This is a genomic window from Dyella sp. NPDC103356 (assembly GCF_055584465.1).
The window spans coordinates 184,495-240,707 of sequence record NZ_JBVJLZ010000001.1 but is presented as its reverse complement, the minus strand read 5'-3'; the positions used below and the strand labels follow the sequence as shown (position 1 = coordinate 240,707).

Genomic DNA, 56,213 nt, shown 5'->3' with positions numbered 1-56,213 from the left:
ACGCGCAGTTTCTCAAGCCGTCCGAGCTGGGGCGTTTGCTGCGCCATGCGGGGCTGGAGCTCGAAGACGTCTCTGGGCTTGGCTACAACCCGGTCAACCGCAAGGCGTGGCTCAGCCGATTCACCGCAGTCAACTATCTGCTGAGCGCGCGCAAACCCGCATGAAATCCTTACCCACATCCATTCAAGGCGTGCTGTTTGATCTCGACGGCACTCTGCTGGACAGCGCGCCCGATCTTTACGCGGCGCTGGTGCGCCAGTGCGAAGAGGAAAACGCGCCGGTGCCGCCCTATGAGCCGGTGCGCGAAGTGGTGTCGCGCGGTACCCGTGCGATCCTGCAGCGCGGTTTTCCAGAGCTCGACGAGGCTGGCATCCAGGCGCGCGTGCAGCGTTATCTTGATTTGTACGAGGGCATGTTGGCCGAGCACACGCGCCCCTTCGACGGTGTCGACGCCATGCTCGCTACGCTCGAAGCGCGCGGCATCGCCTGGGGTGTGGTGACCAACAAGCCCGGATTTCTCACCGATCTCCTGCTTGAGCGTATCGGCTGGATGCCTCGCGTCTGTGCCGTCGTTTCCGGCGATACGTTGCCGGTAAAAAAGCCCGATCCCGCGCCGGTTCTGCTCGCCTGCGAACGTGCTGGCCTGGATCCGGCGCGCTGCCTTTTCGTGGGCGACGATCGTCGCGACGTTCTGGCCGGCAACGCAGCGGGTCTGTATTCGGTCGCGGTGGAATGGGGTTATCTCGACGGCGGCAACCCGCAGCAATGGGGCGCCGATGCGGTGATTGCGCATCCGGCGGAGCTGTCCGCCTGGGTTGAACGGCGTCAGGCGATCGCATGAACACGGCGGCCGTACCCGGCGAAAATACCGCGCTGGACAGCTATATCGACAAGTGGCTGTCGGTGCAGCCGCAGCAGCGTATTGCGCTGGCGTTCGTCGATCCGCACCGTTATCCCGGCCATATCGCATTGGCTGCGCTGGAACAGGAACTACTCGGCGCGGCCTATGGCATACGCGAGCCGCAGGTCGCCGCGGCCAAGCTCAACTGGTGGGCGGAAGAGCTGTCTGGTGCTGCATCAAGCGGTGGCCGGCATCCGCTGACCCAGGTGCTGTTCGACGACGAGCGCGCGCATGCCTTGCCGGGCGGGCGCTGGCTGGCACCCGTACTTGCTGCCATGGCCCAGCTGGAAGAGGGCACGGCGGCCGATTTCCCGTCGCAAGTTGCCGCAGCATCGCAGCTGCATGGCGCCTGGGCGCAACTGGAGAACGCCTGGTGGTTCGGCCAGGACGCATCGGCCGAGCGAGCCGCGCAGCTCGCGACCTTGTCGCATCTGCTGCACGGCCTGCTGCGCCTCGAAGAGGATGCCGAGCGCGATCGTCTCCCCTTGCCCATGGCCCGCCTCGCTCGCTTCGGTCTCAGTCGCACTCAGCTGCGGCAGGCCAGTGAGGAGCGCGAAGCGGCGATTCGTGCTCAATTGCATGATTTGAAGCGTGCCTGGGCTGATGCGAACAAGCTCGCCGGCCCGATCAGCGTATTTCGTCGCCTGGAGTCGGAGCAAAATCGTGCTTCGGTCCAGCGTGCGGCCAAGGCCCCCGATCCGCTCGCCGTCTTGCGGCAGCGCCAGCAGCAGCGCGGCCCGGGTGTGGCCTGGCGCGCCTGGCTCGCCGCGAGGGCCTGGCATCGCCAGATCGGCGACTGAGCGGACGCAGCGTTTCCCCACCGCGCCTATTGTGGGCTGCGGCTTCTGCCCCAAGATTGTCGGCTTAGGCCATCAGTGCCCGCAGGACTTTTAGGATTCCCCATGTACAGCCCCGAAAACACCGCTCGCTTGCTCCCCGATGTCGCCGTGCACGCGCAACCTCATCTGGCCGGTGCGCTGGACTGGGTGGGTATGGATGGCATCGAGGTGCCAGTGCGCTTCGACGCCGGCGATGGCGACGTGCAGCGTGCCAGCGCGCGCGTCGGTGCCTTCGTCAACCTGCACCGTCCCGACAAGCGCGGCATTCATATGTCGCGCCTCTACCTGCAGGTGGAGGAAGCATTGAGCAGCCAGACGCTTGGCGTCGGCATGCTGCATCAGCTGCTGCGCGGCTTCCTCGACTCCCACAAGGATCTTTCCGACCGGGCCTGCCTGAGCATCCGCTTCGAGCATCTCGTGCGGCGCCCGGCGCTACGCAGCAGCAACAGCGGTTGGCGTGCGTATCCGGTCTGCGTCGAAGCAAGCCTGACCGGCGACGAGCTGATGATCGAGTTCGGTACCGAGATCGTTTATTCCTCGACCTGTCCTGCATCGGCGGCGCTGTCGCGCCAGTTGATCCAGGACCAGTTTGCCAAGGACTTCGATGCGGGCCAGCCGGTCGATCATGCCGCCGTGCTGTCGTGGCTGGGCAGCGAACGCGGCATCGTCGCCACGCCGCATGCGCAGCGTAGCGTCGCACGTATTCGTGTACGTCCCAGTGAAGGCAACGATTTCAATCTGATCCAGCTGATCGATCGCGTCGAGCATGCGCTGGGCACGCCGGTGCAGACCGCGGTCAAGCGCGAAGACGAGCAGGCGTTCGCACTGGCCAACGGCAGCAACCTGATGTTCTGCGAAGACGCGTCGCGTCGCATTCAAAAGGCGCTGGATGCCGATGATCGCCTAGCCGATTTCCACGTCCGCGTCGAACACCAGGAGAGCCTGCACCCGCATGATGCGGTGGCGTATGCGAGCAAGGGTGTTGCTGGCGGGTATGGCAGTGGAGCTGCTGTTTCTAAGTAAAGCCGGTGGCTGCGCCACCTGAGAAGGGTTAAAGAGTAAAGAGGAAGAGCTCATCAGGCGTCGCTGCTTTTCCTCTTTACTCTTTACCCTTTTCAGCGAGCAAAGCGAGCGGCTTTACGGCTTTCCTTGCTCGATCCCAGGCAATAACAACGGATCCAGTCGCACACCGAACCAATTGAATCCCCAATGCACATGCGGCCCGGTCGCGCGGCCGGTCATGCCTGCCGCGCCGATCACCTGACCTTGCGCCACACGCTCGCCGACGCGAACGTCCAGTCGCGACAGATGCAGGAAATTCGAGCTCAATCCGAAACCGTGATCGATCAGGATCGTGCCGCCGGTGAGATAGAGATCGGGCTTGGCGAAGGTGACGATGCCTGATGCCGGCGCCTTCACCGGCGTGCCCTGCGGTACGGCGATATCCATGCCCGAATGCGGGGCTTTCGGGTCACCGTTGTAGATGCGCTGATTGCCGAAGCGGCCACTGATACGGCCCTGCACGGGCCAGATAAAGCCGTGGGTAAAGTCCTCACGATCGTCGTCACGGTCGCGCGCGACCGTCACTTCGGCCTGTTCGCGCTTGATGCGCTCGGCGATATCCTGCGGCGGGTTGACCGTCTTGGGCGGGACGCCATTGACACGCTCGATCGGCCAGTCGCGCGGCAACACGCGGATCGCCTGACTGGCGCGCCCATTGATGCTCACCATCAACGGGCCCTTTTCGTCGCGCCCCGCGCCAAAGACGACCGTGCCGTCTTCACCGACACGGACCGGCTTGCCGTCGACCGTGACCTTGCTGCCCGGCGTCACCTTGGCGATCACCAAGCCTCCCTGCGATAAGGTAGCGGGAATGCTTTGGGCCATGACCTGCGTGGCCGCCAGCATCAGCGTGGCGGCCCATCCGATAACGCCAAATCTCATCGATCGTAAGCCAGTCGCTGGCCGCGCACGCTGTCATTGACGCGCGAACCGTCCCATACGCGTTCACCGTTGACGAAGGTGGCGGCAATGGAGCTGTCGAAGGTGTAGCCCTCGAACGGCGACCAGCCGCACTTGGACAGCACTTCATCACGGCGAACCGTATGTTTCTTTTTCGGATCGACCAACACCAGATCGGCGGCATAGCCTTCGCGCAGGAAGCCGCGACCGTGCACGTTGAACAGCTTGGCCGGCGAATGCGTGACTGCCTCCACCACGCGCTCGAGCGTGAGCTTGCCCTCGAACACGCGCTGCAGAGCGGCCTGAAGTGCGAACTGCACCAGCGGCAGGCCGGATGGCGCCTTGTCATACAGCTGGGCTTTTTCTTCCAGCAGATGCGGTGCATGGTCGGTGGCGAGCACATCCAGGCGGCTTTCGGCCAGCGCCTTGATGATCGCTTCGCGGTCGGCAGCCGTCTTGATCGCCGGATTGCACTTGATCAGAAACCCGAGGCGCTCGTAGTCCTCATCGGAAAAATGCAGGAAATGCACGCAGGTCTCGGCCGTGATCCGCTTGCCTTCGATGGGGCCCGGCTGGAACAGGGCAAGCTCATCGGCGGTGGAAATATGCAGCACGTGCAGGCGACTGTTGTGCTTCTGTGCCAGCGAGATCGCCAGCCGCGTGGACTTGATGCAGGCTTCGCGCGAACGGATCAGCGGATGCTCGCGGGCCGGGATGTTGTCGCCGTATTTTTCGCGCGCCTTGGCGTGCAGGGCGTCGATCATCGGCGTGTCTTCGCAGTGCGTGATGATCGGCGTCGGCGCTTCGCGGAAGATGCCGTCGAGCACATGCGGGTCGTCCACCAGCATGTTGCCGGTGGAGGCGCCCATGAACACCTTCACGCCGGGCGTGGCCTTGGGGTCGATCGAGCGGATTGCTTCGAGGTTGTCGTTGCTGGCGCCCATATAGAAGGCGTAGTTGACCGCCGAGGTCTCCGCGCCGCGGGCGAACTTGGCTTCCAGCGTGTCGCGGTCGAGTGCCGGCGGCCTGGTATTGGGCATTTCCATGAAGCTGGTGATGCCGCCGGCGGCGCAGGCACGCGATTCGTGGGCGATATCCGCCTTTTGCGTCAGGCCAGGCTCACGAAAATGTACCTGGTCGTCGATCATGCCCGGTAGCAGCCACAGCCCGCTGGCATCGATCACCTGTTCGCCCGGACGGGAGTCCAGGGTGCCGGCAATGGTCTCGATCCTGCCTTGCCTGACACGCAGATCGGCGTGGAAGCGGCGGCCTTCGTTAACCAGCTCGGCATTCTTGATCAACCAGTCAGTGGACATGCGGTTCTCCAGTATTTCCGCAGCGGCGGAAGGTAAAACGGTCAGGGACGGGGTCGGGGCCGCCTTCGCAAAGGGGCTGGCAGCGCAGGATGCGCCAGATCGCAAGCAGGCTGCCACGCCACGGACCGAAGCGCGTCACAGCAACCCGTGCATAATCGGAGCAGCTGGGGTAGAAGCGGCAGCGTTGACCGAGCAGGGGGCTCAACCAGCGCTTGTAGAAAGAGAGAAATAGAAGTATCAGTCGAGTCACGACGTTTCACATTGCGGCGACGGTTTTCGGCGCCTATTTGCGCAGTATTCCAGAAGCATGGTTGCCGGTGTTAGATACATGGGCTATAACACCCGGCCGCCAAGGCCAAAAATGGTGAAGGGAAATGGCGAAAACGACGCGTAGTGCGACACCCGCTAAGGCACACAAAGGGAAGGCCGTGCCCAAGGCGAAAGAGACAGTCAGCAAGACCAAGGTCGCCGCCAGCAAGGGCGTGGGGGCGGCTAAGAGCGCTGCAGCAACCAAAGCGCCTGTCAAAGCAACCAAAAAAGCCGCGCCAGCCAAGCAGGCTGCAGCGAAGAAAGCGCCCGTCAAGAAAGCCGTTCCCGTGACCAAAGCCGCCAAGACCGTAGCCAAGAAACCCGCTCCCAAGGCCCCGGCCAAGAAGCCCGCTGCCGCCCCCGTCGCCGCCAAGAAGGCGCCGCCGGCCAAGGCACCGGTGAAAGCCGCCGCACCCAAGCCTGCAGCCAAGCCGGTCGCCAAAGCGGCGCCGGCCCCGGTCAAGGCAGCTGCCAAGCCGGCACCGGCCACCAAGCCGACGCCAGTTGCAGTGCACCAAACCAAGGCTCCGGCCAAGCCGGCAGCGCCCGTCGCTGCCAGTGCCCCGGCGCCCAAGCCCGCTGCCCTCCCTCCGGGCAAGGTAGCGAGCGCAGTCGCCGTGGCATCGCCGCGCGTGGCCTCGGCCACCGCACGCCACACTTCCCACACAAAACAGAAGACCTCGCAGTCCTCGATGAATAGCTCCGCAATACTCGATAACGGCATCACCAAAGAAGACGGCCGCTACGCGCTCCCGTCCACCACCAACATTGACCTGCCCAAGGGATATCGCCCGTCTAACGACGAGGAGTACATGAGCCCCAAGCAACTGGCTTTCTTCCGCAACAAGCTGCGCGAATGGCGTGATCAGCTGGTGGAAGAATCCCGACAGACCATGGAAAACCTCCGTGACGAAGTCCGTGACGTCGGCGATGAAGCCGAGCGCGCGACGCGTGAAACGGAAAACTCCCTGGAACTGCGTACCCGCGACCGCTACCGCAAGCTGATTTCCAAGATCGACAAGGCCCTGCGCCGAATCGAGGAAGGCCGCTACGGTTATTGCGAAGAGACCGATGAGGAAATCGGCGTCGAGCGCCTTGAAGCGCGCCCGATCGCTACCTTGTCGCTCGACGCGCAAGAGCGCCGCGAGCATCTGCAGAAGCAGATGGGCGACTGATCGTTAGTTGTCTGTCTGACAAACGAGGCCCTGCCAGTCGGCGGGGCTTTGTTTTTCAGACCAAGGCTCCCGCATAGGCCTTGATCTTGGCCAACATCGCCGCGAGCCCGTTCGAGCGGGTGGGCGAGAGGTGCTTGGCCAGGCCGATGGCTTCGATGAAGCGCGGTTCGGTCTCGACGATTTCCCTGGCCGAGCGATCCGAGTAGACCCTGAGCACCAGCGCGATCAGGCCCGAGACGATGGCCGAATCGCTGCTGGCGATGAAGTGCAGTTTCTGCGCGTCCCCACTGGGGACCATCCATACCATCGACTGGCAGCCGACTACGCGGTAGTCCTCGGTCTTGTATTCGTCGGGGAAGGCGGGGAGCTGCTTGCCCAGGTCGATCAGGTATTGGTAACGCTCGGACCAGTCGCCGAAAAAGGCGAATTCCTCGGCGATGTCTTGTTGTGCCTGTTCGGCGGTGGGGGATATGGCGGTAGTCATCCCGGCATTATCGCGCGATAAGGCCAAGAGCGCCCCCTCACCCTAGCCCTCTCCCCAGCAAAGCCAGGGGAGAGGGTTGGGGTGAGGGGGGCTCTTGGCTCTACTGCTTTACAACATGCCAACGCGCCCCACCAGCACCGTCCTCGATCATGATGCCCTTCGCCGCCAGCTCGTTGCGAATCTCATCGGCGCGCTTGAAGTTACGCGCCGCGCGCGCTTCCTGACGTTCGACCAGCAAAGCGTCGATAGCCGCGGCATCGATGTCGTTCGAAGCGCCCTTGAACCACATTTCCGGATCCTGCTGCAGTAGCCCGAGCAGGGCACCGCCGCCAAGCAGCGCTGCCTTGGCTTCGCGCTTTTCGGCATCGGAGCCGGCCTGACGTGCGGCATCGGCCAGCTGCGACAACTCCGCTAGCGCCTGCGGCGTATTGAGGTCGTCGCACAGCGCCGCTTCTACGCCGGCGGGAACCGGCAGCTCGCCTTCGACAGGTACCTCGGCCAGGTCGCGCAACACGCGATACCAGCCATCGAGCGTGCTGATCGACTGCGCCACCGCGGCATCGGACCAATCCAGCGGCTGGCGGTAATGGCCGCGCAGCAACAACAGGCGCAAGGCCTCGGCGGGATGCTGCTTCAGCAGCTCATGCACCAGCAGCACATTGCCCAGCGACTTGGACATCTTGCGCCCGTCGAAGGTCAGCATGCCGTTGTGCAGCCACCAGCGCGCGAAGGTCTTGCCGTCGTTGGCGCAGGTGGACTGGGCGATTTCGTTTTCGTGATGCGGAAACAGCAGGTCCACGCCGCCGGCATGGATGTCGATGGTCTGGCCCAGTTGCGCCGCGCACATCGCCGAGCACTCGATATGCCAGCCCGGACGCCCCCGGCCCCAGGGGCTGTCCCAGCCGGGCAGGTCGGGCGTGGAGGGCTTCCACAGCACGAAGTCACCGGGGTTCTGCTTGTAGGGGGCGATTTCCACGCGGGCACCGGCGATCAGCTCTTCCGTATCGCGGCCCGACAACTTGCCATAGTCGGCAAACGACTCGACCCGGAACAGCACATGCCCCTCGGCCGCATAAGCGTGGCCGGTGGCGATCAGCTTCTCGTTCATCCTGATGATCTCGTCGATATGCGCGGTGGCATGCGGTTCGAGATCGGGCGGAGCGATGCCCAGCCCGGCCATATCCTCGCGATAGGCCTGGGCGTAACGGTCGGTGATGGTCGAGATCGGCACGCCTTCCGCCTGGGCGGCGGCGTTGATCTTGTCTTCCACGTCGGTGATGTTCCGCGCGTAGATCACCCCGGGAAAGTGACGCCGCAGCAGCCGTGCCAGCACGTCGAATACCACCGGCCCGCGCGCATTGCCGATGTGCACGTAGTTGTAGACGGTGGGGCCGCAGACATACATGGTCACCCGGTTCGGATCGAGCGGAGTGAAGACGTCGGTCTGGCGGGTAAGGCTGTTGTAGAGCGAGATCGGCATGGTCGGTCCGGGCTTCCGGTGCGCGGGAATAAATCGGCCGGCCATCTTAACAACATGTGAGCGGAGCCGCGGCGGGGGCTGCCAATCTAAGCGTGTATTCAGTGTGAACTTGTTGAAATTGAAAAAAGCAAAGAAGCGTCTTTGAAGCCCCGAATCTATGGAGGTCGTCATGGCCAAAATGTTTCTCCCCGCGTTGTTCCTGGCCCTGACTACTGTGGCCGGCGGCGCCTATGCGCAGAACTCGCGCTATCCGAACGATGCCCCGCCGCCGCCCCCTCCGGGTGCAGGTCCAGGCCCGGGTGCTGACGGTGGCAGTGCGCACTTCGGTTGGGCCGACGTGCTGCGAGTGGACCCGGTCTACGGTGTCGCCCGTACCGAAGTGCCGCGCCAGGAGTGCTACGACCAGACCGTCGTGCAGCAGGAACCCAGCCACGGCAGCGCCGCTGGCACGATCCTCGGTGCGGTGGTCGGCGGCGTGCTCGGCAACACCATCGGCAAGGGCGATGGCCGCAAGGCCGCGACCGTGGTCGGTGCGGTGGCCGGTGGCGCCGTGGGCAACAGCGTTTCGCGCACCCCGGGTGGCGAATACCAGAGCACCCAGACCACCTGCCGTCAGGTCAGTTCGGTCAGCGAGCAGCGCCGGATCATGGGCTACGACGTGGAATACCGCTATCGCGGCGAGGTCTACATGTCCCGTCTGAACTACGATCCGGGCGAGCGCCTGCGCGTCAGGGTCAGCGTGGCCCCGGCCGACTGAGCGGCCCGCCGAAAGCCAGCCAGAACGCCGCCTCCGGGCGGCGTTTTGCTGCCAGTGACATGAGGATGTTGCACGGCAGCGAAATTCCCGTCATGATGAGCGTTCAACCTGGAACCCACATGTCCACAGCCGTCTATACCGCCAACGTTCTGACTAGCGCCCGCATGGCCGCTGGGATGACGTCGCGTGCTCGCCGACCGCTGGTCCGACATTCGGCCGGGTAGGCTGTCGCACGCGTTTAACGTGAATCGACGACAAAACCCGGCCTGTGAGCCGGGTTTTTTGTTTTCTGGATTTGGGATTTGGAGCCGTCATGACCGTTCGCCACTTTCTTACTACGCAGGACTACAGCCGCGCCGAGATCGACACGCTGCTGGAGCAGGCGGCCGCCTTCAAGCGTTCGCCGCGCGGCCAGCAGATGGGCGGCAAGTCCGTCGCCTTGTTGTTCTTCAACCCGTCGATGCGCACGCGGACCAGCTTTGAACTGGGCGCATTCCATCTTGGCGCGCACGCCATCGTGCTGGCGCCCGGCAAGGACGCGTGGCCGATCGAATTCGACGTCGGTACGGTCATGGACGGCGATACCGAAGAGCACATCGCCGAGGTGGCGCGCGTGCTGTCGCGCTACGTCGATCTGATCGCGGTACGTGCCTTCCCGAAATTCCAGGACTGGGCAGTCGATCGCGAGGACCGGGTGATCAAGGCCTTCGCCCAGTACGCGACCGTGCCGGTGATCAATATGGAAACGATCACCCACCCTTGCCAGGAGCTGGCGCATGCGCTGGCGATGAAGGAGCACCTGGGCAACCTGCAGAATCGCAAGTATGTCCTGACCTGGACCTATCACCCCAAGCCGCTCAACACGGCGGTAGCCAACTCAGCCTTGCTGATCGCCACCAAGATGGGCATGGACGTGACCTTGCTGTGCCCCACGCCCGACTACGTGCTCGACGAGCGCTACATGCAGGCCGGCATGCAGAACGCCAAGGACAATGGCGGTTCTCTTCGCGTCAGTCACGACATCGAGGAAGCCTATAGCGGCGCCGATGTCGTGTACGCGAAGAGTTGGGGGGCACTTCCGTTTTTCGGCCGCTGGGAGCAGGAAAAGCCGATCCGCGACGCGCACAAGCACTTCATCGTCGACGAGGCCAAGATGGCACTGACCAACAACGGCCTCTTCAGCCATTGCCTGCCGCTGCGCCGTAACGTCAAGGCGACCGATGCGGTGATGGATTCGCCCGCCTGCATCGCCATCGACGAAGCCGAGAACCGCCTGCATGTGCAGAAGGCGGTGATGACCTCGCTGCTGGCCGGGCGCTGATCTGATGCGAGTTCGCGAGGAGACCAAAGCATGAGCAACCATGCCCATCGTTATGCGGTAGAGGTGGTATGGACTGGAAACCGTGGCGACGGCACCCGGACGTACACAGGCTATGGCCGCGATCATGAGGTACGCGTTGCAGGCAAACCGGTGATCGCCGGCTCGTCCGATGCCGCCTTTCGCGGCGACGGCGCCAAACACAATCCGGAAGACATGCTGGTGGCCTCGCTGTCGACTTGCCACATGCTCTGGTATTTGCACCTGGCTGCCGACGCGGGCGTGGTTGTCACCGATTACCAGGATCATGCCGAAGGGGTGTTGAGCATCGATGCGCAGCATGGCGGGCGCTTCACCGAGGTGGTGCTGCGGCCGACGGTGACGGTCACCGCGCAAAGCGACGCGGGCAAGGCCGAATCGCTGCACGACGATGCACACCATGTTTGCTACATCGCCAACTCCATGAATTTTCCGGTGCGCTGCGAGCCGCGCATCCTGACTGAATCCGTTTGATCGAACCCGTTGAATCGCTTTCCCCAGGACCTTGAAGACATGAGCAAAGATATCGTTCTCGCTTTCTCCGGTGGTCTCGACACCAGTTTCTGCGTGCCGTACCTGCAAGAGCGCGGCTGGGCCGTGCACACCGTGTTCGCCGATACCGGTGGTGTCGATGCCGAAGAGCGTGCATTCATCGAACAGCGTGCGAAAGAGCTCGGTGTCGCCAGCCATCAGACGGTCGATGGCGGTCCGGCGATCTGGGAAGGCTTCGTCAAGCCGTTCGTGCACGCAGGCGAGGGCTATCAGGGCCAGTATCCGCTGCTGGTATCGGACCGCTACCTGATCGTCGACGCGGCGATCAAGCGTGCCGCCGAACTGGGCACGCGTGCCATCGCGCACGGTTGCACCGGCATGGGCAACGACCAGGTGCGCTTTGACCTCGCGGTCAAGGCGCTGGGCGATTACGAAATCGTCGCGCCGATTCGTGAAATCCAAAAAGAGCACACGCAGACGCGCGCCTACGAGCAGGCGTATCTGGAAGAGCGTGGCTTTGAAGTGCGTGCCAAGCAGAAGAGCTACACCATCAATGAGAACCTGCTCGGCGTGACGCTTTCCGGTGGCGAGATCGACCATTGGAAGACGCCGGGCGAGGGCGCACGCGGCTGGTGCAAGCCGCGCAGCGAATGGCCGGCGGAAAAGCTCAGCGTGACGATCGGTTTCGAGCAGGGCGAGGCAGTATCGCTCAACGGCGAAAAGCTGCCGGGTGCGACGTTGCTGGCCAAGCTCAACCAACTGTTCGCCGCTTACGGCGTCGGTCGCGGCATGTACACCGGTGATACCACGATCGGTCTGAAGGGCCGCATCGTGTACGAAGCACCGGGTCTGATTTCGCTGCTCACCGCGCACCGTGCCCTGGAAGAAGCTGTGCTCACCAAGCAGCAGAACCGCTTCAAGCCGGAGGTGGCGCGCAAGTGGGTCGAGGTGGTCTACGAAGGTTTCTATCACGATCCGATCAAGACCGATCTCGAGGCCTTTCTCGCCTCCAGCCAGCGTTGCGTCAACGGCGAAGTAGTGCTGGAAACCAGCGGCGCGCAGGTGACCGCAGTGGAGATTCGCTCGCCGCATATCTTGAATGCCAAGGGCGCCACCTACGCGCAATCCGCGGACTGGGGCGTGGCCGAGGCGGAGGGCTTCATCAAGCTGTTCGGCATGAGCAGCACGCTGTGGGCAGAAGTCAATCGCAACGACGACAACAACAACCGACGATAAGCAAAGGAGCCCGTATTTTATGAATGCCCTGTTGGACGCCACCCTCAAGCATCTCGCCGCGCTGGTCAGCTACGACACGCGCAACCCGCCGCGCGAGATCGGTACGGGCGGAATCTTCGACTACCTGCGCGACAACCTGCCGGGATTCGACGTGACGGTGACCGATTTCGGTGCCGGTGCAGTCAACCTCTATGCAGTGCGTGGCACCCCGAAGTACTTGTTCAACGTGCATCTGGATACGGTCCCGGATTCGCCGCACTGGACGCAGAACCCGCATGAGCTCACGGTCACGGCCGATCGTGCGATCGGCCTGGGCGCCTGCGACATCAAGGGCGCCGCCGCCGCACTGGTGGCGGTGGCCAATGCCACGTCCGGCGATATGGCTCTGCTGCTTTCCACCGACGAGGAAGCCAACGATGCGCGCTGCATCGACGGTTTCCTGAAGACCAAGCCGAAGTACGACGCGATCATCGTGGCCGAGCCGACCAAGGGCGAGGCGGTGCTGGCGCATCGCGGCATTCATTCGGTGCAGATGCGCTTCAAGGGCAAGGCCGGGCACGCCTCGGGCGAGCAGAAAGCCTCCGACAGCGCCTTGCATCAGGTGATTCGCTGGGGCGCGGCCGCGCTGGATTTCGTCGCGGCGCAGTCGCATGAGCGCTTCGGCGGCCTGACCGGCCTGCGTTTCAATATCGGCAAGGTCGAAGGCGGCATCAAGGCCAACGTGATCGCGCCGACCGGCGACGTGCGCTTCGGTTTCCGTCCGCTGCCGTCGATGGATGCCCACCGCATGCTGGAAACCTTTCGTACCCTGGTCGAGCCGCATCCGATCGAATACGGCGAAACCTTCCGTGGCGATTCGTTGCCGGCCGGCGATACCGCCACCGCCGAAACGCGTCGCCTGGCTGCACGGGACCTGGCCGACGAGCTGGGCATTCCGGTCGGCAACGCGGTGGATTTCTGGACCGAAGCGGCCCTGTTCTCGGCGGCCGGCTACACCTCGTTCGTCTATGGCCCCGGCGACATTGCCCAGGCGCATTCGGCCGACGAATGGGTGGCCCTCGACCAATTGCAGCATTACGCGCAGACCATTTACGGGATGATCGACCGTGGACAATCTTGAAACCGCCGGGTACGAACCTTCCCGGCTGGAAAAATTCAGCGAAGCCTTGAACACCGGAGCCGCTTCCACCATGACGAGTGAAGCCAAGACCCGCAAGACCATCGTGCGCCTGCTTTCGAGCATGGGCAGTGCGAAGGAAATTCAGCAGTACCTGAAGCGCTTTTCGCAGCTGGACGCGAAGCGCTTTGCCGTGGTCAAGGTCGGCGGCGCGGTGTTGCGCGACGACTTGCCGGCGCTGACCTCGTCGCTGACTTTCCTGCAGCAAGTCGGCCTGACGCCGATCGTGTTGCATGGCGCCGGTCCGCAGCTGGATGAGGAACTCTCCGCGGCCGGCATCGAAAAGCAGACCGTGAACGGTTTGCGCGTGACGTCGCCGCAGGCCTTGTCGATCGTGCGCAAGGTCTTCCAGGAGCAGAACCTGCGTCTGGTCGAAGCCTTGCAGGCGATGGACACGCGCGCCACCTCGGTACCGTCGGGCGTGTTTACCTCGAAGTATCTCGATCGCGAAACTTATGGGCTGGTCGGCAAGGTCAGCTCGATCAATCTGGCACCGATCGAGGCCAGTCTGCGCGCCGGTTCCATTCCGGTCATCGCGAGCCTGGGTGAGACCGAGGAAGGGCAGATTCTCAATATCAACGCCGATTTCGCCGCGAACGAACTGGTGCGCGTGTTGCAGCCGTACAAGATCGTGTTCCTCACCGGCACCGGCGGCCTGCTCGACGACAAGGGCAAGGTGATCGATTCGATCAACCTGAGTACCGAGTTCGAACACCTGATGCAGCAGCCGTGGATCAATGGCGGCATGCGCCTGAAGATCGAACAGATCGCCGACCTGCTTGCCGATCTGCCGCTGACCTCGTCGGTGTCGATCACGCGACCGGCCGAGTTGGCGAAGGAGCTGTTCACGCACAAGGGTTCGGGCACGCTGGTGCGCCGGGGCGAGAAGGTGCTCACGTTCGACAGCTGGAATGGTGTCGATCAGGAGCGCATGCGTGGGCTGATCGAGTCGAGCTTCGGTCGTACGTTGGTGGATGATTATTTTCAGCGTACGACGCCGTACCGCATCTACGTCAGCGAAAACTATCGCGCCGCGATGATTCTCACCCAGGAAGACGGGCTGGCGTATCTGGACAAGTTCGCGGTGCTCGACGATGCGCAAGGCGAAGGCCTGGGCCGCGCGGTCTGGTTGGTGATGCGCGAAGAAAACCCGAAGCTGTTCTGGCGCTCACGCCATGGCAATGCCGTCAACCCGTTCTATTACGCCGAGTCCGATGGCTGCCTGAAGCAGGAGCGTTGGAAGGTGTTCTGGTACGGCCTGGGCGAAGATTTCGCCACCATCGCACGCTGCGTAGCGCATTGTGCCACGCGCCAGCCGACCCTGGTCGATTGAGGCTGCCGTCATGACCGACAAGAAAACCATCGGCATCGTCGGCGCGCGCGGTCACACGGGCGCCGAGCTGATTCGCCTGATCGCCGATCATCCGGCGCTCGAACTCGTGTTTGTTTCTTCGCGTGAACTCGATGGTCAGCGCGTGGCCGATCATATCGACGGCTACCGAGGCGAACTGAGCTACGCCAGTCTCGACCCGGAAGGCGTCGCCGCGCAAAAGGCGGATGTGGTGATTCTGGCCTTGCCCAACGGCAAGGCGGCACCGTACGTCGAGGCACTCGATGTGGTCGCGCCCGACACCATCATGCTCGACCTCTCGGCGGACTATCGTTTCGACGAGCGCTGGTATTACGGTTTGCCCGAGCTCACCCGCGAACGCTGGCGCGGCGAGCGCAAGATCAGCAATCCGGGCTGCTATGCAACCGCGATGCAGCTGTCCATCGCACCACTGAAAGACCTGCTGGCTGCGCCGCCAGTGTGCTTTGGCGTTTCCGGCTATTCCGGTGCCGGCACCACGCCGTCCGATCGCAACGACCCAGAAAAGCTGCGCGACAACCTGATGCCGTACTCGCTCACCGGGCACATGCATGAGAAAGAAGCGAGCCGCCATCTGGGCCTGCCGGTGGAGTTTCTGCCGCATGTCGCGCCGCACTTCCGCGGTTTGACGGTAACGACCAATCTGTACCTCGCGCGCCAGGCCAAGCTCGACGAGATCGTGCAGCGCTACCGCGCGCGTTACGAGGATGAACCCCTGGTCACGGTGCAGAACGATGCACCGTGGGTCAGCAAGATCGCCGGCAAGCATCATGTCGAGATCGGCGGGTTTACCTTATCCGTCGACGGCAAGCGACTGGTCGTCGTAGCCACCCTGGACAACTTGCTCAAGGGCGCGGCGACCCAGGCGATGCAAAACATCAATCGTGCGATCGGCGTACCCGAGTTGACCGGTATTCCTCTCGAGAGCTGATACCACCCGACGAGATCTTCCGATGCGCCTTTCCCGCTATCTGTTGCCCACCTCGAAAGACAACCCCGCCGAAGCGCAGATCGTTTCGCATCGCCTGATGCTGCGCGCCGGCATGATTCGCCAGGAGGCGGCCGGCATCTACGCCTGGCTGCCGCTGGGCTTGCGCGTGCTGCGCAAGATCGAAGCGATCGTGCGCGACGAGTTGAATCGCGCCGGCGCGGTCGAGTTGCTGATGCCGACCCTGCAACTGGCCGACCTGTGGCGCGAAAGCGGCCGCTACGATGCCTACGGCCCGGAAATGTTGCGCATCCGCGATCGCCATGAGCGCGAACTGCTGTACGGCCCGACCAACGAAGAAATGATCACCGAGATCTTCCGCGCGACGGTGCGCTCGTACCGCGACCTGCCGATGAATCTCTATCAGGTGCAATGGAAGTTTCGCGATGAACAGCGCCCGCGTTTCGGCGTGCTGCGCGGGCGCGAGTTTCTGATGAAGGACGGTTACTCGTTCGATCTGGACGAGGCCGGCGCGCGTCTTTCCTATCAGCGTATGTTCGTCGCCTATCTGCGCATGTTTGCGCGCATGGGTTTGACCGCGATTCCGATGCGTGCGGAAACCGGTCCCATCGGTGGCGATCTTTCGCACGAATTCATCGTGCTGGCCGATACCGGCGAATCGGCCGTCTACGTTGACCGTGAGCTGTTGTCGTTGCCGATACCCGGCGAAGACGTCGACTATCAGGGTGACCTGGGGAGCTGGGTCGATGCCTGGGCGACCCCTTACGCTGCCACCGAAGACGTCCACGAAGCCGAGCGCTTCGAGCGCGAAGTGCCGGCCGAACGGCGCATGCAGACGCGCGGCATCGAGGTGGGACAGATTTTCTATTTCGGTACCAAGTACTCGGCGCCCATGAAGACGACGGTCACGGGTACCGACGGCAACGATCACCTGATTCATGGTGGCTGCTATGGCGTGGGCGTGTCGCGGCTGATCGGTGCAATCATCGAGGCCAGCCACGACGAGCGAGGCATTGTCTGGCCGGACTCGGTAGCGCCGTTCCATGTCGGCCTGGTCAACCTGCAACAGGGCGATGAGCAGACCGATATGGCCTGCGATGCGCTCTATACGGAGTTGACGCGTGCGGGCGTCGAGGTGCTCTACGACGATACGGCCGAGCGTGCCGGCGGCAAGTTCGCCACGATGGACCTGATCGGCTTGCCATGGCAGCTGGTCGTCGGGCCGCGCGACTTGAAGCAAGGGCTGGTCGAACTCAAGCGCCGCGCCACGGGTGAGCGCGAAACGCTGCCGATCGATACCGCGTTGGCCAAACTATTGAAGGACGCGCATCGCGCGGCCCATTGAATCCTTAAGGACATCATCATGACCCAGCCGTTATGGCAGAAGGCCGATATCAAGATCGACGCGCGCATCATGAAGTTTCTCGCTGGCGACGATGTCGTGCTGGATCGCGAATTCTTCCTGCATGACATCACGGCGAGCAAGGCGCATGTCGAGGGATTGGCCAACATCGGTGTCGTCACCGCCGATGAGGCGAAAGCGCTCAAGCAGGAGCTGGACATTCTGGCAGATGATTTCCGTGCGGGAAGCTTTGTGCTCGACGATCGCTACGAAGACTGCCACTCCGCGATCGAGGCACGCCTGACCGAGCGGCTCGGTGACGCGGGTCGCCGTGTTCACACCGGTCGTAGCCGCAATGACCAGATCCTGGTTGCCACGCGTCTGTGGTTGAAGGAGCAGCTCGCAGCACTGGAAACGCATTGCCGTGCGATTGCCCAGGTGTGTCTCGACCGTGCAGCGCAACCGGCATTGCCGTTGCCCGGGTACACGCATTTGCAGCGCGCAGTCGTTTCTTCCACCGGTATGTGGTTCGCTGGTTTTGCCGAAGGCTTTATCGATAACGCTATGCGTGCTCGTCAAACTGCGAGCCTGATCGATGCCAATCCGCTGGGCACTGCCGCCGGTTATGGTGTAAATCTCAAGCTCGATCGCGAGCACACGACGCGCGCGCTGGGTTTCTCGCGCATGCAGATCTCGCCGATCTATGCGCAACTGTCGCGCGGCAAGTTCGAAATGGCCGTGCTGGAGGCGATTGCCGGCGCCTTGCTCGACCTGCGCCGCCTGGCCTGGGACTTGTCGTTGTTCACCACGGCGGAGTTTGATTTCGTCAAGCTGCCGAGCGAATACACCACCGGCAGCTCGATCATGCCGAACAAGCGCAATCCGGACGTCGTCGAACTGCTGCGCGCCAGCTATGCCAGCGTCGCCGCGGCACGCACTGAGATCGAGCAGCTGCTATCGCTGCCATCGGGCTATCAGCGCGATCTGCAATTTTCCAAGGGTTCGCTGTTCCACGGTTGTCGCCACGGCCTTGCTGCGCTCGAACTGGTGCCGGACTTGTTGGCGCGGATGCAGTGGAACGAGCCGGCCATGCGCGCAGCGATCGAGCCGGCGATGTATGCCACCGATGTCGCGATCGAGCAGGCTGCCGCTGGCGTGCCATTCCGCGATGCCTATCGTGCCGCAGCCGATGCGGCGGCAGCCAGTGGGGCAGGGCGTACACCGGAAGCCAGTCTCGCTGCGCGCACTTCGCCGGGTGCTGGGATGGATCTGCGTCTGGATGAACTGGCCGCACGTTTGGCGGCGCTGTAAGAGTGCAATCTTTGTAGGAGCGACTTTCGTTGCGACAGGCCGTGACGTAACTATGCGTCGCGGCGGAAGGGAACCTCGAATAACCTCTGTTTTTCCAATCGTCATCCCGGCGCAGGCCGGGATCCAGTGGCTTCGGTTATTGGGTTTCGCTAGCGTATTCGTAGCTTTTCGCGATAACCCAGTGATGACGCCACTGGATTCCGGCCTGCGCCGGAATGACGACTAGGAGGTAGTTCTAGCTTTCCTGAAGTCGCCAAAAAAATAGGCGGTTTTTTTCACGTTGCGAGTTGTCCACAGCCATTGTGGATGCCTCATGGGTAAGCCTGTGGATAAGCATCATTCAAGGCTTTGCCGACAATCACTTGCTACACGCTGCTGATTGTGTGAGCAGCGTGCATGGTCCTCAGATCAGCTTTTCGCCCATGCCTTCACTGCTTCGGCAAATGCAAGGCAATCTTCGAAGCGGTTGTACAAGGGCGTCGGCGAAATCCGAATCACATCCGGCTCGCGCCAGTCACCGACGACACCGTTGCGTTCGAGATATTCAAACAGGGTACGACCTTGCTCGCGCCCAGCTTTCACGCGAATGGACAGCTGCGAGCCGCGCCGTGACGGTTCGCGCGGCGTGACCACTTCGAGTACATCGCCGAGCTGCGAATCGACCAGCCATTCCAGGTAGCCGGTGAGCTTGAGCGCCTTTTCGCGCAGGCGCTCCATGCCGGCGCGGCGGAAGATTTCCAGCGAGACGCGCAGCGGCACCAGCGCCATGATCGGTGGATTGGAAAGCTGCCAGCCGTCCGCTCCGGGTGTCGGTACGAACTCGGGTCCCATCTTGAAGCGGGTGCTCTTGTCGTGACCCCACCAACCGGCGAAACGCGGCAAGGTGGCTGTCGCATGGCGTTCGTGGACGAAGGCGCCCCCGATCGCGCCGGGGCCGGCGTTGAGGTATTTGTAGCTGCACCAGATTGCGAAGTCGGCGCCGCTGTCGTGCAACTGCAACGGCAGGTTACCGACCGCATGGGCCAGATCGAAGCCGACCATGCAGCCATACTTGTGCGCGAGCGCTGCGATGGCTTTCAGGTCGAAGACCTGTCCGGTGCGGTATTGCACGCCCGGTAGCATGACCAGCGCGATGCGTTCGCCATGCTCGGCCAGCGCCCGTTCGATCGCCGCCATCGAGATGCCGCCATTCGGCTCGTCGCCCTCCAGCTCGATCAACGACAGCGCTGGGCTGAAGCCGTGGTAGCGAACCTGCGACTCCACTGCATAGCGGTCGGTAGGGAAAGCGCCCGCTTCGATCAGTATGGCGTGCCGCTCGGGCGTGGGCCGATAGAAGCTCACCATCATCAGGTGCAGGTTCACGCCCAACGTGTTCATGGCGACGACTTCGATCGGCTTGGCGCCCACGACCGTAGCCAGATCATCGCGAACGAACTCGTGGTAGTTCAGCCAGGGGCGGCGCCCGCGGAAGTGCCCTTCGACCGCCAGCTCGCCCCAGTCGCTGAGTTCCTCGCCGATGGCTTCGCGCACGGCACGGGGCTGCAGGCCGAGCGAGTTGCCGCAGAGGTAATGGGTCTGGCCATCACCATGCGGCGGTATCAGGAACTCGTCGCGAAACGCGCGCAATGGGTCGGCGGCATCGGCGGCTTGCGCCCAGGCGCGCGTGGCTTCGTAGGAAGTGGACATCGTTTGTCTCTTGCGGTTGCAGCCCGGGCGATGCATCGCCCGTCGCCACGAGAATTATTTTTGCAGCCCGGCAGATACCGCTTCGCAGCCCTTGTCGAATTCGGCACGCCAGCCCGCGCCGGCCTGACTTTGCGCTGGGCGTACGCAACGCAGCTGCACCGCGTGGTTGTCCTTCATCCAGTAACGCTCCAGATAAGCGAACTGCACGCCGTTTTCCTGCGCGGTGTATTCGAACGTGCTGGGACCGCGCGTGTTGGTGACGCTGTTGATTGCCTTATAGCCGCTGAGGCTCTTGGCCTTGCCGGTCGCAGTGTCCACGTAGAGCTGAAAATCGCCGAGGTCGGCAACCTGTTTGACCGTCACGGTCACGCGCGCCAGGCTGTTGTTCGCCGTGGGCGACGGGTCGCGTACCTGGAACACGCGGACTTCCGGGTCGCCCTGGGTCTCCATGATGCCGACCCAGCTATCGGGCGTGCTGAAGCTGATGCTCCCGCCGGCCATGCTGACGTCGGTGGCGTGGAGCGCGGTACCGGCGAGCAGCAGCGCGCCCGCGACGAAGGTGTGACGCATAAAGCCCATTGCTTGGTTTCCCCTCAGGATGCGGTTTGAAAGCGTTGCAGCGGCAATCCCAGCCATTCCAGCGCGGTGCCGTGGAACAGGCGGGCGCGCTCGGTATCGGCCAACCCCAAGGCTTCGATGCCGCTGCCGGGATGTTGTTCTCCCAGCGGGAAAGGATAATCGGTGCCGAGCATGACGCGGTCGACGCCGGTCACATCCAGCAGGTACCGCAATGCCTGTGGATCGTGCACACAGGAGTCGAAGAACAGACGCTTGAGATAATCGCGCGGGTTGCGCGGATTGTCGGTGGCGACCAGGTCAGGACGCATGCGGAAACCGTGTTCGATGCGGCCGATGGTCCATGGGAAACTGCCGCCGCCGTGCGCCAGCATCACGCGCAGCCGCGGCAGCCGTTCGAGCACACCGCCAAACACCAGGCAGCAAGCCGCGCGCGATTGTTCCGCCGGCATGCCGACCAGCCAGGGTAGCCAGTACTTGGGCATGCTTGGGCTGCCCATCATGTCCCAGGGATGCACCAGGATCGCCGCGCCAAGGTCGGCGGCGGCTTCGAAAAACGGAAACAGTTCGGGCGCGTCCAGGTTCCAGTCGTTGCAATGCGAACCGATCTGCACGCCCTGCAGGCCGAGCTCGTCGATGCACCGTTCCAGCTCGCGGATGGCCAGGTCCGGCGACTGCAGGGGTACCGTGCCGATACCGGCGTAGTGGCGCGGGTAGTCGCGGCACAGGCTGGCGGCGTGGTCGTTCAAGTGTCGATGCAGTTCCAGCGCCTGGTAGCCCGGCGCCCAATACGAGAACAGCACCGGTACGGTCGAGATGACCTGTACGTCGACGCCGAAGCGCTCGTAGTCGTCGATACGGTGCTGCGGATCGAACGCGGATTCCCACACCTCGCGGAAGAACTTACCGTCCTTGTAGATGCGGTGACGGCCATCGTCGTGCATCATCACCGGGAAGCGCTCGTCACCGAACTTGGCCGCCAGATTGGGCCAGTCGCGCGGCAGGATATGGGCGTGGGAGTCGATCTTCAGCATCGGCTGAGTGTAGATGTTCCGCTGTTACGGAGCATGTTGCCCCGCGGCACCGCTGCGCGCGGGCACGGTCGCCGGCTCGCTCGCGCGGCTGGTGATGTGGGCCAGGGTGTTGACGTTGTCGACCAGTCGATCGCTGACGCGAGTCAGCGAGTCGGCCATGGGTTTGTCTTCGGCCATGGTCAGCAAGGTCGCCAAGCTGCGCTGCAGTGCGCGCAGGTCGGGTTGCGGGCCGAGTGGCTGGGTGTCGTGCAGGGCCACGGCGATCTTTTGCAACATGTCGGCGGCATGTTCGACGAAGGCGCTGACTTCGGCCTGTTCGGGGATGGCACGGTCGTCGTCGATAATCGCTTCCAGCGTCATCGCCGTGCGTGCAAGGCGATTGCTGTTGGCGAACAAGGTATCGGCCAGGTCCATCAGGTAACGAGGTGTCGCCGGCTCGACCCGCATGCGGTCCAGCGAAGCCAGGGCGTTGCTGCGTGCGGTACGCGCGGCCGTTCGGGTTTCGCGGTGTGCGTCGCGTTGCTCCGGGTGCGCCAACGCGCGCAGGTAGTGCGCATAGGCGGTAAGCATGTCGGCCAGCGACCGGCGCACGCGGCCGCGTTCCCAGGTCGGCCACAACACGTAGGCCAGCAAGGCCATGCCACTGCCGAGCGCGGTATTGATCACGCGGTCGAGCACGGCGTCGGAGGAGTTGACGCCTTCGAACGAGAGCAGGATCACGACCGTGCCGGTCAGTGCGGCCACGGCGATGCCGTAGTGGGCGGTGGCGAGATAGCGAAAGGCCATGCAGAGCACGGCCATGACCGCCAGATGTGCCCAGGCTTCGTGCGGCGTGAAATGCAGCACCGCCGTGGTCAGCACGAGGCCGAGAATGGTGCCCACGACACGCAGCAGGCCGAAATTGAAGGTGGCGGCAAAGTCGGGGCGCAGCACGATGGCGGCGGTCATCGGCAGCCAATAGCCGTGCGGCAGATGCATCTGCCGCGAGACCCAGAACGCTACGGTCAGGCAGATCGCACTGCGCACGGCGTGACGGAAGGCCACCGAATGCGGCGTCATCGCGGCGCGCAAGGTGGCCCATGCCGAGCTGCTGCGCAGCGCGGCGGGCAACGGAGTTTCCGCTGCTACCGCGCGCAGTTCGCCGCGGCTGCCCGCCCAGTTCGCGTTACGCACGGCTGCGGCCAGCTGGCCCGATAGCGCGTGGATATGCCCTGCCAGCCCACCGGCATCGCCGCCCGTGGCGAGCAGGGCGTTCTCGCTGGCCTGCAGGGTTTGCAGCGCACGCTCGGCCTGTACGGGCGATTCGCCTTCTTCCAGCGCGTCGGCAATCGCCGTTAGCACACGCGCCGCGTCGTTGCGGAACATTGAATGGATGGTCGGATTGGCGCGCAGCTCCGCCATGGCGGTCAGCTCGATGCGGATGCGTTCGGCCAGTTCGAGCAGCACGCCGAAGGCTTCCATGGCTCGGCCGCGTGCATGATGCCGGCCCAGCAGGGTGTGTTGCAGGGTGGTCATGGCGTCAGTCAGCGCAGGCACGTCCGTGCCGTCGTGCACCTGCTGCCGCGCCAGCGCGGCCAGGCCCTTGTAGACGCTGGCCAGGGCATAGCGTTCCGGGCGATAACGCTGCAGCGGCCAGGCCGCCACCGAAAACAGCGTCAGCAGGATGCCGCCGGAAAAGATCAGGCCGGCGCCGATGCTCGCGCCGGCGAGCGAGGTCGGCGAGGCGGCGGTGACCACCAGCAGGATCATGCTGGTCATGCCGACGCGGGCAATATCTACCCCGAAAACCACCAACAGCCCGCCGAAGAAGCCGAACAAGGCGGTGGCGATGAGCATCGGGACGAGCTGGTCGCCGATCAGAAACCCGCACAGGGAGGCCAGCGCGGCGGCCAGCGAGGCCAGCACCAGTTGGATCATCCGCTGGCGATAGGGGCCTGGCTGGTCGGAAAACATCGTATCCAGGGCGCCGGCGGCGATACCCAGCCCGGCTTCCGGGTATCCGGTCGCCAGTCCGATCGCCAGGGGCAATACCACCGCGGCGGTGTTTCGCAGTACGACGGGAAGCGGCACGTCCGGCCGTTTGGTCTTGATCAGACTGTCCACCACCGTGGCGCGTAGTGAATAACCGCTGCTGGACATGCTTACGTTCGCTCCTAAACGATCCGCCAATTCTGCCTTACGGGGCATGAACTTGTCGGGACGCAGTAGCGTGAGCGGTGAGCCACGGGATATGTCGTATCCATCCGGGTCTTTACGCAATGAAATCGCGAATCGGATACCTTGGAGGGCAATGGAAGGTTATTGCGCCGCATTGCGCAGCCTAGGCCAAAAGGGCTAGGGCTCATCTCGTAATTTCTCGTTATACAGTACGCTCGCCGGCGCTGGGGCTGCCGGAGGGGGTATCGAACGCCCCGCATGGAGCCTAGGTTCTAATGAAAACCGACCCGTCAAATCTGATCCATGTGTCATTGCAGCTGTTTCGCAAGAAAGGCTACAAACGCACCTCCATGGCCGATATCGGCCGGGAGAGCGGTTTACTTAAGGGCAGCATTTACCACCACTTTCCCAACAAGGAGCGGTTGCTGATCGAGGTGGTCGATCACGTCTGCAACCTGTTCGAGGAGGGGGTCTTTACCACGTCTCTGCGCCAGGACCTGGACGAGAAAGTGCGTCTGGACGCGATGATCGATGCCGTCGAGAGCTATTACATCGAGCAGCGCCTGTGCACCCTGGTGCACCTGTGGCCCGACGCCATGCAGGAAAGCCCCGAGGCCCGGGAAGTCATCCAGCGGTTCTTCAAGCGCTGGGAAGACATCCTTGCAGCCTTGCTCGAGCCGAAGTACGGTGCCGAGGTGGCCCAGCGTCTGAGCGCGGACGGCCTGGCCAAGATCGAAGGCGGAGTGATCTGGCTGCAGATTCTCAACGACCCGGGACCGCTGAAACGATGTAGCGACGAGATTCGAGGGCTGTTATAGCTAGCGAATAATACTTTACACGCCAACGTTTGTTTGGTAGAAAACCAAACGTTTGGTTTTGTGCTGTTTGGTGCAGGCAAAACGCTGAGGGGAACGTGCCATGCCATCCTTGATGGTCGATCTGGATCAACCTCGTAAGAAGGCCGTCGCGATCATGCGCGCTAGCCTTCCCGACGAGCTGTGGCGACGTAACGAGTCTTTTGTAGAGCATCTGCGCAAGCTGATCGCCGAGCATCCGGTTGCGCGGCATCCAGCCATCCAGGTGCTCAACGAGGGTGGGCTCAATGCGCATGCGATGCGTACGATCCATCTGGAGTATCGGCACGCCATTGTGCAGATTTTCACCGACGCTTTGCTTGCAGCTCAGTTACAGAGCCGCCAGCTCGAGCCCCGTCTGCGTCCGGGCGCCAAGCTTGCACCGCGGTTTCTGCTGACGTTGAACGACCTGGACGAGTTCGGCTTTCGCCCCGGCCTCGATGCCGATGGTTATTACCGTGGCAATCCGACCTACGCGCACTATCCGCTGTTCGAGCGCGTGCTGGACGACTACGGCATCAGCCTGCTCGAGCGTCAGACCTACGCGCCAACCTCGAGCTCGCGTACCGTGCGTGAATTTCTCGAGCACAGCTATGGCAATTACCTCGACGTCACGGTGCTGCTGGCCGCGGCCGAAGAGGAAGTGATTCTGTTCAGCCCGCCGCTGCGCAAGGCCACCAAAGCCTTGGGTATCGACGTCAGCGACGGTTACTACTTCGTGCACGGTGTCAGCGAAGACGAAACCGCCGAAGCGGCCGACGACGATCACGAAAACGATTTGTGGCTGATTCTCACCCAGGCGTTGACCCCGGACCAATATCCGCGCGTGCAGGCTCTATGCATGCGCTATTGCGACCTGTGGGCGAACTTCTGGACGCATCAGCTGACGATGGCGCATGCGACGAGTCACGCCGACTCGGCGACCTGGGCCAAGGCGGTTTAGGTAGTCAAAGGTTTCTGGAGGGGATCTCGCAGGATGCGGGAACCCCGCGATGCTTCGCAGGGCGTCGCGGCATATGGATATGTCTTACCGGTCGCATCCCCTGTGCGCGGCCGGTGTTGGTGGGTTCGGTACAAGGGGTGCCGAATCCATCGACTCTTCGACATTTTGGGTGGCATGGTCGTGAGACCGCCGCCTGACCGTCCGAGAGGCTGTGTCCGACGGGACACGATGCCGAGGGCGATCACGGATGTCGTAGCCCCCTGGTAAAACCCGGTGATGTGATTAAGCCCGTGCTTGCACGGGCTTTTTTTTGTCAGGAGTAAGGCGTGAGGTCGAGTGAGCTCGCCTCACACGTCGCTCTTAAGCGCGGCCGGCGAACTCGCCCGTCACCGTGTTGACCCACACCTTCTCATCATTGCTGATGTACTCGGGCACCTGCACTTCGATGCCGGTATTGAGCTTGGCCGGCTTGGTGCGCTTGGTGGCGCTGGCGCCCTTCATTTCGGGGGCGGTATCGACCACGGTGAGTACCACGCTGGTCGGTACCTGCAAGCCCACCGGCGCGTCGTCGATCAATTGCACGTAGTAGCCTTCCACGCCTTCGACGATATAGCCGCTGCTGTCGCCGACCAGTTCGGGCGAGAGCATGTACTGGGTGTAGTCCTCCGCGTCCATGAAGACGAAGGCGCCGTCATCCATGTACGAGAAGTTGGCTGCGCGGCGCAGCAGTTCCATTTCTTTCAGGTCGTCGTCGGCGCGCAGGCTGAGGTCGTACTTGCGACCGCCGGGGATCGAGTACAGCGTGAAGCGAAAGGTGACGTTGCCGCCACGTGCCGTCGGCGAGCTGCGCTCGATATCGCGTACCTGGTACACGGTGCCTTCGTGCTCGACTACGTTGCCTTTCTTGACGTCGGAAGCTTTCATAGGTCAGGAGTAAGTGATTAGGAGTGAGAGGTAAGTGGAAGCAGGGTGCGTGACCAGGAGCGCTTACTGACAACTCGCTCCTCTTCGCTCGCTCCTGTTTATTTCGGCTGCAGGCGAACGGCGCCGTCCAGGCGAATCGTCTCGCCGTTGATATAGCGATTACCCAGGATGAAGGCCACGGTGCTGGCGAATTCGTCCGGCTTGCCCAGGCGCGAAGGGAAGGGGATCGAAGCCGACAACGACTCCTGCACCTGCGGCGGCATGCCGTCGACCATCGGGGTCCAGAAGATGCCCGGGGCGATCGTCGCCACGCGGATGCCGAAACGCGACAGCTCGCGTGCCATCGGCAGCGTCATGCCGACCACGCCGCCCTTGGAGGCCGAGTAGGCGGCCTGGCCGATCTGGCCTTCATAGGCAGCGACGGAGGCGGTATTGATGATCACGCCACGCTCGCCATCTTCGCCGGCTTCGTTGTTCTGCATCAGTGCTGCGCCGGCCTTGGCCACATTGAAGCTGCCGACCAGATTGACCATCACGGTGGACGCGAAGGTGCCCAAGGGCATCGCGCCTTCCTTGCCCAGCACGCGGCCCGCGCCAAGAATGCCGGCGCAGTTGATCACCACATTGAGTCCGCCCATCGCGTCGCGAGCGGCAGCGACATTCGCGCTGACACCTTCTTCGGAGGTGACATCGGTGCGGAAGAAGCGAGCGTCATCGCCCAGCGCCTTGGCGGCGGCTTGTCCTTTTTCTTCATTGACGTCGAACAGCGCGACCTTGCCGCCCTGGGCGACCAGATGCTGCGCTACCGCATGACCGAGACCGGAGGCGCCGCCGGTGATGATCGCCTTCACATGGTTGAGCTGCATGAAATATCCGTAAGGCCTTGTGGAAAAACGCAATGGTAGCCGAGGCACGCCCCAAACCGCGCATCAGGCGGTAAAGAGACAGCCAGATGCAAGCTTAACGTATGAATTTGCGATGGATTTTCGGCGATCGAATTCATCTACGGTGCACCCCGGCAAACGCAATCATTTGCCCAACATCAACGAGGGAGTGCTCCATGAAGAAGTCCTTGTTTGCCCTGGCCGTCGGTATCGTGTTGGCCGCCTCCGCGGCGACCGCCTCGGCGCAGGATTGGCATGACCAAGACCACGATCGTGACCACCACGATCAAGGCCACGATCGTGATCACGGCCATGACTATGACCACGGTCATGACCGCACGGTAGTGATCGAACATGACCGCGGCCGCCACGAAGGCTGGTACCACCGGGGTGGCTATGTGCCGCCGGAGTATCGCGACCGCCGTTACGTGGTGGAAGACTGGCGCACCTACCGCCTGCGCGAGCCGCCACGCGGCTACAACTGGGTGCGTAGCGACAACGGTGATTTCCTGCTGGTGGCCGTCGCCACTGGCGTGATTACCGACCTGATCATCAACAGCCATTGATCGAACCGGCTCCGCATCCCAAGGGTGCGGAGCCGTGTTTTATTGCGCCAATAGATCGCGCAACTCCTTGCTTTGAACAAGCATTGAAAAAGCCCGTACGGGCGATGGCGTAGCGGCTACGGCCTGCAATTCTTTCTGCCACACGCCGACGTCCCACCAGCGCGCCAATTTATAGCCGGCCTTTTTCCACACGCCGGCCGCTTCGAAACCCATCGATTCGTGCAAGGCCACGCTGACGTCGCCGGGCAAGGTGATCACGCCCACCGCCTGATTGATGCCTTGCAGCGCCATCGTGTCGAGCAACGTGGCGTACAGTCGCCGGGCGATGCCGCGCCGTCGCGCATCGGCATGCACATAGATCGAGGTTTCGGCGATCCAGTCATAGGCGGCACGTTCGCGAAAGCGGCCAGCATAGGCGTACGCAAGCACTTGGCCGTGTTCTTCCCAGATCAGCCAGGGGTAGTGCTGCAGGCGTGCCTGGATGCGCTGGCGCATCGCCTCCACGCCGGGCAATTCGGTTTCGAAGGTGATGGCGGTATCGAGCACAGTCGGCGCGTAGATCGCGTGGCAGGCTTCGGCGTCGCGTTCGGTGGCTATGCGCATCGTCACAAAGGTTTTTCCATGCAGACACTTGAAGGGTTGGCGCGATGGTCGCCGAACGGGGGGCAGCGGCGATAGCCGGCGTGCTCGTAGAGCTCCAGCGCTTCGGTCTGCGCGGTGCCCGTTTCGAGCCTGACCAGATGCCCGCCGCTGTCACGTACCTGGTTTTCCAGCGCTTCGAGTAGTTGCTTGCCCAGGCCCAGGCCGCGACAGGCTGGCAGTACGTACATGCGTTTGATCTCGACGTAGTCGCCTGCGTCCACGCAGGCGCCGCAGGCCACCGGCGTATGCTCGACGCGTGCCGTTACGAAGGTCACATTGGGTTGGCTCAGTTCCTTCACCGTGACCGGGCAGATATTGGCCGAGGGATAAAGGCTTGCCAGGTAATCGTCGAGCTGCTCGATCAGCGCAGCGACATCGGCCGCGCGTGGGTCGTCGATACGAAAGCTCAATTGCGGTTTCTTCATGCCTGGTATTTCCAGTTTCTCTGCTTGCCCTCGGCAAGCCATTCCAGCGATGTGGCGATGCGCTTGTTGCGCGTGGCATCCGTCTTGGCTTCGATGATCCAGTCGACGTATTCGCGCTGCGCGCTCGGGCTGAAGCCCTGGAAGGCGGCATGCGCTGCTTTGTTCTTCTTGAGCAGGGCGGCGAAGTCGTCGGGCAGCGTGGGCGGCGGCTTTGGTGAAGCCTTGGGGCGTTTCGTCTTCACGCCGGCGTCGTTGAGCGCCATGGCTTTTTTTATATAGGCGGTCAGCTCGCGCTTGCTAGGCAGATCCTTGAGCGAAGTGATCTTGCCGAACGAGCCCATGCCCTCGGCTGCTTCACCACCGACCACTTCGGCCTGCAGCCAGAAACCGAAACTGCAATGCTGCTTGAAAGAGGCCATCGAACACATCATCGCGCCCTTGTAACCGAAATGCGGGAATCCCCATTTCAGGCCCTCTTCGACATCAGGACAGGCCGCGTGTACGACAGTGCGCAGGTGCTGCAGGATGGGCTGTGCGAACTCGGCGGATCTGGCGATATAGGCGTCGATGCGGGGATCGTGTTTGGCCATGGCCAGTCTCTACAGGTCCAGAATAAAGAAACGGTCGCAGCTGAAGTGGCCGGTGCCGCCCATGGGCGCATCGATCCGGCGAAAACCATGGCGAGCATAAAGCGCCTGGGCGGCATCCATCCCGGTCAGGGTTTCCAGGTAGCAGCGCTTGAAACCGTGCGTGCGAGCCGCGTCCAGGCATTGCAGCATCATCGCCGAGCCGGCACCGATGCCGCGTGCTTCGGGCAGGAAATACATCTTGCGCAGTTCGCACACGTTGGGGTCGCCGCCATCGAGTGGTGCCACGCCACCACCGCCGATCACTTCGCCGTCGCTTTCCACCACGAAATAGGCGCTACGTGGCTTGGCGTAAGCCGTGCTCATCGTGTCCACTTCGGCGTCATGGATCGCAAAACCGGGGCCATCGGCGCCGAATTCGGGCATGACCCGGCGAATGATCGCCGCCACCGCGGCATCGTCGCGGGCTTCGATGGGGCGAATCTGGTAACTGCGACTCATGGCTTCTCGTTCGGGCTGCGATAAAGGGTTCCATCCTTCATGACGAACACGGGATGGGCAAGGTCGTCGATATGCGCCGTTGGATCGCCGGCAAAGGCGACCAGATCCGCACGCATGCCGACAGCGATGCGTCCGAAATGCTCTTGTTGTCGCAGGATCTTCGCCGCCACATCGGTAGCCGCGTGCAGTGCCTGCGGCGCGGTCATGCCGTCACGCACCATCGCTACCGGTTCGCGCCAGTTGGTGCCATGCGCGAATACGCCCACGTCGCTGCCGTTGCCGATGATGACGCCGAGCTTGAGTGCGGTGCGGAAAGCACGTTCGGCTTCGCGCATTTTTGCGGTGGGCGGGTCCTGGCCGGGGCGATAGTGATCGAAGTATTCCTCGGTCGCATCGACCGCCGTCAACGTCGGTTCGTAGGCGGCGCCATGCTGCTTGACCAGCTTGAATGTGCTCTCGCTCGCGCCGTAACCGTGTTCGACGCTATCGACACCCGCTTCCACCGCCATGCGTACGCCGGCATCGCTGGCTGCGTGCGCGGCCACCGGGCGGCCGATCAGGTGCGCCGTGTCGACGATCGCCTTGAGTTCGGCCGCCGTGAATGTCGGTGCCGTGCTGCCGTCGGGCCCGACGCGGTAATCGGCATAGAGCTTGATCCAGTCCGCACCATGCGCCGCCTGCTCGCGCACGGCGCGCATCGCGGCATCGACACCACTGACTTCCTGTGCACCGCTGGGAAGATCCAGGTCGGGGCGAAAGCCTCTCGGCCCGGGCCCATAGCTGGCGCTGGCGACGATGGCTCGCGTCGCGATAAACATGCGCGGCCCGGGAATCAGCCCGTCGTCGATCGCACGCTTGATCGAAACGTCGGCGTAGCCTGCGCCTTCGGTGCCCAGGTCGCGTAACGTGGTGAAACCGGAGAGCAGGGTGACGCGCGCATGCTCGGCTGCTTCGAGCGTACGGTAATCCGTCGCTTCCTTGAGTACCTGGTCGTTCCAGAGCGTTTCGTTGTATGGGTGGAGGAACAGATGCGAATGCAGGTCGATCAGGCCGGGCGTGAGTGTCGCGCCGGGCAGTTCGATGCGTTGGGTGTCTGCCGGTGCCTGGATGGACGCTTTTGGGCCTACCGCAGTGATGCTGTCGTTGTGTACCAGCACCGCCCAATCAGCGTGTGCGGTGTCGCCGTCGCCGGTCCAGACACGGTCGGGGAGCAGCAGGTAATCATGCGGTGATGCAGCGGCCCAGCTGGCGCTTGCCGCTGTGCTGAGCACCAAGGTGCATAGCATCGAACGTATTTGCATGATGTGCCCGTGGCTGCGACGGTGAGACCGTCTATGTAGCGTGTTGGGCTAGGGGAATTCAAGGGAGCTAAGAGCCCCCTCACCCCAACCCCCTCCCCCGGCGTAGCCAGGGGAGAGGGTTGGGGTGAGGGGGCAGGGTGCTCGCGGGATACTTTCCTATTCCGCCGCCGTACGCGCCCGCGTCACCCGGCTCGCCGTTTCCTTGTGCAACTGCCCGGCAAGCCACGCGCCCGTAGCAATCAAGATGTCCAGATCGATACCGGTCTGCATGCCCATCCCGTGCAGCATGTAAACCACATCCTCGCTGGCCACGTTTCCCGTGGCGCCCTTGGCATAAGGACAACCACCGGTACCGGAGACGGCGCTGTCGACCACGCGCACGCCTTCCTCCAGGCAGGAGAGGATATTGGCCAGCGCCTGGCCATAGGTGTCGTGAAAATGCACTGCAAGCGCGGTCATCGGTACGTCCTGCGCGACCGCCTTGAGCATGGCGCGCGCCTTGGCCGGCGTGCCCACGCCGATCGTGTCGCCCAGCGATATTTCATAGCAGCCGATCTGGTGCAGGCGCTGCGCGACGCGCACCACGTCGGCAATCGGTACCTCGCCCTGATAAGGGCAGCCAAGCACGGTGGAAACGTAACCGCGCACCTTCACGCCGTCGGCGCGTGCGCGTTCCATCACCGGTGCGAAGCGCTCGATCGATTCGTCGATCGACGCATTGATGTTCTTGCGATTGAAAGCTTCCGACGCCGCCGTGAATACGGCGATCTCGGTCGCACCGGCCTCGCGTGCGCGCAGATAGCCTTGCTCGTTGGGCACCAGCACCGGGTAGCTCACGCCGGGCACTTTGCGGATGCCGTGGAACACCTCCGCAGCATCGGCCAGCTGCGGCACCCATTTGGGGCTGACGAAGCTGGTGGCTTCGATAGTACGCAAGCCGGTGGAAGACAGGCGATCGATCAGCGCGATCTTCACGTCCGCGGGCAGAATGGTCTTTTCGTTCTGAAGCCCGTCGCGGGCGCCGACTTCGACGATACGAACCTGATCGGTATGCATGGGAACCTCGTTACTTAGCCGGCGGCCTGTTCAAAACGAACCAGTACCGCGTCGGCTTCGACAAAGTCGCCTTGGGCGGCGCTTACGCTCTCAATGATGCCGGCACGCGGTGCCTTCAAGGCCAGTTCCATCTTCATCGCTTCCATCACCAGCAATTCCTGGCCTTCCTCCACCTGATCGCCTGGCTTGGCCTTGACCAGCACGATGCGGCCCGGCATCGGCGCAATCACCTGGTTGCCGCCTGTGCCCTCGCGCGACTCCCAGGCAAAGGCAGCCGCACGCGTAAAGCTGTAACGCCGGCCATCGGCATCGTGCAGCAGCACGCGCTGTGCATCGGCCTGCATCGGTACACGCCGGGATTCGCCGTCGAAGCGTGCGCTGAGCGTCGCGCCGTCCAGGCGTGCGCCGTGTACCTGGCAGGTATCCTCGCCATGGTTCAATCGATAGTCGCCGGCATAGCCGTGTGCTTCGATTTCATAGCGCTGCTCGCGCAGGGACAAAGCGACGATGCGTTTGCCTGCGTGACCGATGCGCCACGCATCGGCGCTTGCCCAGGGCGAATGTGGATCGCTGGCGTTTGCCGAGACCTGATTTTCTTCCTGCAGCAAGGCAGCGACCGCAGCGGCAAACAACAGATGTGCCGGCGCTGTCTCTTCGCCCGCGAGAAATTCATCCAGGTGACGATCGAGATAACCGGTATCGATACGGCCTTCGACCACAGCCGGATGACGCGCCAGGCGTTCGAGAAATGCAATATTGGATTTGGGGCCGACGATCTCGCTTTGCGCCAGCGCCTCGCGCAATCGCTGCAGGGCCTGCGGCCGATCGATATCGTGCACGATCAGCTTGGCGATCATCGGATCGTAAAAGATCGTTACCGTGTCGCCTTCGATCACGCCGCCATCGAGACGCACGTGGTCCGATGGCGCAGGCAGGCGCAGGCGCAGCAGCTTGCCTGATCCGGGCAGGAAATTTTGCTCGGGATCTTCGGCATACAGGCGCACTTCGATCGCATGCCCACGCGCGTGCACTTGATCCTGCTGTAACGGCAACGCTTCGCCAAACGCGATGCGGAGCTGCCATTCGACCAGGTCCAGCCCCAGCGTTTCTTCGGTGACCGGATGCTCTACCTGCAGGCGCGTATTCATCTCCATGAAGAAGAACTCGCCGTCCTGGCCGACGATGAACTCGACCGTGCCCGCGCCGACGTAATTGACCGCCTTGGCGGCAGCGACGGCGGCTGCACCCATCGCGGCGCGGCGTTGAGCATTGAGGAATGGGGAGGGCGTTTCCTCCAGCACTTTCTGGTAACGACGTTGCGCCGAGCATTCGCGTTCGTTGAGATGGATCACGTTGCCGTGCTTGTCGCCGAATACCTGGAACTCGATATGGCGCGGATGCTCGACATAGCGTTCAAGGATCACGCGTGTGTCGCCGAAGGCATTGGCCGCCTCACGCTGTGCGGAGGCCAGTGCATCGGCAAATTCTTTCTCGCTGCGCACGATGCGCATGCCTTTGCCGCCACCGCCGGATGCAGCCTTGATCATCAACGGAAAGCCGGTCTTGCGCGCCTGCTCGGCCAGATGCGCGCCGTCCTGGTTTTCGCCGTGATAGCCGGGCACCAGCGGCACGTCGTGGTGTTCCATCAAGGCTTTGGCTGCGGCCTTGGAGCCCATTGCATCGATGCTTTCCGGATTCGGGCCGATAAAGGCGATGCCGGCGTCCTGGCAGGCGCGCGCGAAACCGGTGTTCTCGGACAGAAAGCCATAGCCGGGATGGATCGCCTGTGCTCCGGTGCGACGCGCGACTTCAAGAATCGTGTTGCCGCGCAGGTACGAATCGGCCGGACGCGGGCCGCCGATCGGCCATGCTTCGTCGGCCAGACGCACATGCTGTGCATCGGCGTCGGCTTGCGAGTACACCGCAATAGTGTGAATGCCCAGTCGCCGGCAGGTGCGAATCACGCGGCAGGCGATTTCACCGCGGTTGGCAATCAATACGCGCTCGAACATGCCGTTTCCTTCAAAGCGCCTGGCAGGCGTTGCAAAGCCAATAAAAATAGCAGATGGGCACGTTCTAGCCGATGCGCAGCGCAGCAATCGTGAGCTTACTCGGCACCGTGGCAAACCGCTTCGATATTGTGACCGTCGGGGTCGATCACGAAGGCGCCGTAGTAGTTGGCGTGGTAGTGCGGGCGCAGCCCAGGCGCGCCGTTGTCCTGCCCACCGGCGGCGAGTGCGGCGCGATAAAAGGCGTCGACCGCGGCGCGGCTCGACGCAAGAAATGCGACGTGGGTGCGGTTGGGCTCGCCTGCGCCGATCCAGAACGAGGGTTTGCCGTCGGCCCCGAAGCCGGTCGCCGCATCCTTGCCGGTCTGCTCGGCGGTGACTTCCATCTGGATGCCATAGCCGAGCGGCGCGAGTGCCGCGATGTAGAACGCACGACTGCGGGCGTGTTCGGAAATGGGGATGCCGATATGGTCGATCATGCAACTCTCCTTAGTGGACTATCCATGCGGCAGCACGTTTGTCGAGAAAGGCGCTCAAGCCTTCCTGGCCTTCCTCGGATACGCGCAGGCGTGCAATCAGGGTCGCGTTATCGCGGTCGATCTGTTCGGCCAAGGCGATCGTGGTGCCGGCCATGCGCAAGGCCAATTGCTTGGCTTCGGCTTGCGCCTGCGGTCCGGTCTTGGCGAACAGCTTGAGCACGCCGTCGACGGCGTCATCCAATGCGTCCGTGGCGACACTCTGATGCAGCAAACCCATCGCCTGTGCGGCCTGGGCATCGAACAGCTCGCCGGTGACGAACAGCCGGCGCGCCTGACGCAAGCCGATCGCCTGCACGACATACGGCGAGATCACGGCCGGCACCAGGCCGAGCTTGACTTCGGTCAGGCCGAACTTGGCAGTCTCGACGCCGATGGCGATATCGCAGCAAGCGACCAGGCCGACGCCGCCGCCATAGGCCGCGCCGTTGACGCGTGCGACGGTCGGTTTCGGGCAGAACTGCAGGCTGCGCATGAGCCGCGCGAGTTTGAGCGAGTCCTCGCGGTTCTCCTGCTCGCTGGCCTTGGCCATGCCGCGCATCCAGTTCATGTCCGCACCGGCGGAGAAACTGGCGCCGGCACCGGTTAGCACCACGGCACGCACGGTCGCATCGTTGCCGGCCGCTTCGATGGCGGCGGTCAGCTCGGCGATCAGGCGGTCGTCGAAAGCGTTATGCAGCTCCGGCCGATCGAGGGTGATGCGGCGGACCGAGTCGTGGTCGGCGATCTGGATAAAGGACATGCAGCTTCCGGCGGAAAGGGCAGGGTCAGGGAGTATTTCATTGATAGTGACCGGGAAAAAGCTCGTTGCGATCGAACCGGAATCCGGGTTGGGGCTATGTACGCGGGGCGAAACGTCGATAAATCCCTATGCCGCAAGGTTTTACTGCCCAGCCAGCTTGTTTCCCAGCGAGGCTGCCACGATATACAATGCGAACCATTCTTATTTGAGTCATCATTTGTGCGCCTGTCCGATTTACCGAAAGGTGCTGCCGCCGTGGTAGTCCAAGTTGACGATACCCAAGCTGACGATCCGATCGCGCAACGCCTGCGCGACCTGGGTTTCGTCGCTGGCGAGCCGGTGCGGCTGGTCGCGCGTGGGCCGCTGGGCGCCGATCCCCTGCTGGTGCAGATCGGGTCGACCCGCTTTGCCTTGCGTCGTAGCGAAGCGGCACGAGTGAGCGTGCAGGTGGATTCAGTATGAGCGCGACTACCTTGCGTATCGCCCTGGTGGGCAACCCCAACTGCGGCAAGACGGCGCTGTTCAACCTGCTTACCGGTGGCCGCCAGAAGGTAGCCAACTACGCGGGCGTCACCGTCGAGCGCAAGGAGGGCCGCTTCGTCACGCCGTCCGGCCGCGTGCTGCAATTGCTCGATTTGCCGGGCACTTACAGTTTCGACGCGAACAGTCCGGACGAGCAGATCACGCGCGATGTGTGCGAAGGCAACTATCCGGGCGAAGCCGCGCCGGATTTGATCGTGTGCGTGGCCGATGCGACCAACCTGCGATTGCATCTGCGCTTTGTGCTTGAGGTGAAGCGGCTGGGCCGCCCGGTAGTGCTGGCCTTGAACATGATGGATGCAGCCAAGCGTCGCGGCATCGTGATCGACGTGGCCGAATTGCAGCATCGCCTCGGTGTGCCGGTCGTGGAAACGGTGGCGGTGAAACGCGGCGGTGCAAAGGCGCTGATCGAGCGTGTGGACGGCGATATTCCGGTCGCTGCGCCAGCCGAGGCGGACGATGCCGCCAGCCGTGCCGGCCTGCATGAGCAGGTGCGTGCCTTGCTTGCCGCCACCGTCACCATGCCACGCGCTACGGCGGCGATCGACGATGCGCTCGATCGCTGGGCGCTACACCCGGTGTTCGGTCTCGGCATTCTGGCCGTGCTGATGTTTCTGATCTTTCAGGCGGTGTTCTCCTGGGCCAAGCCGATCATGGATGCGATCCAGGATGGCATCACGGCGCTGGGCGTGTGGGTCACTGCCGCCTTGCCCGCCGAAAGCGCGCTGCACAGCCTGCTCAACGACGGCGTCTTTGCCGGCCTGGGTGCCGTGCTGGTGTTCCTGCCGCAGATTCTGATCCTGTTCCTGTTTATTCTGATTCTCGAAGAATCGGGCTATCTGCCGCGCGCGGCGTTTCTGCTCGATCGCCTGATGTTCAAGGCAGGCCTGACCGGGCGTGCATTCATTCCCTTGTTGTCGAGTTTTGCCTGTGCGATTCCCGGCATCATGGCGACGCGCAGCATTACCGATCCACGCGACCGCCTGACCACGATCCTGGTCGCACCGTTGATGACCTGCTCGGCGCGTTTGCCGGTGTATACGCTGCTGATCGCCGCGTTCATTCCCTCACGCACGGTCTGGGGCATTTTCAATCTGCAGGGCGTGGTGCTGTTTACGCTGTACGTGGTTGGCGTCGTCAGCGCGTTGGCTGTGGCGTGGGTGATCAAGCGCTTCCGCAAGGACAAGAGCGAGCACGCGCTGTTGATGGAGCTGCCGTCCTACCGCATGCCGCACGTGCGCGACGTGGCACTGGGCCTGTGGGAGCGCGCGAAGATCTTCCTCAAGCGCGTCGGCGGCATCATTCTGGCGCTCACCGTGCTGCTGTGGTTCCTGTCGAGTTTCCCGGGCGCACCCGAAGGGGCGACCCAGCCGGCCATCGATTACAGCTTTGCCGGCCGTATCGGTCATCTGATGGAGTACGTGTTCGCGCCGATCGGTTTCAACTGGCAGATCTGCATTGCCTTGATTCCCGGCCTTGCCGCGCGCGAAGTGGCGGTGTCGGCGCTGGGCACGGTATATGCGATGTCCGGCACCGACGATGCGGTGGCTAGCCAGCTTGGGCCGATGATCGCGCACACCTGGGGCCTGCCGACGGCGTTGTCGCTGCTGGCCTGGTACGTGTTCGCGCCGCAGTGCATGTCGACGCTGGCGGTGATTCGTCGCGAGACCAATTCGTGGCGTAATGTCGCGTTGACCGCGGGTTACCTGTTCGGCCTGGCTTACCTCGCCTCGCTGATCACCTATCAAGTGGCGAGGGCGTTGTCGTGAATACCTTTGCGGTTGTGCAGGCGGTCATTATCGGTTTGCTGGTACTCGGTAGCGCCTGCTACGCATTCCGCAAGCTGTTGCCTGGCGTCAGCACGCGCGTGCTGGCCAGCGCGTCGGCGAGCCTCAACAAGCCATGGCGCTCGTCGCTATTGCAGCGTCTGGGGCGCCGCCTGCAACCCAAGCAGGCCACCGGCAACTGCGGCGATGGCTGCGGCACGTGCGGTACCTGCGGCCCGACGCCGCCGAAGAACGCGCGCCCCGATGTGCAGCCGTTGGAGTTTCGTCCGCGGCAGCGGTGATCGTGCGGCGCTGCTCGACTACCCAGCCAACTGCAACACCTTGCGATGACGCCGCAGATCATCCCCCCAGGCAAGCAGCGTGGCCACCGCAAACACCCACGATGGCGATATCGGCAACGCCACGATAGCGATCAACAGGCCAATCCGCGCGATACCGGGACTGACGTAGAACCCTTCATGATCGTGACGCCGCCAGTAGCGACGCAGGCTGAGCCACAGCGCCGGCAGCAGAAAGGTGAAGCCCATACCTCGCGACAACGGCAGTAGCAGGCAAGGGATCAAACCGATAACCAACAGCAAGGGGACTGTTGCCAACCGCAAGCGCGGCCATCGCGCGGGTTCGTCTTCGTCACGACTGAGCCATTCGTCGAGCACAAAGTAGTAGCGCAGCGCGACCCACAGCAGGCCACACGCCCAGGCAACGCCGATGCCGAGAAGCGCCAGCCTGGGCATATCGGTCTGGCTCGAAAAAACAGTCGTTGCGGCGGCGCCAAGCATGACCACCAGCGACAACATCGACAGGACGCCGGCCATGAAAAGCAGCTGACTTCCGGAGACCGGATTTTTGTGCCCTACCGAAGTCCAGAAGCGAATCTGTTCCTGCGACACGGACGGCGGCAGATCTTCGATGAACGGGCCGGCCAGCTCGCGAATGAACTGCGGCATCACTTTCGCGCTGTTGGGCGTGAAGCCCGCGGCCAGCGCTCGCCACCAGGTGTAGGGACGCTGCAGTCGTGCAAGGCAGCGCTCCAGTGGTCGGCGCTGCATGTTCATGCGCGCTGCAAGCGCCTGGCGATGTTCGGGCATCAGTTCCCAGGCCAGCTGGCTGCGTCGTGACAGGCGTTGCAACGCCAGCGCATTGTGTCCGGCATGCACGTGATCGAGGTCGAAGAAATTCAGCAGCACATGCAGACATTTCGTTGGCATCGCCGGCTCGTCGCGATACAGGCGCCGCACCAGTTGCTGGCCGATATCGGCTTTGGCCCGGAATGACCAGAACGCCGGCTGTTCCTGCAGCCATTCGGACAGCATGCGGTCGTCGCCGGTGGCCGCTCGTCCAAATGCTTCGCTACAGAAAGCGTCGATATCCAGGCGTTGGGGCACGAAGACCGGCTCGGCGCGGATGACGGGCGTAGACGTCGGTTGTGGCTCCGAGGGCGGCGCTACGGGCGCCGCCATCGTTACTACCGGCTGCTGATTCGCCTGATGCCGGCGCATCTGCAACAAGCGCTGATAGGCTTCGTGCAGACGCTGAAAACCTTCCGGATCATCATCCGGGCGCGTATGCCGCAACTTGGCGGTATACGCACGCCGGATCTCGCGCTCGTCGGCATCGCGACCGACACCGAGCAGCTCGAACGGGTTCATCGCATCTGTTCCAGCGCATCGAGTGCACGGCCGAATTCGCGGTGGTGTTCGCGAATGCTCATATCGTCCTGCGATTCGAGGATCGAGCGGAAGCGGGCGATCCATTCCTGCAGTTGCGCACGTGCCTGGATGTGTTCTTCGTACAGGCGTTCGGCGCGCGCGATCAACGCCAGATTCTCCTGCTTGTCGCGCGGGTGAATCTTCAGTTCGTCCAGGCGCGCCAGGCGCGTACGGATCTCTTCCTGGCTGAGCAGGCCGGGGTTCTGCTCCAGGATCAGCTCGTATTTTTCGCCGGTCGCCAGTACCTGGGCCTCGACCTGCAACACGCCGTTGATATCGTAGGTAAAGCGCAGCTTCACCGCGCTCTCGGTGCGCGGGCGTTTCGGGTCGAGCTTGATCTCCAGCTCGCCGAGCTTGATGTTGTTGACCACCATCGGGCTTTCGCCCTGGTAGACCTTCAGGTTCAGCGCACGCTGCCCGTCGCGCATGGGCCAGAAGGTATCTTCGCGGCTTACCGGTACGACGCTGTTACGGTGGATGACCGGCGAATAGATGCCCGTCTGCACGCGGCCGTGATCGTCCATCTGGCCGATTTCGGTGCCGAGCGTGTAAGGGCAGACGTCGGTAAGAATCACTTCTTCCAGCCGTTCGTCACGGCTCTTCATGCCCGCCGCCACGCAGGCGCCGAGGGCGATGGTCTGGTCCGGGTGAATATGGCGCATCGGCAACCGGCCGAACATGCGCGCGATCAGGCGCGATACCAGCGGCATGCGGCTGGCACCGCCAACCAGCACGATCTCGTCGAGTTGCTCGGGTTGCACGCGCGCGTCGCGCATGGCGCGCTCCAGCGGCGTGCGCATGCGCTGTAGCAGGGGATCGACGATCTGATTGAAGCGGTCCTGGGTGATCGACCAGTCGATCTGGCGCTCGCCGAGCGCGAAGTTCAGGCGTACCTCGGTCTGTTGGCTCAGTTCGCGCTTTACCAGCTCCAGTCGGCGACGCAGCTGGCCAAGCTGTTGCGCACTCAGATCATGGCTGCCGAGCTTGTGATCGGCGAGAAAGGCGGCTTCGAGCGCATCGAGAAAATCTTCGCCGCCCAGGAAGTTGTCGCCCGCGCTGGCATGCACTTCCACCACGCCATCGAACAATTCCAGCACGGTGACGTCAAAGGTACCGCCGCCGAGATCGAACACCAGAAAACGCGCGCCGTCGCGCTGTTCCTGGATACCGTAGGCAAGTGCGGCGGCGGTCGGCTCGTTGATCAGGCGCTCGACGCGAATGCCGGCCAGTTCGCCGGCCGCCCGAGTGGCCTTGCGTTGCGCGTCGGAGAAATACGCCGGCACGCTGATCACCGCTTCAGTGACTTTTTCGCCAGTAGCGGCTTCGGCGTCGGCAATCAGCGAACGCAGGATCAGCGCGGATAACTCTTCCGGGCGAAAGCTGCGTTTGCCGAGTTTTGTTTCACGCGCCGTGCCCATCCAGCGCTTGAACGATGCAACGCTCGCCTCGGGGTGGCTGACCATGCGGTCGCGCGCGGCCTGGCCGATGATCACATGGCCGTCATCGTCCACGCTGACCACTGAAGGCGTCAGTACGTCGCCGAGTGCATTGGGAAACAGGCGTGATCCGGTTTCGTCGAAACGTCCGATCAGCGAATGGGTAGTACCTAAATCAATACCGACGATCATCCGTGATGGCCCCTCACAAAGGATGGTGTGTGATATGGAAAGGTGGAGCGGCGTTACATGCGGAACACGCCATAACGCTGTGGCTCGATCGGCGCATTGAGCGAGGCGGAGATCGCCAGGCCAAGCACGCGCCGCGTATCGGCCGGATCGATGATGCCGTCGTCCCAGAGCCGCGCGCTGGCGTAGTACGGGTGTCCCTGGCGTTCGTACTGGTCGCGGATCGGCGCCTTGAAACTTTCTTCGTCCTCGGCGCTCCAGCTCTTGCCGGATGCCTCGATACCGTCGCGGCGCACCGTCGCCAGTACTGAAGCGGCCTGTTCGCCACCCATGACGCTGATGCGCGAGTTCGGCCACATCCACAGGAAGCGCGCGCCGTACGCGCGGCCGCACATGGCGTAGTTGCCCGCGCCGAAACTGCCGCCGATCACCACGGTGAACTTGGGCACATGCGAGCAGGCCACGGCGGTGACCATCTTGGCGCCGTCTTTGGCGATACCGGCGTTCTCGTACTTCTTGCCCACCATGAAGCCGGTGATGTTCTGCAGGAACACCAGCGGCACATTGCGCTGGTTGCACAGCTCGATGAAGTGCGCGCCCTTGAGTGCGCTCTCCGAAAACAGGATGCCGTTATTGGCGATGATGCCGACCGGATAACCGTGGATATGCGCGAAACCGCAGACCAGGGTCTTGCCGTAGCGCGCCTTGAACTCGTGGAACTCGGAACCGTCGACAATGCGCGCGATCACTTCGCGGATATCGAACGGGCGGCGCGTATCGGCCGGAATCACGCCGTAGAGTTCTTCGGCCGGATAGCGCGGCTCGCTCGGCGCACGCAAGGCCAGCGGCATGTCCTTGCGGCTGTTGAGGCTTGCAACGATATCGCGCGCGATCGACAGCGCGTGCGCGTCGTTCTCGGCGTAGTGATCGGCGACGCCGGAAACGGAGGTATGCACATCGGCACCGCCGAGTGCTTCGGCATCGACCACTTCGCCGGTCGCCGCCTTCACCAGCGGCGGGCCGCCGAGAAAGATCGTGCCCTGTTCGCGCACGATGATCGTTTCGTCGCTCATCGCCGGCACATACGCACCGCCTGCCGTGCACGAGCCCATGACGACGGCGATCTGCGGAATGCCTAAGCCGGACATGCGCGCCTGGTTGTAGAAGATGCGGCCGAAGTGTTCCTTGTCCGGAAAGACTTCGTCCTGCAAGGGCAGAAAGGCGCCGCCCGAGTCGACCAGATAGATGCAGGGCAGGCGGTTTTCCAGCGCCACTTCCTGGGCGCGCAGATGCTTCTTCACCGTCATCGGGAAATACGTGCCGCCCTTGACGGTCGCGTCGTTGGCGACCACCACCACTTCGATGCCGTTGACGCGGCCGATGCCGGTGATGATCCCCGCCGCCGGTGCCGCATCGTCGTACATGCCGTGCGCGGCCAGCGGAGAAAGCTCGAGGAAGGGCGAGCCTGGATCGAGCAGGGCGCGGATACGCTCGCGCGGTAGCAGCTTGCCGCGGGCGGTGTGCTTCTCGCGTGCCTTTTCGCCGCCGCCTTCCGCGCTACGCGTCAATTCGCGCCTGAGGTCGTCGACCAGTCCTCGCAACTGCTCGCTGCTGGCCTGGAAGTCGGGCGAACGCGGATCGATCTGTGACGCGATGACACTCATGAGGACGGCTGCCGTGCTGGATCAAGCAGGAGATGATAATGGGGAACAGGGAAGGGGGAACAGGGAACGGTGAAGAGCGTCGCGGCGTGTAGTTCGCCGCAAACTCGCTTTCCCGTTCTCCATTCCCAGCTCCCCGTTCCCCAAAAAAAAAACCGGCCGCATAAAGCGGCCGGTTTTTTTTGCAGTGGAAACCCGAAAGGCTTAGTGGCCCTTCATGGCGTCCTTGGCTTTGTCGGCAGCTTCTTTAGCATTGCCGGCAGCGTCCTTGGCAGCGTCGGCGGCCTTACCGGCAGCGTCAGCAGCGTTGGCAGCAGCGTCCTTAGCCTGGTCAGCAGCAGCCGGAGCAGCAGCGGTCGAGGCGGGAGCAGCGGCGGAAGCGGAAGCGGCAGCCTGCTGAGCCTGGTCGGCAGCCTGGCCAGCGGTGTCGGCAGCAGCCTTAGCCTGGTCGGCGGCCTGATCGGTCGCAGCGCCCGGGGCCGCAGCAGCAGCCTTCTGAGCCTGATCAGCAGCCTGCTGAGCCTGGTCAGCCGACTTCTGAGCGTCCTGCGCGGAATCCTGCGCGCCGTTGCTGCAAGCCGCCAGCAGCGCGACGAGCGCGGAGGCGAGTAGGGTACGCGTGAACTTCATTGTGAATCTCCTTAGCCGTGGAATGCCGTTTGGCGGGCGTATTAATAACGCGTTCCCCGATTTCACGCTAGCTCTTTGTGAAGATAGCTTCAGGACGCAGTTAAACGACGTTCGCGACCGGCACCGGGTTTTTGCACCCCGATCCCGGCGCTGTTCAGTTAAGTAAAGTAAAGGTCAGCCGTCCAGACGCTCGATCGCGATCGCGGTGGCTTCGCCGCCGCCGATGCACAGCGATGCCACGCCACGCTTCAAACCGCGTACTTTCAAGGCGTTGAGCAAGGTGACCACCAGACGTGCGCCGCTGGCGCCGATCGGGTGGCCCAGAGCGCAGGCGCCGCCATTGACGTTGACCTTGTCGTGCGGGATGCCCAGCTCCTTGATCGGCGTCATCGCGACCACGGCAAACGCCTCGTTGATCTCGAACAGGTCGACATCGCCGACCTTCCAGCCGGCCTTGTCCAGCACCTTCTGGATCGCGCCGACCGGCGCGGTGGTGAACCACTCCGGCTCCTGCGAATGGGTGGCGTGCGCCACGATGCGGGCCAGCGGCTTGAGGCCGCGCGCCTGGGCGTCGTCAGCCGAAAGCATAACGACCGCGGCGGCGCCGTCGGAGATGCTCGACGAACTGGCAGCGGTGATCGTGCCGTTTTCCTTGCGGAACGCCGGCTTCAGCGTTGGGATCTTGCCGATATCCGAACGGCCGGGCTGCTCGTCGGTATCGACCAGGACGTCGCCCTTGCGACCGGACACCGTGACCGGCACGATTTCATCGGCAAACGCGCCGCTCTGCTGCGCGGCCTGCGCACGCTTGACCGATTCGATCGCGAACGCGTCCTGCTCTTCGCGGGTGAAGTGGTACTTGTCGGCGCACAGTTCGCCGAACACGCCCATCGCCTTGCCGTCATACGGATTGGTCAGGCCGTCCCACGCCATGTGATCGACCAGTTGGCCGTCGCCGTAGCGAATGCCGGTGCGGGCATTGACCATGTGCGGTGCATTGGTCATCGACTCCATGCCGCCGGCGACAACCACGGTGGCCGAGCCGGCCTTGATCAGGTCGTGGCCGAACATGATGGCTTTCATGCCCGAACCGCAGACCTTGTTGATGGTGGTGGCGCCGGTACTGACCGGAATACCCGCCTTGATCGCTGCCTGACGCGCCGGCGCCTGGCCGAGGTTGGCCGGCAGCACGCAGCCGACGATCACTTCATTGACGTCCTTGGCCGCGATACCGGACTGTTCCAGTGCGGCGCCGATAGCGGTAGCGCCCAGGGTCGGCGTGGGGACGCCGGTGAACTGGCCGAGGAAAGAACCGATGGCGGTGCGCTTGGCACCGACGATAACAACGTCCGACATGGAAAACTCCACAGATACGGCGGGAAGAATCCGCTGATTATCGCAGCGCAGCACAGGCCGGGCAAACGGCTGCCCGCTGAGACGCGGCGCGGGTTTTCACGCAATTAGTTGCGATTATGTTGTGTCAATATGCACTTAAGACAGCGAGGGGTCGCTGTTTTCAACGGCTGTGCCCAACGTATTCAGGGGCGGGGACGGACAATATGAAAGCGGGAATACACGGACTGCGTCGCCGGCAGGCGGCCGTACTCATCGCGATGTCATTGAGCCTGAGCGCCTGCGGCGGGGGAGGCGGCGGCAATACACGCCCCACCGCACCACCGCCGGTGCCGCCGCCACCGAGCGGCCCGCCAGCTCCCGCACCGCCACCGCCGCCACAGCCGCCGATCGACGCGCAGCTCAACCTGACCGACACCTATGCCGCGCATAACGCCGGCTATGACGGTACCGGTGTGATCATCGGCGTCGTCGACAGCGGCATCATGCGCAACCATCCAGCGCTGGCCGGGCGGGTCAGCAATGAGCTGATCTATGTCGATCCGTCGCAGAACAACACCAAGATCGACGACGTCGTCGGCCACGGCACCTGGGTATCGGAAATTGCCGCGGGCAAACCCTTCGGCCAGTTCGTTGGCGGTATCGCACCGGGGGCGACGCTGGTGTCGGCGCGCATCATCAACGACCAGGAACCGACCGACGACGGCTCGGGCAACGGCAACCGCGTTGGTCCCGACGAAGGACAGTTCTTTGCCGGCGTCAACGACGACCTGATCAGCAATGGCGTCAAGGTGATGAACAACTCCTGGGGCGGGTTGTATTGGGATGCGACCGATACGGCAACGACCCAGGCCTTCGATGCCGCCTATAGCAAGTTTGTCAATCAGTACGGCGGTCTGGTGGTGTTTGCAGCCGGCAACGATTCCAAACCCAATCCGAGCGATGTAGCGGCGTTGCCCAGTCGCGCACCCGATCTCGAAAAGGGCTGGCTGACCGCGGTGGCGCTGGACAGCCTTCATCCGACCCAACTGGCCAGTTATTCGAACGCCTGCGGTATTGCGATGAACTACTGTCTGGCCGCGCCCGGCAATGTCATCGTCAGCGGCAAGGACGATACGCCGAGCAGTGAGAGTTATTGGATCGTCGAGGGCACTTCGTTCGCTGCACCGGAAGTTTCGGGTGCGGCGGCGCTGGTATGGCAGGCGTATCCCTATTTCACCAATGATCTGGTGCGTCAGACCCTGCTTGGCACTGCAAAGGATCTGGGGGCGCCCGGTCCCGATCCGGTGTTCGGTTACGGTGCGCTGGATGTCGGTGCCGCGGTGAATGGTCCGGAGAAATTCGACTGGGGCGATGTCATCGCGAATTTCAGCGGCATCTCGTCGAACTGGAATAACCCGATTTCCGGTGCGGGCGGCTTGATCAAGCAGGGCGACGGGATACTCAATCTCACCCAGCCGTCGACCTATACCGGACTGACGCAGGTGCAGGCGGGCGTGCTCAATGCGATCTCGCTGCAGTCGTCGGTCAACATCAGTGCGAACGCGCAGTTCTCCGCGTCGGCGGTTACCGGCAATGTCACCAATGCCGGTACCTTGGCGCTCAATAGTGCAAGCGCCACGGTCACCGGAAACTATACGCAGCAAAGTACAGGTCGTCTCGCGGTGCTGCTGGGAACGGAGCTCGACGTTACCGGCCACGCGCAGATCGATGGCGACTTGATGGTCATCGGCAAGACCACCGGCTATGTAGTCAATGCGCATACGACGGTATTGTCGGCAACCGGTGGCCTCAGCGGTACGTTCGCGACATTGAGTGTCAGTTCGAATGTTCCGCTGTTGCAGGCGACGGAGAACTACGACGCCAACAGTGCATGGCTCAACGTGCAGCAGGTCCAGGTGACCCAGGTGGGCGGCATTTCGTTTACGCCTGCGTCGTTCGGCGCCGCGCAGCGCCTCGATGCTGCGTTCAACCAGATCAACAACCAGCTCACCAATCCGCCACCGGCCAGTCCATCGCCCACGGTCAACCAGAGCTTTATCGACAGCGCGGCCAAAATCCAGCAAACCCCGACGACCAGCGCGCTGCAGCAGTCCCTGCAATCGCTCTCCGGTCAGTTGCATGCTGCCAGTGCGGCGATGACGTTCGAAGCCATCGATGCCGGCACGCAGGCGCTGTCCGATCGTTTCGATCAACTGCTCACAGGCCCCTCGATGGGTGGCTGGTCGCAGACGCTTGGCTATCACGGCAGCATGAATCGGAGCGGCTTCAACAGCGTCGGTTACGACTTGAACGGCTGGATGGTCGGGCAGGACTTCAAGTTCGGCAGCAACGGTATCGCTGGTTTTGCGGTCAGCCAGGCGCAGGGCCTCGGGCGTTTGAGCGAAAGCGCCGATCAAGGCAATAGCCGTTCGGTCGAGGGCATGCTCTACGGCGGTCTGATCAAGAACGACTGGTACGCCATGGGCCGTGTCGGCGTTGGCAACTATCGTGAAGATATGCGCCGCAACCTGCTGCTCGGCGCGGACAATGCCGCCGTGGCAAGCGATTCGCTTGGTCGCTATGAGGTGGCGTATGGCGAAAGCGGCTACCGTTTCCATCTCGGCAATGCGCTGATCACGCCCTATATGAACCTGCAATACGCGCAGATCGAGCGCAGTGCGATCAATGAACTCGGCGGCGATGGGTTCGGGCTGAAATCGGGCGGGCAGAGCATCGAGCGTTGGCAGGCAGGCCTCGGTGTACGCACCACGCAATCGTGGTCACTGGGCAGCGCCGGCAACCTGGGCCTGCAATTCAGCTTCCTCTGGCAGCAGGCGTTCGCGATGCGCGGCGACGTGTTCGATGCGAGTTTCGATGCGCTGAATCAGTGGGCGCCGGTCGGCGGTATCGGCGTATCGCGTTATGGTGGCGTAGCCGGCGCGACGCTCAACTGGGAATTTTCCAGACGTTCGAGTCTTATAGCTGGTTATGACCAGCACTTCGATCAGCATCAGTTGGGGAAAACCGGGACGTTGACGTATCGGTGGGAGTTTTAGAATCCCTCGCCACCCTGGCGCTCTGCGAGGAGAGAGTCAGGGTAGCGGGGACGCCATTGCCTTAAGGCAACTTGCTCACATCCACATCCGGCGGCACGCCAGCCGCTTCACGCGTAAACGTCTGTCCCGACGCGGTCGAATTGCTGAAGAAGCCATCGTTGCGCAGATAGAACTCCTTGCAATGAACGCCGCCGGCAAAATCGAGACGCTGTTTGTTCAAGCCTGTCGGGTCGACATCGAAATACGCTGACGTGACTTCACTCCACTGGCCCGATGCGTTGCGTGCCCATTGGTTGGCGAAGTTGCCTTGGCGCCCGATGTAGCCATAGGCCGGATCGAACGATTCGAGGAACGAGTACACGCCCGCCAGATAGCTGGACGTGCCGGCGTACTTCCACGTGGCAATCAGTTGCCAACTGGTGCTTCCTTTTTTCTCCGTGCCGAACCACGAGCTATACAAAGTATTGCCGCTGCCATCGGGTTGCGCGCGCGTCAGGAAACGATAGGTTTGCCCGGCTTTCCAGGGGAAGACCAGGTGGCTCTGGCCGCCCGTTCCTTCACCGCCAAACGTGTCGACGATGACGTTCGGGCCCTGCTTGACCAGGGTGGTCGGCGCGGTCGGCGAATCCCATACCGAGAACAGCACGCGACGTTCCGTCGCCGAATTCACCTGGATGCCGAAGTAGCCGACATTGAAGCCGTTGGCCATGTAGTACGAACCGATCGGATCCTGTCCCTTGGGCACCGTAACTTCGCTGTAGAAGTACTCGGTGTTGGTCGGCACGGTGAAACCCAGATGCACCGAGGGGCCGCGCAGCGACCAGTAGAAGTTGGTCGGGTCGTTGGCGAATACCGTACCGGCCGCGGTGGCGCTGCCGCCGATCTGCAGGTTGGAGATGTCGCCGTAGTAGCCGCCATCGGTGGACACGCCTTGCAGGTCGACCTTGACGTAGCCGGGCTTGTCGACAGTGAACGTTCCCGCGGAGAACGGCGCCGTGCCCGTGCTCGACAGATTCACCAGATGCGACTGGTGACCGATGCTGACTTTCACTGTGCTATGGCTGGCGCCGCTGAGTGAGCCGATCAGGGACAGGTCGAGCTGGCCGGCCTGTTGCACATCGAAATACGTGCTGATCACGGCCTGGGTCGAATCCCAGTTGTGCAGACCGTTGTCGTCGATGAGTTCGTCGCCGCTCGGCGACACGGTGGTGATGTACGCGTTGCCGCCCAGGGGTACCTGGGTGGGTGCGGTTTGGGCGAATGCAGAACAGCAGGACAGCGCGAGCAAAAGACCGGTCAAACGGTACGCAATAGGTCGCATGATTCCTCCCCAGGCTTACAGACGATGGTGCGAAGAAGGCCGTTCGAAACGAGGCAACGGCCGGAAAGCAGGCGTCTAAAGGCTGCAGGTGGCTGCAGCAATCGAAAAGATAAGTTTGCCAAACGAAGATTATCGAAAGTAAAGAGACTTGCAAGTGCTTTCGATAGCTAGTGAAAAACTTTCATGTGACCGCGTTGGCATTCGGGGCGAAAACCCGACTAGCTTGTAGGAGCGGCTTCAGCCGCGACCGGCCGTGACGTAACGGCAGTCGCGGCTGAAGTCGCTCCTGCAAAAGGATTTGGGTTTACCGCAGACAGGCGGTCAGACGAGCGTGACGTTCACACCCGCATTGCGCAGCGATTCCACCGACCTGGCTTCGGCGCTGCTATCGGTGATCACGCGGTGCAGCTGCTGTACGGGCGTAATCACCGACAGGCTGCGTTGGCCAAGCTTGCTCGCATCGAACACGGCGATGGTTTCGCGCGATACGCGTATCATCAATGCATTGAGCGAGGCTTCGAGCGGGTCGGGCGTGGTGACGCCGACCACCGGGTCGAGGCCGTCGACGCCGAGGAACAACTTGTCGGCGGAAAGCTTCGAGAGTGCCTGCTCGGCATCCGGGCCGACCAGCGAGTACGAGGTATCGCGCAACAGGCCGCCGAGCATCATCACGCGAATGTGTGGCAGGCCCGACAACTCCAGCGCGATGTTGAGCGCATTGGTGATGACGGTGAGCGATTCGAATTTCATCTGCCGGATCTGCCGGGCGATTTCCACGGTGGTGGAACCCGAATCCAGGATGATCGTTTCACCATCGCGGATCAGCGTGGCCGCGGCCTGGCCGATGCGCAGCTTCTGCGCGTGGTAGCGCGTTTCCTTGATATTGAGCGGCGTGTCGTGCGTGTTGGTCTGGGTGGCGGGCAGGGCGCCGCCGTGCGCGCGGGCGATCGCACTGCTGCGCGCCAGTTGCTCCAGGTCGTTGCGGATGGTGACCGTCGAAATGCCGAAACGATTGGCCAGTTCGTCCACCGTCGCGCGGCCCTGGGCCTCGACGTAATCCACGATCATCCGGCGGCGCTCTTCGGCCAGCAGGCGTTTGGAAGGTGCAGCGCTTTGTTCACTCATGAGGTAGGCGCAATAACCGGGCAGCGTTGTCGTGGTAGACCTTACGCAGGATGGCATCGGGCAAGCCCAGGCCGTATATCGACCAGCGCCCCTGCGGCGGCGTCTGAGCAGGAGCATAGTCGAAATACTCGTCTTCTGTTTCCAGGAAGCGGTAATAAATCTCGTAGAGCTCGTCACAGAACAGCTGCTGCGGCACGTCGTTGCCGAACGGCGGCGGGACCGCGTCGGTACCGAACAGGATGCGGTCCTGATACTTGTCGAAAAACTGCCGTGCCGCCCGCGGCTGGCGGCCCAGCTCGCCGATACGCGCGCTGATATCCACCAGGGTGTTGGGGAAGCGGTCGAGGCAGGCTGCGACGGCGGCCAGGTTCTCCGCGCCGTTGCCGACGTGCATCAGGGCGAAGGTGGTGTTGGGGTGCCGCGCGATCATCCGGTCCCGTGCGGCCAGGATCTCGGCGTTGCTGGGGAACTCCGGGCCGTAGAACGACCAGTCCGGATGGTTGGCCAGCTCTTCGTAGCGCTCGTTGGTGGCATCGGTCGGCAGGAAGAACGCTTCCGGGTCCGATACATGCAGGAACACCGGCATGCCGTGGCCGGCGCAGGCTTCCCACATCGTGTCGAAGCGCGTGTCGTCGACGCCGATCAGTTCGCCCTCGTCGATGTTCTCGCGCAGATACAGCCCCAGCGACTTGAGCAGCTTGAGGCCGCGAGCGCCCACGCGATGCGCGTGCTCGATCGCATCGGCCTGCAACTGCGCAAAGTTCGGTTCCGCAAACAGGCCGTAGGATGGCTCGGTCATGGTCAGAAAGCGACCGGGGGCTGCCTGGTCGAAACGACGGATGCTTTCTTCCAGCCCTTTGCCCACACCGCCAGTGAGATTGATCATTGTGCGGATGCCTTTGCGATCCATCACCGGCAGCAGGTCGGCCGGTTCGGCAAAGACCGTCACTTCCTCGCCCACGCACACGCCGCTGCGTACGTTGGTGGTCCAGGTCAGATGCGCGTGCGCGTCGATCACCGGAAAGCGTGGTGTATCGATCGGCGTGCGCGATGCATGCAGCATGCTGCGCGGTTTGAAATCGCGCAGACGCAGGTCGGCCTTGCTCGCATCCGGTTGCGTCTGCAGCTGATTCTTACCGCTTTCCACGCGCACGTTTCCTGCACCGACAGGAGGGGAACAGCAGAGGCAGGATTTGGCGTGATTCATGGTGTGGGGCTTCGGAGTGGTGCTGATCGTCGAGCGAGAAACGAGTGATGCATTGTGATTTCCAATAACCTCATTTTTTGTCGTCGCCCCGGCGAAGGCCGGGGCCCAGTGTCTTCGCCACAATGAAGCGAAAGGCACTGGATCCCGGCCTTCGCCGGGATGACGGCTAAGAGGGGTTTCTTCGAGATTTTCGTCCCCCCTCGTTTTGTCTCACCGCGGATACTTCGCCATGATCGTATGCACCTGCTTGACCAGCGCCACCGCCTGATCCAGCGGACGCAGCCACATATTGCGACCAAACATCACGCCCTGCGCGCCCGAGGCCATATAGAACTCGACCTTGCGCAGCACGGCCGCGTCGTCGTCGTTCTTTTCGCCGCCGGAGAACAGCACCATGGTGCGGCCGGCCGAACGCACGACGCGTTCGGTGCGTGCGCTGGCGTCTTCATCGAGCTTGTCATAGGGCGCGGGAACGTTGGCACGCTTGTCGTCGGGTTCGTGCAATTTGACCAGGTCGGCACCCAGCTCCAGTGCAACGCGTGCGGCATAGTCCTGCGCGAACAGCGTGCCCTTGCCACCCTTGGCTTCGATTGCCGCACCGCGCGGGTACGACCACACCACCAGCGGCATGCCGTAGCGCTCGCAATCCTGGCGTACTTTTTCGAACTGGCGGAATTCGTCGTGCTGGCGCGGCGAACCGACATACATGGTGTAGCCGACCGCATCGGCACCCAGGCGCACGGCGTCTTCCACCGATGCGAACAGCGGCGAGGTGGCGTCGGCGTCGCTGGGAATATTGGTCTTGCCGTTGAGCTTGAGGATCAGCGGCACCTGGCCGGCGTACGCGCCCATGTACTTCTCGGCCAAGCCCACACCCAGGGCAATAGCCGAAAAATTCCCCTCGACGGCGAGCCGGAACTGGTAGTCCGGATCGACCGCCGGGGGATTGGGGAAAAAGTCGGTCGGGCCGTGTTCTAGGCCCTGATCCAGCGGCAGCACCAGCAGGCTGCCGTTGCGCGGGCCGTGGCCGTAGAGCAGGCGCCACAGGCGCGTGCGCTTGCCGTGCGAGAGCGAAAGCTTCGATAGCGACTCGTAAGAGTTCGAAAGGTGTTGCAAGTGCTTATTCATTTCGAATACCGTTGAATCCGTGATCGGATGGTTTCACATTCGAGTGAATTGAGCAAAATGTCAATACTTGATAAGAAAACGAAAGAAAAAAGCGTGCTTGAGGCCCTGGCGGCAGCCCCCGCCGCCGAACAGCAGGCGGCCGGCTACACCGACACCCTGCGCGAGATCCTGCAGCAGCCGCAGACCTGGCAGGGCACGGCCGAGCTGGTGAACCGGCCGGAGGTGGCCCGTGTTTTTGCCCACGCGTTGTCCTACAAGCCCACGCACATCGTGCTGACCGGATCGGGCAGCTCCATGTATATCGGCGAATCGATCGCCCCGACCTTGCAGGCCGGCCTGGACGTTCCCGTGCAGGCGATTGCCGCTGGCACCTTGCTCACGCATTGGCGTGGCGTGCTGCCGCCCGGTTCGGGCCTGCTGGTGTCGCTCGCCCGCTCGGGCGACAGCCCGGAAAGCTGCGGGGTGGTCAGCCGCCTGCTGGACGAGGCGCCGGGCTGGCGTCATCTGGTCATTACCTGCAATGCCAACGGCAAGCTCGCCACGCTCTATCGCGACGAGCCGCGTGTGGATGTGGTGGTGCTGGACGAGCGCACCAACGACCGCAGCCTGGTGATGACCAGCAGTTTTTCCAATCTGCTGTTGGCCGGTACGGGTTTGCTGCGCGACACCGCGAGCGCACTGCAACTCGACGCGCAGTCGCCGCTGGCGGAGAACGCACAGCGTGTGTTTGATCGCTATGGCGATGCAATTGCCGGCGTCGCACAGCGCCCGATGACCTCGGCAGTGTATCTGGGCAGCGGTGGCGGCATCGGCGTTGCGCATGAAGCCGCGTTGAAAATGCTGGAGATGACCGGCGGCAAGGTCATCACGCTGGCGGAAACGTTTCTCGGCTTGCGGCATGGGCCGATGTCTTCCGTGCATCCCGGCACGTTGATCGTGGCCTTCCTGTCGCCCGATGCGACGGTGCGCGGTTACGAGATCGACCTGCTGCGCGAGCTTTCGCGCAAGGGGCTGGGGCTGGGCAAGCTCATCGTCGGCGAAGGCATTCCTACCGATCTGCTCGACGAGCGTGATGTAGCCATCGAGCTGCAGGGGCTTGGCACGCATGGCGAGGTACCCACATTGCTGGCGGACGTCGTGGTCGGTCAGTTGCTCGCTTTCTTCCGATGTCTGCAGTTGGGCGACAAACCCGATACGCCATCGCAAGGCGTATTGACTCGCGTGGTGGGCGAGTTCGCGATTCACGGGGCGACACCATGAGTTCCGCGGCCAAGCGCATCCTGGTGGTTGGCGAGATCAATGTCGATCTCGTCTTCAAGGGCCTGGGCGGTGCACCGACGCCGGGCCAGGAAGTGCTGGCCGACGATGTGCTGATGACGCCCGGCAGCTCATCGATGATCTGCGCGATGGGCCTGGCGCGACTGGGCGATCCGGTAACTTTTCACGGCAAGCTTGGCGATGACGCCTGGGGTCACTATTGCCTGGGTGCCCTGCGTGGTGCAGGTATCGATACCGACTCCCTGCGCCCGGACGCCTCACTGCGTACGGGCGTCACCGTGTCGCTATCGACCCAGCAGGATCGCGCGCTGGTGACCTATGCCGGTGCAATTGCCGACTTGCGTGCAGAGGAAGTCAGCGATGCGCTCTTGGCGCAGGCCGATCATCTGCATGTGTCGTCGTTCTATCTGCAGGAAGCGCTGCGACCGCGGTGCAAGGCGCTGTTCGAGCGCGCTAGCGCAGCGGGCCTGACCACATCACTCGATCCGGGTTTCGATCCGCGCCGCATCTGGGGCGTGGACCTGATCGACACGTTGCAGGCGGTCGATCTGTTTTTGCCCAACGAAGACGAGTTGCTGGCGATCACCGGCAAGGACTCGATTGCCGACGCGTTGTATGCCCTGGTTAACGGGCGCACGCGCACGGTGGTCAAACGCGGCAGACTCGGCTGCGTAACGCTTGACGGTGGCGATTTGCTCAATGTGCCGGCTTACGATATCGACGCTGTCGATAGCACCGGCGCGGGTGATTCTTTCGACGCGGGCTTTTTGCACGCATGGCTGCGCGATATACCCCTGATCGAATGTCTGCGCTGGGGCAGCGCGTGCGGCAGCCTGTCCACGCGCGGTATCGGCGGTACGACGCGACAGGCGACCGAGGCCGAAGCCATCGCCTTGCTGGCCGCATCGGCATGATTACTGTCGCCGGTTTCAATACGGCGATCGATCGCTTGATGCGTGTCGAGCAGTTTCGAGCCGGCGAGGTCAGTCGTGCGCTGGACGAGCGTGTTTATCCGGGCGGCAAGGGCATGCACGTGGCGCAGACCATTGCGGCGCTCGGCGAACGCGTGCAACTGGTCGGCCTGGTCGATAAGGCACATCGAAATTTGATCACGCAGCGCATGGCCGAGCGTGGTGTGTTGTTCCATGGTGTCGAGATTGGCGAGGATCTACGCCTCTGTATCGCCGTGCAGGACGCTGCCGGCGCTATTACCGAAGTGCTGGGGCGTGGACCATTGCTGACAGAGCGTCAGTGCGAAGCACTGCGCTCTGCTTTTTGGCGCGCAGTGGACGAGAGTGAACTGGCAGTTCTATCGGGCAGCCTGCCACGCGGCATGTTACCGACGACCTATGCGACCCTGGCCGAAGGTGTGCGCCATTTCGGCAAGCGCTGCCTGGTCGACGCCAGCGGTGATGTGCTGCAGCAAGCCGTGGCGGCAGCGCCTTATCTGATCAAGCCCAACCGCGATGAAGCCATCGCGTTGCTGGGCTATGCCATCGACAGTGTCGATTCGGCAGCCCAAGCTGCATGCGATCTGCGCGCACGCGGTGTTGCCATGCCGGTGGTGTCGATGGGCGCGCTCGGCGCCATCGTCGCGGATACAGAGGGCGTATGGCACGCGGAGTTGTCGATAGACAAGGCGCGCAACACCGTGGGCTCGGGTGATTGTCTGCTGGCGGGGTTGACCGTGGGCATTCACCGCAGCATGCCGCTGGCCGAAGCGCTGGCGTTGGGCGTGGCCTGCGGTGCCGCCAATGCATTGAACGAAGAAACAGGTTTTGTCGAACGCGACACGGTCGAGGCCTTGCTGCCTCGCGTGCGTGTGCGACGTGTCACAGGGGACAAGCCGTCGGTGATTCACCAGCACTGACAACAACAAGACGGCCGCCCATGGGCGCCGTCGCGACATGCCGAGGTTACTGCAGCAGCAGC

The 56,213-nt window shown here is 63.0% G+C and carries 53 protein-coding genes (1 of these 53 running past the window's edge); 24 read left to right on the top strand and 29 right to left on the bottom strand.

The window, feature by feature from the left end:
• From ubiG to folE2, 4 genes are all read left to right on the top strand, one after another.
• On the top strand, window positions 1-164 hold the 3' portion of the coding sequence (gene ubiG / locus ACZ6WW_RS00995) for a bifunctional 2-polyprenyl-6-hydroxyphenol methylase/3-demethylubiquinol 3-O-methyltransferase UbiG (RefSeq protein WP_281852494.1). 541 nt of this gene lie to the left of the window's left edge; the window shows 164 of its 705 coding nt (coding positions 542-705); its start codon lies off the left edge, out of view; it ends in the stop codon at window positions 162-164.
• Window positions 161-841, top strand: a complete 681-nt coding sequence (gene gph, locus ACZ6WW_RS00990) for a phosphoglycolate phosphatase (protein WP_465272591.1) — start codon at window positions 161-163, stop codon at window positions 839-841. The genes ubiG and gph overlap by 4 nt, the downstream gene beginning before the upstream one ends.
• Entirely contained in the window at window positions 838-1,701 is an 864-nt protein-coding gene (locus tag ACZ6WW_RS00985; RefSeq protein ID WP_465272590.1) for a squalene/phytoene synthase family protein, read from the top strand. The genes gph and ACZ6WW_RS00985 overlap by 4 nt, the downstream gene beginning before the upstream one ends.
• Window positions 1,702-1,803: 102 nt before the next feature.
• The gene (folE2, locus tag ACZ6WW_RS00980; protein WP_281852497.1) at window positions 1,804-2,763 is read left to right on the top strand and encodes a GTP cyclohydrolase FolE2; all 960 of its coding nucleotides are present in this window, start codon (window positions 1,804-1,806) and stop codon (window positions 2,761-2,763) included.
• Window positions 2,764-2,877: 114 nt separating this feature from the next.
• Here the strand turns inward: folE2 and ACZ6WW_RS00975 are convergent, their stop codons facing one another.
• From ACZ6WW_RS00975 to yidD, 3 genes are read right to left on the bottom strand one after another with little or no spacing between them, the layout of a single operon-like run.
• Window positions 2,878-3,648 (bottom strand): M23 family metallopeptidase, encoded by a 771-nt coding sequence (locus ACZ6WW_RS00975; RefSeq protein ID WP_465272996.1) that lies wholly within the window; start codon window positions 3,646-3,648, stop codon window positions 2,878-2,880.
• Between the two features lie 32 nt (window positions 3,649-3,680).
• Window positions 3,681-5,018, bottom strand: a complete 1,338-nt coding sequence (locus ACZ6WW_RS00970) for a dihydroorotase (protein ID WP_465272589.1) — start codon at window positions 5,016-5,018, stop codon at window positions 3,681-3,683.
• A complete protein-coding gene (gene yidD / locus ACZ6WW_RS00965) occupies window positions 5,008-5,268 on the bottom strand; it encodes a membrane protein insertion efficiency factor YidD (protein ID WP_281852500.1) in 261 nt (86 codons plus the stop codon). The genes ACZ6WW_RS00970 and yidD overlap by 11 nt, the downstream gene beginning before the upstream one ends.
• Window positions 5,269-5,392: 124 nt before the next feature.
• Between yidD and dksA the strand changes: the two genes are divergently transcribed.
• Window positions 5,393-6,502, top strand: a complete 1,110-nt coding sequence (dksA, locus tag ACZ6WW_RS00960; protein ID WP_465272588.1) for an RNA polymerase-binding protein DksA — start codon at window positions 5,393-5,395, stop codon at window positions 6,500-6,502.
• A gap of 55 nt (window positions 6,503-6,557) precedes the next feature.
• Here dksA and ACZ6WW_RS00955 read toward each other — a convergent pair whose 3' ends face one another.
• Together ACZ6WW_RS00955 and cysS are read right to left on the bottom strand one after the other, a co-directional pair.
• Window positions 6,558-6,986, bottom strand: a complete 429-nt coding sequence (locus ACZ6WW_RS00955) for a SufE family protein (protein WP_465272587.1) — start codon at window positions 6,984-6,986, stop codon at window positions 6,558-6,560.
• A 100-nt stretch (window positions 6,987-7,086) separates the two neighbouring features.
• Window positions 7,087-8,466, bottom strand: coding sequence for a cysteine--tRNA ligase (gene cysS, locus ACZ6WW_RS00950; RefSeq protein ID WP_465272586.1), 1,380 nt, complete (start codon window positions 8,464-8,466; stop codon window positions 7,087-7,089).
• A gap of 169 nt (window positions 8,467-8,635) precedes the next feature.
• Here cysS and ACZ6WW_RS00945 point away from each other — a divergent pair, with 169 nt between their 5' ends.
• The 9 genes from ACZ6WW_RS00945 to argH all read left to right on the top strand — a co-directional run bounded on the left by ACZ6WW_RS00945 (window position 8,636) and on the right by argH (window position 18,456).
• A complete protein-coding gene (locus tag ACZ6WW_RS00945) occupies window positions 8,636-9,223 on the top strand; it encodes a glycine zipper 2TM domain-containing protein (RefSeq protein WP_281852504.1) in 588 nt (195 codons plus the stop codon).
• A gap of 313 nt (window positions 9,224-9,536) precedes the next feature.
• Window positions 9,537-10,544 (top strand): N-acetylornithine carbamoyltransferase, encoded by a 1,008-nt coding sequence (locus ACZ6WW_RS00940; protein WP_465272585.1) that lies wholly within the window; start codon window positions 9,537-9,539, stop codon window positions 10,542-10,544.
• 30 nt (window positions 10,545-10,574) lie between these two features.
• Window positions 10,575-11,054, top strand: coding sequence for an OsmC family protein (locus ACZ6WW_RS00935; RefSeq protein ID WP_281852506.1), 480 nt, complete (start codon window positions 10,575-10,577; stop codon window positions 11,052-11,054).
• Window positions 11,055-11,093: 39 nt separating this feature from the next.
• Window positions 11,094-12,308 (top strand): argininosuccinate synthase, encoded by a 1,215-nt coding sequence (locus tag ACZ6WW_RS00930; RefSeq protein WP_465272584.1) that lies wholly within the window; start codon window positions 11,094-11,096, stop codon window positions 12,306-12,308.
• A 19-nt stretch (window positions 12,309-12,327) separates the two neighbouring features.
• Window positions 12,328-13,428: an acetylornithine deacetylase gene (locus ACZ6WW_RS00925; protein ID WP_465272583.1), complete on the top strand. Its 1,101-nt coding sequence runs from the start codon at window positions 12,328-12,330 to the stop codon at window positions 13,426-13,428.
• A 70-nt stretch (window positions 13,429-13,498) separates the two neighbouring features.
• Window positions 13,499-14,818 carry an acetylglutamate kinase gene (locus tag ACZ6WW_RS00920; protein WP_465272995.1) on the top strand — a complete coding sequence of 440 codons (1,320 nt, stop codon included), beginning with the start codon at window positions 13,499-13,501 and terminating at the stop codon, window positions 14,816-14,818.
• A 10-nt stretch (window positions 14,819-14,828) separates the two neighbouring features.
• The gene (gene argC, locus ACZ6WW_RS00915; RefSeq protein WP_465272582.1) at window positions 14,829-15,785 is read left to right on the top strand and encodes an N-acetyl-gamma-glutamyl-phosphate reductase; all 957 of its coding nucleotides are present in this window, start codon (window positions 14,829-14,831) and stop codon (window positions 15,783-15,785) included.
• Window positions 15,786-15,807: 22 nt separating this feature from the next.
• On the top strand, window positions 15,808-17,148 hold the full coding sequence (gene proS / locus ACZ6WW_RS00910) for a proline--tRNA ligase (protein ID WP_465272581.1): 1,341 nt from the start codon (window positions 15,808-15,810) through the stop codon (window positions 17,146-17,148).
• 18 nt (window positions 17,149-17,166) lie between these two features.
• Window positions 17,167-18,456, top strand: a complete 1,290-nt coding sequence (gene argH / locus ACZ6WW_RS00905) for an argininosuccinate lyase (protein WP_465272580.1) — start codon at window positions 17,167-17,169, stop codon at window positions 18,454-18,456.
• A gap of 408 nt (window positions 18,457-18,864) precedes the next feature.
• On the opposite strand, the gene kynU is transcribed toward argH, so the two are convergent.
• Genes kynU through ACZ6WW_RS00885 form a run of 4 tightly spaced genes read right to left on the bottom strand, consistent with a single transcriptional unit; the run spans window position 18,865 to window position 23,891 of the window.
• Window positions 18,865-20,142: a kynureninase gene (kynU, locus tag ACZ6WW_RS00900; RefSeq protein ID WP_465272579.1), complete on the bottom strand. Its 1,278-nt coding sequence runs from the start codon at window positions 20,140-20,142 to the stop codon at window positions 18,865-18,867.
• 54 nt (window positions 20,143-20,196) lie between these two features.
• Entirely contained in the window at window positions 20,197-20,712 is a 516-nt protein-coding gene (locus tag ACZ6WW_RS00895) for a hypothetical protein (protein ID WP_465272578.1), read from the bottom strand.
• 23 nt (window positions 20,713-20,735) lie between these two features.
• Window positions 20,736-21,752 (bottom strand): amidohydrolase family protein, encoded by a 1,017-nt coding sequence (locus tag ACZ6WW_RS00890; RefSeq protein WP_465272577.1) that lies wholly within the window; start codon window positions 21,750-21,752, stop codon window positions 20,736-20,738.
• 24 nt (window positions 21,753-21,776) lie between these two features.
• The gene (locus tag ACZ6WW_RS00885; protein ID WP_465272576.1) at window positions 21,777-23,891 is read right to left on the bottom strand and encodes an FUSC family protein; all 2,115 of its coding nucleotides are present in this window, start codon (window positions 23,889-23,891) and stop codon (window positions 21,777-21,779) included.
• Window positions 23,892-24,184: 293 nt separating this feature from the next.
• Here ACZ6WW_RS00885 and ACZ6WW_RS00880 point away from each other — a divergent pair, with 293 nt between their 5' ends.
• The gene (locus ACZ6WW_RS00880; RefSeq protein ID WP_281852516.1) at window positions 24,185-24,727 is read left to right on the top strand and encodes a TetR/AcrR family transcriptional regulator; all 543 of its coding nucleotides are present in this window, start codon (window positions 24,185-24,187) and stop codon (window positions 24,725-24,727) included.
• Between the two features lie 100 nt (window positions 24,728-24,827).
• Complete coding sequence (locus tag ACZ6WW_RS00875; protein WP_281852517.1) at window positions 24,828-25,706, top strand: hypothetical protein; 879 nt, start codon at window positions 24,828-24,830, stop codon at window positions 25,704-25,706.
• A 360-nt stretch (window positions 25,707-26,066) separates the two neighbouring features.
• Here the strand turns inward: ACZ6WW_RS00875 and efpL are convergent, their stop codons facing one another.
• Window positions 26,067-26,630 carry an elongation factor P-like protein EfpL gene (gene efpL / locus ACZ6WW_RS00870; protein WP_281852518.1) on the bottom strand — a complete coding sequence of 188 codons (564 nt, stop codon included), beginning with the start codon at window positions 26,628-26,630 and terminating at the stop codon, window positions 26,067-26,069.
• A gap of 98 nt (window positions 26,631-26,728) precedes the next feature.
• Window positions 26,729-27,496, bottom strand: a complete 768-nt coding sequence (locus ACZ6WW_RS00865; RefSeq protein WP_465272575.1) for an SDR family NAD(P)-dependent oxidoreductase — start codon at window positions 27,494-27,496, stop codon at window positions 26,729-26,731.
• 194 nt (window positions 27,497-27,690) lie between these two features.
• Here ACZ6WW_RS00865 and ACZ6WW_RS00860 point away from each other — a divergent pair, with 194 nt between their 5' ends.
• The gene (locus ACZ6WW_RS00860; protein WP_281852520.1) at window positions 27,691-28,080 is read left to right on the top strand and encodes an RcnB family protein; all 390 of its coding nucleotides are present in this window, start codon (window positions 27,691-27,693) and stop codon (window positions 28,078-28,080) included.
• A 39-nt stretch (window positions 28,081-28,119) separates the two neighbouring features.
• Here the strand turns inward: ACZ6WW_RS00860 and ACZ6WW_RS00855 are convergent, their stop codons facing one another.
• The 9 genes from ACZ6WW_RS00855 to ACZ6WW_RS00815 form a co-directional block, all read right to left on the bottom strand.
• Window positions 28,120-28,683 carry a GNAT family N-acetyltransferase gene (locus tag ACZ6WW_RS00855; protein ID WP_465272994.1) on the bottom strand — a complete coding sequence of 188 codons (564 nt, stop codon included), beginning with the start codon at window positions 28,681-28,683 and terminating at the stop codon, window positions 28,120-28,122.
• Window positions 28,684-28,685: 2 nt separating this feature from the next.
• On the bottom strand, window positions 28,686-29,147 hold the full coding sequence (locus ACZ6WW_RS00850) for a GNAT family N-acetyltransferase (RefSeq protein ID WP_281852521.1): 462 nt from the start codon (window positions 29,145-29,147) through the stop codon (window positions 28,686-28,688).
• Window positions 29,144-29,737, bottom strand: coding sequence for a YdeI/OmpD-associated family protein (locus ACZ6WW_RS00845; protein WP_465272574.1), 594 nt, complete (start codon window positions 29,735-29,737; stop codon window positions 29,144-29,146). Before ACZ6WW_RS00845 ends, ACZ6WW_RS00850 begins: the two co-directional genes overlap by 4 nt.
• A 9-nt stretch (window positions 29,738-29,746) precedes the next feature.
• Entirely contained in the window at window positions 29,747-30,235 is a 489-nt protein-coding gene (locus ACZ6WW_RS00840; protein WP_465272573.1) for a GNAT family N-acetyltransferase, read from the bottom strand.
• Window positions 30,232-31,536, bottom strand: coding sequence for a metal-dependent hydrolase family protein (locus tag ACZ6WW_RS00835; protein ID WP_465272572.1), 1,305 nt, complete (start codon window positions 31,534-31,536; stop codon window positions 30,232-30,234). The genes ACZ6WW_RS00840 and ACZ6WW_RS00835 overlap by 4 nt, the downstream gene beginning before the upstream one ends.
• Window positions 31,537-31,692: 156 nt before the next feature.
• Window positions 31,693-32,592, bottom strand: a complete 900-nt coding sequence (locus ACZ6WW_RS00830) for a hydroxymethylglutaryl-CoA lyase (protein ID WP_465272571.1) — start codon at window positions 32,590-32,592, stop codon at window positions 31,693-31,695.
• A gap of 14 nt (window positions 32,593-32,606) precedes the next feature.
• On the bottom strand, window positions 32,607-34,604 hold the full coding sequence (locus tag ACZ6WW_RS00825; RefSeq protein ID WP_465272570.1) for an acetyl/propionyl/methylcrotonyl-CoA carboxylase subunit alpha: 1,998 nt from the start codon (window positions 34,602-34,604) through the stop codon (window positions 32,607-32,609).
• 95 nt (window positions 34,605-34,699) lie between these two features.
• A complete protein-coding gene (locus tag ACZ6WW_RS00820; RefSeq protein ID WP_465272569.1) occupies window positions 34,700-35,080 on the bottom strand; it encodes a VOC family protein in 381 nt (126 codons plus the stop codon).
• A 10-nt stretch (window positions 35,081-35,090) separates the two neighbouring features.
• On the bottom strand, window positions 35,091-35,879 hold the full coding sequence (locus ACZ6WW_RS00815; protein WP_465272568.1) for an enoyl-CoA hydratase-related protein: 789 nt from the start codon (window positions 35,877-35,879) through the stop codon (window positions 35,091-35,093).
• 219 nt (window positions 35,880-36,098) lie between these two features.
• Between ACZ6WW_RS00815 and ACZ6WW_RS00810 the strand changes: the two genes are divergently transcribed.
• The 3 genes from ACZ6WW_RS00810 to ACZ6WW_RS00800 are packed head-to-tail and all read left to right on the top strand — an operon-like array spanning window position 36,099 to window position 38,487.
• Window positions 36,099-36,341, top strand: a complete 243-nt coding sequence (locus ACZ6WW_RS00810; protein ID WP_281852529.1) for a FeoA family protein — start codon at window positions 36,099-36,101, stop codon at window positions 36,339-36,341.
• On the top strand, window positions 36,338-38,188 hold the full coding sequence (gene feoB / locus ACZ6WW_RS00805; RefSeq protein ID WP_281852530.1) for a ferrous iron transport protein B: 1,851 nt from the start codon (window positions 36,338-36,340) through the stop codon (window positions 38,186-38,188). Before ACZ6WW_RS00810 ends, feoB begins: the two co-directional genes overlap by 4 nt.
• Window positions 38,185-38,487, top strand: a complete 303-nt coding sequence (locus tag ACZ6WW_RS00800) for a DUF6587 family protein (RefSeq protein ID WP_465272567.1) — start codon at window positions 38,185-38,187, stop codon at window positions 38,485-38,487. Before feoB ends, ACZ6WW_RS00800 begins: the two co-directional genes overlap by 4 nt.
• 18 nt (window positions 38,488-38,505) lie before the next feature.
• Here ACZ6WW_RS00800 and ACZ6WW_RS00795 read toward each other — a convergent pair whose 3' ends face one another.
• The 5 genes from ACZ6WW_RS00795 to ACZ6WW_RS00775 all read right to left on the bottom strand — a co-directional run bounded on the left by ACZ6WW_RS00795 (window position 38,506) and on the right by ACZ6WW_RS00775 (window position 45,187).
• A complete protein-coding gene (locus tag ACZ6WW_RS00795) occupies window positions 38,506-39,855 on the bottom strand; it encodes a J domain-containing protein (protein ID WP_465272566.1) in 1,350 nt (449 codons plus the stop codon).
• Window positions 39,852-41,543, bottom strand: a complete 1,692-nt coding sequence (locus ACZ6WW_RS00790) for a molecular chaperone HscC (RefSeq protein WP_465272565.1) — start codon at window positions 41,541-41,543, stop codon at window positions 39,852-39,854. The genes ACZ6WW_RS00795 and ACZ6WW_RS00790 overlap by 4 nt, the downstream gene beginning before the upstream one ends.
• 53 nt (window positions 41,544-41,596) lie before the next feature.
• Window positions 41,597-43,204 carry a carboxyl transferase domain-containing protein gene (locus ACZ6WW_RS00785; RefSeq protein WP_465272564.1) on the bottom strand — a complete coding sequence of 536 codons (1,608 nt, stop codon included), beginning with the start codon at window positions 43,202-43,204 and terminating at the stop codon, window positions 41,597-41,599.
• Between the two features lie 201 nt (window positions 43,205-43,405).
• On the bottom strand, window positions 43,406-43,831 hold the full coding sequence (locus tag ACZ6WW_RS00780; RefSeq protein ID WP_281852536.1) for a hypothetical protein: 426 nt from the start codon (window positions 43,829-43,831) through the stop codon (window positions 43,406-43,408).
• Between the two features lie 174 nt (window positions 43,832-44,005).
• A complete protein-coding gene (locus ACZ6WW_RS00775; protein ID WP_281852537.1) occupies window positions 44,006-45,187 on the bottom strand; it encodes a thiolase family protein in 1,182 nt (393 codons plus the stop codon).
• A gap of 203 nt (window positions 45,188-45,390) precedes the next feature.
• Here ACZ6WW_RS00775 and ACZ6WW_RS00770 point away from each other — a divergent pair, with 203 nt between their 5' ends.
• Window positions 45,391-48,222, top strand: a complete 2,832-nt coding sequence (locus ACZ6WW_RS00770) for a S8 family serine peptidase (protein ID WP_465272563.1) — start codon at window positions 45,391-45,393, stop codon at window positions 48,220-48,222.
• A gap of 61 nt (window positions 48,223-48,283) precedes the next feature.
• On the opposite strand, the gene ACZ6WW_RS00765 is transcribed toward ACZ6WW_RS00770, so the two are convergent.
• From ACZ6WW_RS00765 to ACZ6WW_RS00750, 4 genes are all read right to left on the bottom strand, one after another.
• Window positions 48,284-49,543, bottom strand: a complete 1,260-nt coding sequence (locus ACZ6WW_RS00765; protein WP_465272562.1) for a DUF3472 domain-containing protein — start codon at window positions 49,541-49,543, stop codon at window positions 48,284-48,286.
• A 321-nt stretch (window positions 49,544-49,864) separates the two neighbouring features.
• Window positions 49,865-50,668 (bottom strand): transcriptional repressor AgaR, encoded by an 804-nt coding sequence (gene agaR / locus ACZ6WW_RS00760; protein ID WP_465272561.1) that lies wholly within the window; start codon window positions 50,666-50,668, stop codon window positions 49,865-49,867.
• Window positions 50,661-51,815 (bottom strand): amidohydrolase family protein, encoded by a 1,155-nt coding sequence (locus ACZ6WW_RS00755; RefSeq protein WP_465272560.1) that lies wholly within the window; start codon window positions 51,813-51,815, stop codon window positions 50,661-50,663. Before ACZ6WW_RS00755 ends, agaR begins: the two co-directional genes overlap by 8 nt.
• 270 nt (window positions 51,816-52,085) lie before the next feature.
• Window positions 52,086-53,003: a class I fructose-bisphosphate aldolase gene (locus ACZ6WW_RS00750; RefSeq protein WP_281852542.1), complete on the bottom strand. Its 918-nt coding sequence runs from the start codon at window positions 53,001-53,003 to the stop codon at window positions 52,086-52,088.
• 93 nt (window positions 53,004-53,096) lie between these two features.
• On the opposite strand from ACZ6WW_RS00750, the gene ACZ6WW_RS00745 reads away from it, so the two are divergent.
• Genes ACZ6WW_RS00745 through ACZ6WW_RS00735 form a run of 3 tightly spaced genes read left to right on the top strand, consistent with a single transcriptional unit; the run spans window position 53,097 to window position 56,151 of the window.
• Window positions 53,097-54,263 carry an SIS domain-containing protein gene (locus ACZ6WW_RS00745; RefSeq protein ID WP_465272559.1) on the top strand — a complete coding sequence of 389 codons (1,167 nt, stop codon included), beginning with the start codon at window positions 53,097-53,099 and terminating at the stop codon, window positions 54,261-54,263.
• Window positions 54,260-55,195: a carbohydrate kinase family protein gene (locus ACZ6WW_RS00740; RefSeq protein ID WP_465272558.1), complete on the top strand. Its 936-nt coding sequence runs from the start codon at window positions 54,260-54,262 to the stop codon at window positions 55,193-55,195. Before ACZ6WW_RS00745 ends, ACZ6WW_RS00740 begins: the two co-directional genes overlap by 4 nt.
• Entirely contained in the window at window positions 55,192-56,151 is a 960-nt protein-coding gene (locus ACZ6WW_RS00735; protein WP_465272557.1) for a 1-phosphofructokinase family hexose kinase, read from the top strand. Before ACZ6WW_RS00740 ends, ACZ6WW_RS00735 begins: the two co-directional genes overlap by 4 nt.
• Window positions 56,152-56,213: the final 62 nt, after the last annotated feature.

Coding starts and splice junctions, on each gene's coding strand:
- gph (WP_465272591.1), top strand. CDS start 161: ATGAAATCCTTACCCACATCCATTCAAGGCGTGCTGTTTGATCTCGAC.
- ACZ6WW_RS00985 (WP_465272590.1), top strand. CDS start 838: ATGAACACGGCGGCCGTACCCGGCGAAAATACCGCGCTGGACAGCTAT.
- folE2 (WP_281852497.1), top strand. CDS start 1,804: ATGTACAGCCCCGAAAACACCGCTCGCTTGCTCCCCGATGTCGCCGTG.
- ACZ6WW_RS00975 (WP_465272996.1), bottom strand. CDS start 3,648: ATGCTGGCGGCCACGCAGGTCATGGCCCAAAGCATTCCCGCTACCTTA.
- ACZ6WW_RS00970 (WP_465272589.1), bottom strand. CDS start 5,018: ATGTCCACTGACTGGTTGATCAAGAATGCCGAGCTGGTTAACGAAGGC.
- dksA (WP_465272588.1), top strand. CDS start 5,393: ATGGCGAAAACGACGCGTAGTGCGACACCCGCTAAGGCACACAAAGGG.
- ACZ6WW_RS00955 (WP_465272587.1), bottom strand. CDS start 6,986: ATGACTACCGCCATATCCCCCACCGCCGAACAGGCACAACAAGACATC.
- cysS (WP_465272586.1), bottom strand. CDS start 8,466: ATGCCGATCTCGCTCTACAACAGCCTTACCCGCCAGACCGACGTCTTC.
- ACZ6WW_RS00945 (WP_281852504.1), top strand. CDS start 8,636: ATGGCCAAAATGTTTCTCCCCGCGTTGTTCCTGGCCCTGACTACTGTG.
- ACZ6WW_RS00940 (WP_465272585.1), top strand. CDS start 9,537: ATGACCGTTCGCCACTTTCTTACTACGCAGGACTACAGCCGCGCCGAG.
- ACZ6WW_RS00935 (WP_281852506.1), top strand. CDS start 10,575: ATGAGCAACCATGCCCATCGTTATGCGGTAGAGGTGGTATGGACTGGA.
- ACZ6WW_RS00930 (WP_465272584.1), top strand. CDS start 11,094: ATGAGCAAAGATATCGTTCTCGCTTTCTCCGGTGGTCTCGACACCAGT.
- ACZ6WW_RS00925 (WP_465272583.1), top strand. CDS start 12,328: ATGAATGCCCTGTTGGACGCCACCCTCAAGCATCTCGCCGCGCTGGTC.
- ACZ6WW_RS00920 (WP_465272995.1), top strand. CDS start 13,499: ATGACGAGTGAAGCCAAGACCCGCAAGACCATCGTGCGCCTGCTTTCG.
- argC (WP_465272582.1), top strand. CDS start 14,829: ATGACCGACAAGAAAACCATCGGCATCGTCGGCGCGCGCGGTCACACG.
- proS (WP_465272581.1), top strand. CDS start 15,808: ATGCGCCTTTCCCGCTATCTGTTGCCCACCTCGAAAGACAACCCCGCC.
- argH (WP_465272580.1), top strand. CDS start 17,167: ATGACCCAGCCGTTATGGCAGAAGGCCGATATCAAGATCGACGCGCGC.
- kynU (WP_465272579.1), bottom strand. CDS start 20,142: ATGTCCACTTCCTACGAAGCCACGCGCGCCTGGGCGCAAGCCGCCGAT.
- ACZ6WW_RS00895 (WP_465272578.1), bottom strand. CDS start 20,712: ATGCGTCACACCTTCGTCGCGGGCGCGCTGCTGCTCGCCGGTACCGCG.
- ACZ6WW_RS00890 (WP_465272577.1), bottom strand. CDS start 21,752: ATGCTGAAGATCGACTCCCACGCCCATATCCTGCCGCGCGACTGGCCC.
- ACZ6WW_RS00885 (WP_465272576.1), bottom strand. CDS start 23,891: ATGTCCAGCAGCGGTTATTCACTACGCGCCACGGTGGTGGACAGTCTG.
- ACZ6WW_RS00880 (WP_281852516.1), top strand. CDS start 24,185: ATGAAAACCGACCCGTCAAATCTGATCCATGTGTCATTGCAGCTGTTT.
- ACZ6WW_RS00875 (WP_281852517.1), top strand. CDS start 24,828: ATGCCATCCTTGATGGTCGATCTGGATCAACCTCGTAAGAAGGCCGTC.
- efpL (WP_281852518.1), bottom strand. CDS start 26,630: ATGAAAGCTTCCGACGTCAAGAAAGGCAACGTAGTCGAGCACGAAGGC.
- ACZ6WW_RS00865 (WP_465272575.1), bottom strand. CDS start 27,496: ATGCAGCTCAACCATGTGAAGGCGATCATCACCGGCGGCGCCTCCGGT.
- ACZ6WW_RS00860 (WP_281852520.1), top strand. CDS start 27,691: ATGAAGAAGTCCTTGTTTGCCCTGGCCGTCGGTATCGTGTTGGCCGCC.
- ACZ6WW_RS00855 (WP_465272994.1), bottom strand. CDS start 28,683: ATGCGCATAGCCACCGAACGCGACGCCGAAGCCTGCCACGCGATCTAC.
- ACZ6WW_RS00850 (WP_281852521.1), bottom strand. CDS start 29,147: ATGAAGAAACCGCAATTGAGCTTTCGTATCGACGACCCACGCGCGGCC.
- ACZ6WW_RS00845 (WP_465272574.1), bottom strand. CDS start 29,737: ATGGCCAAACACGATCCCCGCATCGACGCCTATATCGCCAGATCCGCC.
- ACZ6WW_RS00840 (WP_465272573.1), bottom strand. CDS start 30,235: ATGAGTCGCAGTTACCAGATTCGCCCCATCGAAGCCCGCGACGATGCC.
- ACZ6WW_RS00835 (WP_465272572.1), bottom strand. CDS start 31,536: ATGCAAATACGTTCGATGCTATGCACCTTGGTGCTCAGCACAGCGGCA.
- ACZ6WW_RS00830 (WP_465272571.1), bottom strand. CDS start 32,592: ATGCATACCGATCAGGTTCGTATCGTCGAAGTCGGCGCCCGCGACGGG.
- ACZ6WW_RS00825 (WP_465272570.1), bottom strand. CDS start 34,604: ATGTTCGAGCGCGTATTGATTGCCAACCGCGGTGAAATCGCCTGCCGC.
- ACZ6WW_RS00820 (WP_465272569.1), bottom strand. CDS start 35,080: ATGATCGACCATATCGGCATCCCCATTTCCGAACACGCCCGCAGTCGT.
- ACZ6WW_RS00815 (WP_465272568.1), bottom strand. CDS start 35,879: ATGTCCTTTATCCAGATCGCCGACCACGACTCGGTCCGCCGCATCACC.
- feoB (WP_281852530.1), top strand. CDS start 36,338: ATGAGCGCGACTACCTTGCGTATCGCCCTGGTGGGCAACCCCAACTGC.
- ACZ6WW_RS00795 (WP_465272566.1), bottom strand. CDS start 39,855: ATGAACCCGTTCGAGCTGCTCGGTGTCGGTCGCGATGCCGACGAGCGC.
- ACZ6WW_RS00790 (WP_465272565.1), bottom strand. CDS start 41,543: ATGATCGTCGGTATTGATTTAGGTACTACCCATTCGCTGATCGGACGT.
- ACZ6WW_RS00785 (WP_465272564.1), bottom strand. CDS start 43,204: ATGAGTGTCATCGCGTCACAGATCGATCCGCGTTCGCCCGACTTCCAG.
- ACZ6WW_RS00780 (WP_281852536.1), bottom strand. CDS start 43,831: ATGAAGTTCACGCGTACCCTACTCGCCTCCGCGCTCGTCGCGCTGCTG.
- ACZ6WW_RS00775 (WP_281852537.1), bottom strand. CDS start 45,187: ATGTCGGACGTTGTTATCGTCGGTGCCAAGCGCACCGCCATCGGTTCT.
- ACZ6WW_RS00770 (WP_465272563.1), top strand. CDS start 45,391: ATGAAAGCGGGAATACACGGACTGCGTCGCCGGCAGGCGGCCGTACTC.
- ACZ6WW_RS00765 (WP_465272562.1), bottom strand. CDS start 49,543: ATGCGACCTATTGCGTACCGTTTGACCGGTCTTTTGCTCGCGCTGTCC.
- agaR (WP_465272561.1), bottom strand. CDS start 50,668: ATGAGTGAACAAAGCGCTGCACCTTCCAAACGCCTGCTGGCCGAAGAG.
- ACZ6WW_RS00750 (WP_281852542.1), bottom strand. CDS start 53,003: ATGAATAAGCACTTGCAACACCTTTCGAACTCTTACGAGTCGCTATCG.
- ACZ6WW_RS00740 (WP_465272558.1), top strand. CDS start 54,260: ATGAGTTCCGCGGCCAAGCGCATCCTGGTGGTTGGCGAGATCAATGTC.
- ACZ6WW_RS00735 (WP_465272557.1), top strand. CDS start 55,192: ATGATTACTGTCGCCGGTTTCAATACGGCGATCGATCGCTTGATGCGT.